Raw genomic sequence first — 57,127 nt, 5'->3', positions numbered from 1 at the left:
AAACCGTACTCTTAATACTCATTTATTTAACATTTCTGCATCATTTCAGCGATGTCTTTTATACAAAGTAATTGCGCACCGGATTTAAATATTCGCCAGCAGTTGTTAATTTAATGTTTCTAACTCGCTTTAAAAAAAATGCTATTGGTAAAATCGGCGACTAATGTTTTTAGCCGATTATTTCGTCACGAAAATTGGCTTACTTAACCCAGATTCTCTCGCGCCGCTTTTTTTAATGCCAAACTATCCAAAATAACCCCGAGTGCGACAGCTAACAGCGCAAATGCCATTCCGGCTTCAAACATCGGCGTGAGCAGCGCATTAATCTGCACAACTCCGCTAGCATTGAGTGCTAATGCCAGCAGCCACAATGCCAGCAAGCCACAGCCGATGCTGAACAGACGCACTGTCCAGCGGTAACCTTGCGGCCACAAGCTGCGCATCACAAACTCCCCGCTTTGCTGCATGCTGTGCAAGGTACCGCGACACAGCCACAACAGCAGCAATCCCGGCACGCCAGCAAACACGGTGAAGGCATAGAAGGTCGGCCAGCCCCATAGTTCTACTAGCCAACCGGCGGCGGGACCAACGTAAACACGGCCCACGGCGGAGAGGGCAGAAAGCAGTGCGAACTGCGTCGCCGAGAAGGATTTGTTGCACAGCGTCATCAACAACGCGACAAAGGCCGCGGTGCCCATGCCACCGCACAGGTTTTCAATAAACACCGCGCTCGCCATGCTCCATAAGTGCGGTGGCGTCACCGCCAGCAACCAGTAAGCAAAGTTCGACACCGCTTGCAGCACGCCGAAAATCATCAGGGCGCGGAACAAACTCAGGCGCTGCATCAGCACACCGCCGTACAGCGCGCCGATGATGGTGGCCAGCAGGCCAAGCGTTTTGTTCACCAGACCGACATCGCCAGCACTAAAACCGACGCCGCGAATCAGGAAAGTGGTGGTGAGCGAGGCGGCAAAGGCATCGCCAAGCTTATAAAGGATAATCAGCGTGATCAGCAGCCAGGCGTTATTACGCTGGAAAAAGTCTTTTAGCGGGAATGTCACGGCCTGGCGAAGCGAATGCGGTTCGCGCGCCGGCATTTCCGGCTCTTTCGCCAACAAAGTGGCGATCAGGCCCGGCACCATCAGCAGCGCCATCAGCCAGTAAGTGGCTTGCCAGCCGAGATAGCGATCCGCTAACCACAGCGCCAGGCCGCCCGAAATCAACATCGCCAGACGATAACCCAGCACGGTGATCGCCGCGCCGCTGCCGCGCTCTTCCGGCGGCAGCACATCGGTTTTCCAGGCATCAAACACGATATCCTGCGAGGCCGAACAGAAGGCAACCAGCACCGCCAGCGCAGCCAGCAGCGTTAAGTCACGCGAAGGCTGCATAAAGCCCATGGCGATAATGCCGCCAATCAGCGCCAGCTGCGTGACCAGCAGCCAGCCGCGACGGCGACCGAGAAACGGTGGCGTATAGCGATCCATCATCGGCGACCACAGGAACTTAAACACGTAAGCCTGGCCGACAAGGGAGAAGAAACCGATGGTTTTCAGGTCAACATTCTCTACCGTCATCCACGCCTGTAACGTCCCGGCGGTTAACGCCAGCGGTAAGCCTGAGGCAAAACCCAGTAGCAGCAATACCGCCGCATTACGTTGGGTAAAAATACGCAGATAGTGAGATGTCATAGCCAACCTGAAATGAAGCCCGGCGAAGCGTCGCCGGGCAAATTACTGCGGAAATTAGCGGGCGTTCTGCTTGATGAAGTTGTGAACGCTGGTGTCCTGCGCCATATCAGCAATCACGTCACTCAGCGTTGAGTTAACCGCATTGGTGATCTTCGCGTTGGTGGCGGTAAACGCGCCTTCTACGCTGTAAGTCTGGCGATAGTTTTTCACCTGCTTGTTACCGTTTTTCGCGGTAGCGATGATGGAGATATCCGCCTTGGTGGTAATGCTGTAGCGCACGTTGCCTTGTGTCACATCCGCATACAGACCATTTACTACGATCTGCAGATCAACGGCACCGCTTGGGCCAATCATGTAGCCGCGCGACGTCATCTGCTTCTCTAACACTTCCTGCAGCAGGAAGCGCAGATCGCGGGATGGTGTCAGCGTGATCAACTGACCATCGCGGTTCACTTTGGCCAGCGCCTGATCGGAACGTTGATCGGCACCGTTAACGCTGATGGTGACGCCCATCAGGCTTGGATCTTGCTGCGGCAGTTGGATCTTCGGTTGAATATCCAACGTAGTGTTGTTGCTGGCACAGCCGGCCAAAATAAAAGCAGCCAGCAGAGGGAATAACAGTTTTTTCAACATACTCATTCTCGTTAGCATATGGGTTGATTTGCAAAACTGCGGCCATCATAGCATTGCGCAGCGGTGAAAAAAGCCCCGGGCCAATGGAAATTGATTGTAAAGGCTTTTTTCGGACAGGATGAAACGCCAGCCGGTTGACCTGCAAGATAAGCAGGTTACTATGCGCAGCGCTGGCGGATTTATTTACGGCCAAGCTGCGGAAGCGGTAAAAAACCTACTAATATTTAAACAGATGGGCACAGCGCTCGCCGGAAAGGAGTGTTAATCATGATTCGCGAACAAATAGAAGAAAAGTTGCGTAACGCTTTCGAACCTGCACATCTTGAAGTGCATGATGAAAGCTACCGTCATAACGTGCCCGCCGGTTCTGAAAGTCACTTTAAAGTGGTGATTGTCAGCGATCGATTTACCGGTCAGCGCTTTCTGCAACGTCATCGCGCTATTTATGGCGAACTGGCAACCGAATTAGCGGGCAGCGTACACGCGCTGGCACTGCATACTTACACGCAAAAAGAGTGGGATGGATTGCAGGATACGGTTTTGGCCTCACCGAATTGTCGCGGTGCTGGCACGCTTGCCTGAATTCCCCTCTACCTCATCCTCAAAAACGGCCTGCGGGCCGTTTTCTTTTCATTTATTACACTCAAACGCGATCTACGGCGCAAAAAAGCAGCAAAACCGCTAAAAAGTGGTGAGTTTGCAGCCTCGACTCATTCCAGCGATGCCGCTATAATGCTGCGTCTATTTTTCCGGAATGTCTTCGGGACGCTTCTGGTGACAGGGATTAGGTTCTGCCTGCAGAGGCCGTCCCGGTTGTTGGATACGGCGCATTTATGTGTGGTGTCTGAAGTTGACCGAGCACGTGATTTTTTGAGGTAACAAGATGACAGTTTCAGTAGAAACCACTCAGGGTCTGGGCCGTCGCATTTCGATTACTGTTGCAGCTGACAGCATCGAAAGCGCAGTGAAGAAAGAACTGGTGGAAGTGGCTAAGAAAGTCCGTATCGACGGTTTCCGTAAAGGCAAAGTGCCGGCACACATCATTTCTCAGCGCTACGGTGCTTCTGTTCGCCAGGACGTGCTGGGCGAGCTGATGACGCGCAACTTCGTTGACGCCATCATCAAAGAGAAAATCAATCCGGCTGGCGCACCAAACTATGTGCCGGGCGAATATAAAGAAGGCGAAGACTTCACCTACGCGGTTGAGTTCGAAGTGTATCCAGAAGTTGAGCTGAAAGGCCTGGACGCAATCGAAGTCGAGAAGCCAGTAGTAGAAGTGACTGACGCTGACGTTGATACCATGCTGGAAACCCTGCAGAAGCAGCAGGCGACCTGGAAAGAGAGCGATGCAGCTGCGACAGCTGAAGATCGCGCTACCATCGACTTCAGCGGTTCTGTTGACGGCGAAGAGTTTGAAGGCGGCAAAGCCTCTGACTTCGTGCTGGCAATGGGCCAGGGTCGTATGATCCCTGGCTTCGAAGAGGGCGTTGTTGGCCATAAAGCCGGCGAAACCTTCACTATCGACGTGAAATTCCCAGACGATTACCACGCAGAAAACCTGAAAGGGAAAGATGCGAAGTTCGAAATCGTGCTGAAGAAAGTTGAAACCCGCGAACTGCCAGAGCTGACTGAAGAGTTCATCAAGCGCTTTGGCGTGGAAGATGGTTCAGTTGCCGGTCTGCGTGCAGAAGTGCGTAAGAACATGGATCGCGAGCTGAAAGGTGCTATCCGTAACCGCGTGAAGACTCAGGCAATCGACGGTCTGGTTAACGCCAACGACATCGACGTTCCGGTTGCGCTGATCGACAGCGAAATCGACGTTCTGCGTCGTCAGGCTGCACAGCGTTTTGGTGGCAACGAGAAGCAAGCGCTGGAACTGCCACGTGAACTGTTCGAAGAGCAGGCTAAACGTCGCGTAGTTGTAGGTCTGCTGTTGGGCGAAGTGATTCGCATCAACGAACTGCAGGCTGACGAAGATCGCGTTAAGACGCTGATCGAAGAGATGGCTTCTGCGTACGAAGATCCGCAGGAAGTGATCGAGTTCTACAGCAAGAACAGCGAGCTGATGAACAACATGCGCAACGTGGCTCTGGAAGAGCAAGCGGTTGAAGCGGTACTGGCGAAAGCCAAAGTGACCGATAAAGCCACTAACTTCCAGGAACTGATGAACCAGACCTCTGCGGCCTGATTCATTCGTTAACCGTTAGTGCTAAGCCCGTGACTGAAAAGTCGCGGGCTTTTTCGTTTCTGGCGTTAAGTACACTGATTTGTCCTCTATTTGCTTAATTAATCGGCAAATTATCCGCTAAGCTCTTTTTCCGTGTTAGCGAATGGGCAAAAGGTTGTTATGCTTGAAACAACTGGGCAGCATCCCCAGATACAGGGAGAATGCATGAAAACAGTGAGACTGACTGATTAACCGGGTTGTTATTTCGGTTTGAGACCGTGGCACGTAGTGTTTGCGCCTCGGCTTACGTAAAATCGGTACAGAATGTTGCCAATGAAATTTATCAGGAGACGGTAATGTCATACAGTGGCGATCGTGAATTTACTGCACCGCACATGGCGCTGGTGCCAATGGTGGTCGAACAAACCTCGCGCGGCGAGCGTTCTTACGACATCTACTCTCGCCTGCTCAAAGAGCGTGTGATCTTCCTGACCGGTCAGGTTGAAGATCATATGGCTAACCTGATCGTGGCGCAGATGCTGTTTCTGGAAGCTGAGAATCCTGAAAAAGACATTTACCTCTACATTAACTCGCCAGGCGGCGTGATTACTGCTGGGATGTCGATTTATGACACAATGAAGTTTATCAAGCCCGATGTCAGCACCATCTGTATGGGTCAGGCTTGTTCAATGGGTGCGTTCCTGCTGACCGCAGGCACCAAAGGCAAACGCTTCTGCCTGCCTAATTCACGTGTGATGATTCATCAGCCGTTGGGCGGCTATCAGGGCCAGGCGACGGATATCGAAATCCATGCGCGCGAAATTCTGAAAGTGAAGCAGCGCATGAATGAGTTGATGGCTGAGCACACCGGCAAATCGCTGGAAGAGATTGAACGCGACACCGAGCGCGATCGTTTCCTCTCTGCGAGCGAAGCGGTTGAGTATGGTTTGGTTGACTCAATCCTGACGCATCGCCAATAAGACACATCTGTCTGCCCCTTACGCTATAGTTAACGGGGAGCAGGCAGATGGGTTGAATGCATATCGGCCGTTGATGTACGGCCAGCGCCGTACAACAAATTTGGTCTGAGAAAGAAAAGAGGTTAGCTGATGACAGATAAGCGCAAAGACGGTTCAGGTAAGTTGCTGTACTGCTCTTTCTGCGGCAAAAGCCAGCATGAAGTCCGTAAGCTAATTGCCGGGCCGTCAGTGTACATTTGCGATGAGTGCGTTGATCTTTGCAACGACATCATTCGTGAAGAGATTAAGGAAGTTGCGCCGCATCGCGAGCGTAGCTCACTGCCGACGCCGCATGAAATCCGCCATCACCTTGATGATTATGTTATTGGTCAGGAAAGGGCGAAGAAAGTGTTGGCAGTAGCGGTATATAACCACTACAAACGCTTGCGTAATGGCGATACCAGCAACGGCATTGAACTGGGCAAAAGTAACATTTTGCTGATCGGTCCAACCGGTAGCGGTAAAACACTGTTGGCAGAAACGCTGGCGCGCTTGCTGGATGTGCCATTCACCATGGCGGATGCCACCACGCTGACCGAAGCGGGTTACGTGGGTGAAGACGTTGAAAACATCATCCAGAAGCTGCTGCAGAAGTGCGATTACGACGTGCAGAAAGCGCAGCGCGGCATTGTCTACATCGATGAAATCGACAAGATTTCTCGTAAGTCTGACAACCCGTCGATCACTCGTGACGTATCGGGCGAAGGCGTACAGCAAGCGCTGTTGAAATTGATTGAAGGCACCGTGGCTGCCGTACCGCCGCAGGGCGGACGCAAACATCCACAGCAGGAGTTCTTGCAGGTTGATACCTCCAAGATTCTGTTCATCTGTGGTGGCGCATTCGCCGGTCTCGATAAGGTGATTTCCCAGCGTGTTGAAACCGGATCCGGCATCGGCTTCGGCGCAACCGTGAAGGGCAAATCCCAGAAGGCGAGCGAAGGCGAATTGCTGTCGCAGGTTGAGCCAGAAGATCTGATCAAGTTTGGCCTGATTCCTGAGTTCATTGGTCGTCTGCCGGTTGTGGCAACGCTGAGCGAACTGAGTGAAGAAGCGCTGATTCAGATTCTGCGTGAGCCGAAGAACGCGCTGACCAAACAGTATCAGGCGCTGTTCAATCTGGAAGGTGTAGAACTGGAATTCCGCGACGAAGCCTTAACGGCGATCGCTAAAAAAGCGATGTCACGTAAAACCGGTGCGCGTGGTCTGCGTTCTATCGTTGAAGGTGCGTTACTTGAAACCATGTACGACCTTCCTTCAATGGATGACGTTGAAAAAGTAGTGATTGATGAATCAGTGATTGAAGGTCAATCCGAACCGATGTTGATTTATGGAAAGCATGAAGCCCAGGCTTCTGGTGAATAAATAAACAATCGCACCACGTTGTTATCTTAAAAAAGGGGAAAAATCTTTCCCCTTTTGTTTTTCTCTCGCCAGTGACATTGAATGTCGTACAAGCATCCCCATATACTCAATATCCTGTGGGTTTAACTGCAAAACCTCTATTGCGCGGTACCCATCACCTGGCGGACATTAAACTAAGAGAGAGCTCTATGAATCCTGAGCGTTCTGAACGCATTGAAATCCCCGTGTTGCCGTTGCGCGACGTGGTGGTTTATCCGCACATGGTAATTCCGTTGTTTGTTGGTCGGGAAAAATCGATTCGGTGCCTCGAAGCCGCGATGGATCATGATAAAAAGATCATGCTGGTTGCACAGAAAGAGGCTTCAACGGATGAACCTGGCATTAACGATCTCTTCTCAGTAGGGACCGTCGCTTCTGTATTGCAGATGCTGAAACTTCCAGACGGCACGGTAAAAGTGCTGGTTGAAGGTTTACAACGCGCGCACATCACCACGCTGGCTGATAATGGCGACCATTTCGTTGCCCAGGCCGAATACCTTGTCTCGCCAGAAATTGAAGAGCGCGAGCAGGAAGTGCTGGTACGCACGGCCATCAACCAGTTTGAAGGCTACATCAAGCTCAATAAAAAAATCCCACCTGAGGTCTTAACCTCCCTCAACAGCATCGACGATGCGGCCCGCCTGGCCGATACCGTCGCAGCGCATATGCCGCTGAAACTGGCTGATAAACAGTCCGTGCTGGAGATGTCCGACGTCAACGAACGTCTGGAATATCTGATGGCGATGATGGAATCAGAAATCGATCTGCTGCAGGTTGAGAAGCGTATTCGCAACCGCGTTAAAAAGCAGATGGAGAAAAGCCAGCGTGAGTACTATCTGAATGAGCAAATGAAAGCCATTCAGAAAGAGCTGGGCGAAATGGATGACGCGCCGGATGAGTACGAGGCGCTGAAACGTAAGATTGAAGCGGCCAAAATGCCGACCGAAGCGCGTGAAAAAGCTGAAGCTGAATTGCAGAAGCTGAAGATGATGTCGCCGATGTCTGCAGAAGCGACCGTGGTGCGTGGCTACATCGACTGGATGGTTCAGGTTCCGTGGGTGGCGCGCAGCAAGGTGAAAAAAGACCTGCGTAAAGCGCAGGAAACGCTGGATATCGACCATTACGGTCTGGAACGCGTCAAAGACCGCATCCTTGAGTATCTTGCGGTGCAGAGTCGCGTGAGCAAAATCAAAGGCCCAATTCTTTGCCTCGTTGGACCGCCAGGCGTGGGTAAAACCTCGCTGGGTCAATCGATTGCTAAGGCCACCGGACGTAAATACGTGCGTATGGCGCTGGGTGGCGTGCGTGATGAAGCAGAAATCCGCGGACATCGTCGTACCTACATCGGTTCCATGCCAGGCAAGTTGATCCAGAAAATGGCGAAAGTGGGCGTCAAAAACCCGCTGTTCCTGCTGGATGAGATCGACAAAATGTCTTCTGACATGCGTGGCGATCCGGCTTCAGCGCTGCTTGAGGTACTGGATCCAGAGCAGAACATCGCGTTTAACGATCACTATCTGGAAGTGGATTACGATCTCTCTGACGTTATGTTTGTGGCGACTTCAAACTCCATGAACATCCCGGCGCCGTTGCTTGACCGTATGGAAGTGATTCGTCTCTCCGGTTACACCGAAGATGAAAAGCTTAACATCGCGAAGCAACATTTGCTGCCGAAGCAGATTGAACGTAATGCACTGAAAGAAAAAGAGATCACCGTCGATGACAGCGCGATTGTTGGCATCATCCGCTACTACACCCGTGAAGCGGGCGTGCGTAGTTTGGAACGCGAACTCTCCAAGCTGTGCCGTAAAGCAGTTAAAACGCTGCTGATGGATAAATCGAAAAAGCACATCGTGATCAATGGCGATAACCTCAAGGATTTCCTTGGCGTGCAGCGCTTTGATTATGGTCGCGCAGAGAGCGAAAGCCGTGTTGGTCAGGTGACCGGTCTGGCGTGGACGGAAGTGGGCGGCGATCTGCTGACCATCGAAACCGCCTGCGTGCCAGGCAAAGGTAAGCTGACGTATACCGGTTCGCTGGGCGAAGTGATGCAGGAATCGATTCAGGCGGCGCTGACTGTGGTGCGCGCGCGTGCAGAGAAACTGGGCATCAACGGTGATTTCTACGAGAAACGCGACATCCACGTGCACGTACCCGAAGGTGCGACGCCGAAAGATGGTCCGAGCGCCGGTATCGCCATGTGCACCGCGCTGGTGTCATGCTTAACCGGTAACCCGGTGCGTTCTGATGTGGCAATGACCGGTGAAATCACCCTGCGTGGCTTGGTTCTGCCGATTGGTGGCCTGAAAGAGAAGTTGCTCGCGGCACACCGTGGCGGCATCAAAACCGTGCTGATCCCGGACGAAAACAAGCGCGATCTGGAAGATATTCCACAGAACGTGATTGCCGATCTGGAGATTCATCCGGTGAAGCGTATTGAAGAAGTGCTCAACCTGGCACTGGAAAATGCGCCTTACGGCATGCAGGTTGCGACCGCAAAATAGTGATTAGCGGCATAAACCGTTAAAAAGCGAAGCTGGCAGGCAAAATGGTGCTTGCCAGCTTTTTTTTGTGCCGCTAACTTAGTGGGCTGCTGGATCAACGATTAAGATGAATACCGTTGTTTCAGCTCCACAGGCTTGATATAACTGGCTGCGCGTTCGCACCGGGCGGGAAGCGCGGGTGCGATGTGAATAATAAAAGAGGGGATGAAGAGAGTGAATAAGTCACAGTTGATCGACAAAATTGCTGCAGATGCTGACATTTCTAAAGCAGCAGCGGGACGTGTTTTAGATGCATTCATGGACTCCGTTACCGAAGCTCTGAAAGGCGGTGATGAAGTGGCACTGGTTGGTTTCGGTACTTTCTCTGTACGTGAGCGTGCAGCTCGCACCGGCCGTAACCCACAAACGGGTAAAGAGCTCACCATTCCGGCTGGTAAAGTTCCGGGCTTCCGTGCAGGTAAAGCACTGAAAGATTCCGTCAATTAATGACCGCTGATACATCCATTGAAGCATTTTCTTCCGTGGATTGAGGACGCAAAAGCCGTTCTCATGTAACATACGGGCACATCATTTTTGATGTGCCTTTTTTATTCTTGATGCGCGGCGATAGCCTTTGGTTGTTGTCTCCGCATGGTTGCCAACTGCCAGCCTGAACAGCAGTTGCACGATGATGACATCGTGTTAGAGCTTTACATTCACACTACAGCGGAGTGTTGTCATACCATGATGGACAATTTACGCGCGGCGTCGAATCATGTCGTGCTCAAGATTATTCTGGGATTGATCATCCTGTCTTTCGTACTCACCGGGGTGGGCAACTACCTGATCGGCGGCGGCGGTGATTATGCTGCCAAAGTTAACGGCCACGAGATCAGCCGTGCAGAGCTGGAGCAGGGTTTTAACAACGAGCGCAATCGTCAACAGCAGATGCTGGGCGATCAGTTCTCGCAGTTAGCCAGCAACGAAGGCTACATGCAGCAGATGCGTCAGCAGGCGCTGTCGCAGCTGATTGATCAGGCGTTACTTGATCAGTACATCAAAGATCTGCACATCGGCATCAGCGATGATCAGGTAAAACAGGCGATCTTCAATCAGAAAGCTTTCCAGACCAACGGTAAATTCGACAATGCCAAATACAGCGGCCTGATCACCAGCATGGGCTTCACGGCTGATCAGTATGCCGAAGCGCTGCGCAAGCAGCTGGCGACGCAGCAGCTGATCAACGCGATTGCTAACACCGATTTCATGCTGAAAGGCGAAACCAGCAAGCTGGTGGATTTGGTGTCACAGCAGCGTGAAGTGCGTCAGGCGGTGATTGATGTCAACGCGCTGGCGGCTAAACAGACGGTCAGCGACGACGAAGTCAGCCAGTATTACCAGCAGCATCAGAATAGCTTCATGGCGCCTGAGCAGTTCCGCGTGAGCTACATCAAAATGGATGCTGCAAGCATGCAGGAAACGGCCAGCGAAGCGGACATTCAGAGTTGGTACGATCAACACAAAGCGGATTATTCACAGCCGCAGCGTAATCGCTACAGCGTGATTCAGACCAAGACGGAAGCCGATGCTAACGCCGTGGTTGATGCGCTGAAGAAAGGCGAAGATTTCGCCGCGCTGGCGAAAAGCAAATCTATCGACCCCATCTCAGCCCGCAAAGGTGGCGATATGGGTTGGCTGGAGCCGAGCACCACGCCAGACGAGCTGAAAAACGCCAATCTGACGCAGAAAGGCCAGCTTTCAGGTGCCATCAAATCGTCAGTTGGCTACCTCGTGATGCGTCTGGATGATATCCAGCCGGAGCAGGTTAAACCGCTGGCCGATGTTCATGACATCGTTGCCGATAAAGTGAAGCAAGAGAAAGCGGTTGATGCCTTCTACAAAATTCAGCAGAAAGTAAGCGAAGCAGCCAGCAACGATAACGAATCGTTGGCCGGCGCGGCGCAGGCTTCCGGCCTGAAAGTGGTAGAAACCAATTGGATCACCCGCGATAACCTGCCAGACGAGTTGAATTTCGATCAGGTTAAGCAAGCCATCTTCAACGGTGGTTTAGTGGGCCAGAATGGTGCGCCGGGTAACAACTCCGACATCATCTCTGTGGATGGAGATCGTGCCTTTGTACTGCGTATTAGCGAGCACAAACCGGAAGCGGTGAAGCCGTTGGATCAGGTGAAAGCGCAGATCGTAGATTCACTGAAGCATGATAAAGCGACCCAGCAGGCAAAAGCGCAGGCAGACAAACTGCTGGCCGATTTGAAAGCCGGTAAAGCGGATGCATTGAAAGCTGCAGGCTTAACGCTCAGCGCTAGCAAATCGTTTGATCGCAATGCGCAGGATCCGGTGGCTCAGTCGGCCTTCAATCTGCCGCAACCTGCCGACAATAAACCGTCGTGGGGCGTGAGCGAAGATATGCAGGGCAATGTGGTACTGATCGCGCTGGATAAAGTTAGCGCGGGCAACATGCCGCAGGCGCAGATCGATGAGATGGTGAAAGGCGTAACGCAAAATAACGCGCAAATCGCCTTTGAAGCGCTGCTGGAAAACCTGCGTAAAGAGGCGAAGATTAAGTACGGCGCCGCCGCACAAAACCAGTAAGCCTCACAAAAAAAGTTAAACCACTGCAATACCCGAAAGGCCGCTTATGCGGCCTTTTCCATTTCTGAGATTGTCCTTTTGAGCGTTGAATTGAGCTGTGACACCCTGCTGTTGCTGTCAAACACAAGGAGAAACACAGCATGGTGAAATCAACGTTTCAAGCCCTATGCATTACGCTGGCGCTGGGCGGCGCAGTTTATACCACCGGACTGGCGGCTGCCGAAAGTCCCAGTGAAACGCAGGCGACGCAAGTCTCCACGCCAAACGAAGGACAGGTCAGCATCAATTCAGCCACAGCCGAACAGCTCGCAGCCGGTATGAACGGCATCGGACTAAAGAAAGCGCAAGCGATTGTCAGTTATCGCGAGCAATACGGCCCGTTTACCGCCATTGAACAACTCAAGGAGGTGCCCGGTATCGGTAGCGCACTGATTGAGCGCAACAGCGCTCGGCTTAAACTGTGAAGCGTCTCGCGACTTTGAAGGATTGAAAAAGCACGGATTCAGGCTGTGCTATGCTCAACAGGTCTTACCAGTTGTCATTCTCAGCCTGAACAGGAGCAATAATGCAAACCACAATTAAAGTGCGCGGTTATCATCTGGATGTTTATCAGCACGTGAATAACGCGCGCTATCTGGAATTTCTGGAAGAGGCGCGCTGGCAGTGGCTGGAGGATGTCGATGCGTTTCATTGGCTGATGGAGCAGCAGCTGGCGTTTGTGGTGGTGAATATCAACATCAACTATCGTCGTCCGGCGGTATTGGGCGACGTACTGAACATTGAAAGTGAAGTGTCTCAGCTCGGCGGTAAAAGCGGTGTAATTGCCCAGCGTGTCTTACTGGCGAGTGATAATTCGGTGGTAGCCGATGCCGCACTGACCTTTGTCTGTATTGATTTGCGCACGCAAAAAGCAGTGCCGTTGGAAGGGGAGTTACACCAGCGTCTGGCGTCGTTGATGGTCGAAAATGAATAACTGGCGCCGATGACGCCAGTTTACCCTGCGGCCTGAATCAGTTGAGGCCGCTTTTCTCTTTCATCGCTGCCATCACTGCCGACGCGTTCGCCTGATAATCTGCCAGGCCACGGGCGCGTAAATGGCAGGCCGCGCATTCGCCGCAACCATCACCTTTTACGCCGTTATAGCAGGTAAGCGTTTCAGCACGTACCAGCTGCAGCTGCTGCCAGTAATCGGCCAGCGCCCAGGTTTCGGCTTTGTTCAGCCACATCAACGGCGTTTCAAAGCGAATATTGCGCGCCATGCCGAGGCTAACAGCGTTATTGAGTGCTTTAACAAACTCATCGCGGCAATCCGGATAGCCGGAGAAATCGGTTTCGCATACGCCGGTGATCACCGCTTCAGCTTCGACCTGATAGGCATAAATGGATGCCAGCGTCAGGAACAGAATATTGCGGCCCGGCACAAAGGTGCTCGGCAAACCGCTGGCATTCGGATCGTATGTCGGCACGGGAATGTTGTCGCGCGTCAGGCTGCTGACGGCTAACTCGTTGAGCAGCGTAACGTCGAGCACTTTGTGCGCCCGCGCGCCCAGCTTGTGCGACAGCTCAGCCGCAACTTCGATCTCTTCGCGATGGCGCTGGCCGTAATCAAAAGTCACGCAATGCACTTCATCATAGTGTTGCAGCGCCTGAATTAAACAGGTGGTGGAGTCTTGTCCGCCACTAAATACCACAACGGCTCGTTTCATTTTTTCTTCCTCTAAAATCTGTGCGCTTATGGTACTGGCTCGAAGGAAGGCTGAACAGCGCTAGCTGTGGTTGGCGGCGGAATCCAGGCGCGAGTGAAATCAAACCAGCCCAGGCTATTTAGCTGGATGCCCTCCACGCCGGGCGGGGCAAAAACCTGATAGCGATAGTTAAACAGCGGCAGTAAATGGCCGTCGCACATCAGCTGCTGAAACAGTTGCTGAGTTAATTCACCACGCTGCAACGCATCAGGTTGTTGGGCAATAGCACTCAGCGGCGTTTGCAGGACCTTTTCGCGCAGCGGCTGCCAGACCGGATCGTTCTCCAGCCAGTTCACCAGCGTAAACAACGGCGCATCACCAATCAGTCGATCGCCCATCACCACATCGGCCTCACTGAGATCGATATCGTCACGCCAGCTTTTTACGTCATGGAAGATGCAGGTGAGGGCGCAGCCATGTTGTGCCAGCAGTGGAATCAACGCCTGCGCCATCACATGCAGTTCGACCGGCAGGTGGTAATGCAGCGTTAGCGTCGGCGGCAGTGAAATTCTCGCTCTTTCTGCGCGCGGTACCGGCCAGCCAGGCAGCAGTTCATGGCTCGGTGTAATCAAACCCTCATCCAGCGGCAATTGTTGAATCACGCCGCTGCGCTGAATCAGGGCAATCAGCGATTGGGCCTGCTCGGCACTGAAGTGCGCCGAGATGCGTGGCGCCAGATAGCAAAATCCCAGGCTAATACTGCGATCAACCGGCCGCAGCGAACCGAGCTCTTCAGGATCGCCAATGGCGATTTGCACCGGATGGCTGCAGCTGGTGCCGAGATCACGATCAAACAGCTGCGGCGTGATCCAGTATTCCATCCGCTGGATCAGCGGGCGCTGCAAATGCCAGCGCGCATGGCTTTCCAACCGCACCATTTCAGCGGTGAAATGCGTGAGTTTCCACGGCCCGCTACCGACATCGGCGAATTCAGGATGAGGTAACAGACAGAATTGATGCGCCAGCCGCTGCGGCAGCCAGTAATCGCTTTCACGTAGTTGAATATGTATCGCCAGCGGATGCGGCGCTTCAATGCGTTCAATCGCCGCCAGTAGCCGCGAGCCGCGCGGCGATTGCATGATCTGCTGTAGCTGCTCAACCAACTGCGCCGCCTGCACCGGTTCATCGTTATGCCAGCTGAGCTGCGGGCGCAGCCAGAAATACCAGTCACGGCCGCTGGCATCGTGCTGCCAATGGTGAGCGATATCGCCTTCAACATCGTTATCGCGAAAGCGCGTTAGCCCGGAGAAAACCTGGCGCGCCAGATGTTGCTCGGCGCGTCCGGTCAGCTGTAGCGGGCGCAACGGCTCCATCGCGCGGTAATAAGGAATGCGCAGCACCGGCGATTGGTTCTGCCACTGGCCGCCCATCAGCGGCCGCAACATTTTCACTAACCGCTCGGGATGCAGATCCAGCACCTGCAATGCCTGTACCGCCTCGCCGGCATCAAGTTGCTGCGTTAACAATTGCTGGCGCAGCTGTTCCGGTGACAGTAGAAAAGTCAGCTCGCCCTGTTTGCCACGTCCGGATTCTCCGCGCCAGTTAAGCCAGCCGGCATCCTGCCACTGCCGCAGCAGCGTGCGCACATGGCGCTCGCTGCAAAAACAGTGTTGCGCCATCGCAGCGACGCTGAGGCGTTGTGTTTCGCCGTGGCTGAGTTGCCACAGGCGCTGGAATTGATTAACCCGATGAAGTTCGCGCATCGCTAAACCCGGAACAGTTTTTTAAAAGTATTCACTATTAGTTCCGTAATTACCAGGCGATAGTAACTGCCTCACTCAGACAGGAGAATTCGCATGGCTCGCCTCGCGGCATTTGATATGGATGGCACGCTGTTGCTTCCTTCGCATCGGTTAGGAAATGAAACGCTGACAAGCCTGCATGCGTTGCATCAGCGCGGCGTTACGTTGGCGTTTGCCACCGGGCGTCATCTTATGGATATGCAGCGAGTACGCGAACAAATCACCTTGCCTGCCTGGCTGATTACCGGCAACGGCACGCGTATTCACGATCTGGAAGGCAATCAGCTTTACGGCTGCGATTTATCGCCATCAGTGGCGGAAGAGGTGATTCATACCCATTGGCAAACGCCAGCGTCGATTCATATTTTCAACGATGAAGGCTGGTTTACCGATAAACCGCTGCTCGGTGCGCTGGAAGCGCATGCGATGAGCGGCTTCCACTATCAGCTGCGTGATTTGCGTCAGATGTCGGCGCATGAAGTCACCAAAATCTGTTTTATTGCGCCGCATGAAATGTTGCAGGCGCTAAGAAGTGAATTGCAGGCCGCGTTGGGCGAGCGGGCAAATATTTGTTTCTCAGCCTGGGATTGCCTGGAAGTGTTGCCGGTTGATTGCCATAAAGGCGCGGCGTTGGGACGTTTGTGCCAGCATCTTTCGCTGTCGTTGGCGGATTGTATGGCGTTTGGCGATGCCATGAACGATCGCGAAATGCTGGAGCGCGTTGGCAGCGGTTTCATTATGGGCAACGCCATGAATCAACTGAAAGCGTCGTTGCCCCATTTACCGATTATCGGACATTGCGAGACACAGGCGGTGTCTCACTACCTTAATCACTGGATGACCACACCACACCTCGATTATTCCCCCGAATGCTGAGGCTTACAGTGAACCGGACAGGACGTCCGGTTTTTTATTGCAGCTCTCGCACCCAAGGCGCAATGTCGCCGATATTCTGCTCTACCCACTGCGCATTGTAATAGGTGTCCGGATAGCGCTCACCGCTGTCACACAGCAATGTCACCAAAGATCCTTGCTCGCCGTTTTCCCGCATGCGTTTTGCCACCTGCATCATGCCCCAGAAGTTGGTGCCGGTTGAGGCGCCAGGGCGACGTCCAAGCACTTTTTCCAACTGCAGCATCGCGGCGATGGTCGCGCCATCCGGCACTTTCATCATCTCGTCAATGACGTCGGGTAAAAACGACGGTTCGACACGCGGACGACCAATGCCTTCAATCAGGCTGCCGCGTTCGCTGCGCAACGTTTTGTCGCGGCTGTGCCAGTAGTCAAAGAACACCGAATGTTGCGGATCGACCACCAGCAGGCGCGTGTCATGGCCCTGATAGCGGATATAGCGGCCCAGCGTTGCCGAAGTGCCGCCGGTACCGGCGCTCATGATCACCGTATGCGGCACCGGGAACGGTTCGTGTGACATCTGGCGGAAAATGCTTTCGGCAATATTGTTGTTGCCGCGCCAGTCGGTGGCGCGCTCGGCGTAGGTGAACTGGTCCATAAAGTGGCCATTCAGTTCACGTGCTAAACGTTCGGATTCGCTGTACAGCTGGCAGGGATCGGCTACGAAATGGCATTCACCACCGTAAAAGCCAATCATCTCGATTTTACGTTTCGCGGTGCTGGCCGGCATTACGGCGATAAACGGTAAGCCGAGCAGTCGCGCGAAGTAAGCTTCCGATACCGCAGTACTGCCGGAAGAGGCTTCAATGATCGGCGTATTTTCATGGATCCAGCCGTTCGCCAGGCCATAGAGAAACAGGGAGCGCGCCAGGCGATGTTTTAAGCTGCCGCTGGGATGCGTGCTTTCATCTTTGAGATAGAAGTGAATGCCAGGAAAATCATCCAGCTTAAAGCGGATCAGATGCGTATCCGCAGAGCGCTGAAAATCGGCGTTAATTTCATTAATGGCGTGGCGAACCCAGGGCGTTTGCATGTGGCATTTCCGTAATCATTATTGCGCACAGTGTAAGGCACTGGCAGGAAAAAGAGGTTGCTAAAACCGCGCTATAATGGCGAGATTAGAGAAAAATTTTCTCCCGGAGTGGCAAATGTTAGATAAAACTGACCGCACTTTGCTGGCAATGCTGCAGCAGGATTGCACCTTGTCGCTGCAGACGTTGGCCGATGCGGTGAACCTCACCACCACGCCGTGCTGGAAACGCCTGAAAAAACTGGAAGATGATGGCATTATTCGTGCGCGCGTGGCGCTGGTGGACGGCGAAAAAATCGGTCTGTCACTCACCGCCTTTATGTTTGTCAAAACCCAGCAGCACAGCAGCGAGTGGTTTAAGCAATTTGTCGCCGTGGTGCAGCAAATGCCGGAAGTGATGGCGTTTTATCGCATGGCGGGCGAGTACGATTATTTGCTGCGCATTCAGGTCGCGGACATGAAGAGTTATGACAGCTTTTATAAGCGCCTGGTGAACGGCGTGCCGGGCCTGATGGATGTGACCTCCAGTTTTGCCATGGAAGAGATTAAATACACCACCGCCTTGCCGGTAGCGCCCTAGCGGGCACAGAAAGAGACACGCTTGTGCAATTATTCAGCCAGTTAAGTTGGTATTTCCTGCGCGAGTGGCGGCGATATCTGGGCGCCGTCAGCTTGCTGATCGTTATTGCCTTATTGCAATTGCTGCCACCGCACGTGGTTGGCGTGATTGTCGACGGCGTCACCCAGCATAATTTAAGCGCCGGGCAGATCTTTATGTGGATCGGCGTGATGCTGGTGACGGCAGTGATCGTCTATCTGCTGCGCTACGTCTGGCGCGTACTGTTGTTTGGCGCATCCTACCAATTAGCCGTTGAGCTACGTGAAGATTTCTATCGTCAGCTCAGCCGCCAGCATCCGGCATTTTATCTGCGCCATCGCACCGGCGATCTGATTGCCCGCGCCACCAATGATGTGGATCGCGTGGTGTTTGCCGCCGGTGAAGGCGTGCTGACGCTGGTGGATTCGCTGGTGATGGGATTGGTGGTGCTGATTGTGATGAGCACCCAAATCAGCTGGGAACTGACGTTACTGGCGCTGATCCCGATGCCGATTATGGCCTTCGCCATTCAGAAAGATGGCGCACGCCTGCATCAGCGTTTCAAAGTGGCGCAAGCGGCGTTCTCCAGTCTGAACGATCAAACCCAGGAAAGCCTGACCAGCATTCGCATGATTAAAGCCTTTGGCCTCGAAGATCATCAGTCGCAGCAGTTTGCTGGCATCGCTGCCGATACCGGCAAGAAAAACCTGCATGTGGCGCGCGTGGATGCGCGTTTCGATCCGATCATTTATATCGCCGTCGGCTTCTCCAACCTGCTGGCGATTGCCGGTGGCGGCTGGATGGTGTGGAACGGCAGTTTGACGCTCGGGCAGCTCACCAGCTTTGTGATGTACCTTGGCCTGATGATTTGGCCGATGCTGGCGCTGGCATGGATGATCAACATCGTTGAGCGCGGCAGTGCGGCATGGAGCCGTATCCGTTCCTTGCTGGCGGAAGCGCCTGCAGTTGAAGATGGAGCGCAAGTGTTGCCGCCCGAACCTGGCGTGATGCAGGTTGCCATTCGTGAGTTCCGTTATCCGGCCAGTTCTGGCCCGGTGCTGAGCCATGTTAACTTCCAGCTAAAACCGGGCCAGATGCTCGGCTTATGCGGGCCAACTGGCTGCGGCAAGAGCACGCTGTTAAGCCTGATTCAGCGACATTTCGACATCGATCAAGGCGATATTCGCTACCACAATACGCCGCTGCCGCAGTTGCGGCTCGATAGCTGGCGCAGCCGGTTGGCGGTGGTCAGCCAAACGCCGTTCCTGTTCTCCGACACCATCGCCGCCAATCTGGCGCTGGGCCGCCCGAATGCGACGCAGCAAGAGCTGGAGCGCGTGGCAACCATGGCCTGCGTGCACGACGATATTCTGCGCCTGCCGCAAGGTTATGAGACCGAAGTGGGCGAACGCGGCGTGATGTTATCGGGCGGGCAGAAGCAGCGTATTGCGATTGCACGCGCGCTGCTGCTGAATGCGGAAATCCTGATTCTGGATGATGCGCTGTCGGCGGTTGATGGCCGTACTGAACATGACATCCTGCATAATCTGCGTCAGTGGGGTAAAGGGCGTACCTTGATTATCAGCGCGCATCGTTTGTCGGCGCTCACTGAAGCGAGTGAAATTCTGGTGCTGCAGCAGGGCGCCGTGGCGCAGCGTGGCGATCATGACACTCTGGCCGCCAAAGAGGGCTGGTATCGCGATATGTACCGTTATCAGCAGCTGGAAGCCGCGCTGGATGACGATGAAGTGGCAGAAGGAGCAAGCCGTGGCTAAATCACAACGTTTATGGCCGACGCTGAAACGCCTGCTGGCGTATGGCAAACCGTGGCGTAAATCGCTGTGGCTGGCGGTCGGCATGCTGTGGATTGCCGCGGCGGCCGAAGTGACCGGACCGGTGCTGGTGAGCTACTTCATCGATAATCTGGTGGCGAAACATCAAATGCCGTGGGGCATCGTCGCCGGCCTGCTGGTGGGCTTTATCCTGCTGCAATTGCTGGCTGCCGGTTTGCACTATTTTCAGGCATTGCTGTTTAACCGCGCGGCGATTGGCGTGGTGCAGCAATTGCGCGTAGACGTGATGAACGCGGCGTTGCGCCAGCCTCTCAGCGCTTTCGATACGCAGCCGGTCGGACAAATTATCTCGCGCGTCACCAACGACACCGAAGTGATCAAAGATCTTTACGTCACCGTGGTAGCAACGGTGTTGCGCGCCGCCGCGTTGATTGGCGCGATGCTGGTGGCGATGTTCTCTCTCGACTGGCGTATGGCGCTGGTGGCGATCGTGATTTTCCCGCTGGTGCTGACGGTGATGCTGATTTATCAGCGCTTCAGCACGCCGATTGCGCGCCGCGTGCGCAGCTATCTGGCGGACATCAATAACGGCTTTAATGAAGTGATCAACGGCATGAGCGTGATCCAGCAGTTCCGCCAGCAGGCGCGCTTTGGTGAGCGCATGGGCGAAGCCAGCCGTTCGCACTATCTGGCGCGTATGGAAACGCTGCGGCTGGATGGTTTTTTATTGCGCCCGTTGCTGAGTCTGTTTTCGGCCATGATTCTGTGCGGTTTGCTGATGCTGTTCAGCTTCGCCACGCCAGGCGTGTTTGAAGTGGGCGTGCTTTATGCCTTTATTACCTATCTTGGTCGCCTCAACGAGCCGCTGATTGAACTCACCACGCAGCAGTCGATGCTGCAACAAGCGGTGGTGTCTGGCGAGCGCATCTTTGAACTGATGGATGCAGAGCAGCAAGGTTACGGCAGCGATATTCAGCCGCTGGCTTCCGGCAACATCTCGCTGCGTGATGTGAGCTTTGCCTATCGCGATAACCGTGATGTGCTCAGCAACATCAATCTTGAGGTGCCCGCGCGTAATTTTGTTGCGCTGGTGGGACACACCGGCAGCGGGAAAAGCACGCTGGCGAATTTGCTAATGGGCTATTACCCGGTGACGCGCGGCAGCATCGAACTGGATGGTCGCCCGCTGCCGCAACTGTCGCACGCCGCCTTACGTCAAAGCGTTGCGATGGTGCAACAGGATCCGGTGGTATTGGCGGATTCGCTGCTGGCCAACGTGCGTTTAGGGCGTGATATCCCGGAAGATCAGGTGTGGCAGGCGCTGGAGACGGTGCAGCTGGCACCGTTGGCGCGCAGCATGGCGGATGGCATCCATACGCGTTTAGGCGAGCAGGGCAATAATCTGTCGGTTGGGCAGAAACAGCTACTGGCGCTGGCGCGCGTGTTGGTGTCATTGCCACAAATCCTGATCCTCGATGAAGCCACGGCGAATATCGATTCCGGTACGGAACAGGCGATTCAGCACGCGTTACGTGCACTACGTCAGCACAGCACGCTGGTGGTGATCGCGCATCGCCTTTCCACCATCACCGAAGCCGATCAGATTTTAGTGCTGCATCGCGGTCAGGTAGTTGAGCGCGGTACGCATGCTGAGCTGCTGGCCGAGCAGGGCCGTTACTGGCAAATGTATCAGCTGCAGCAAGCCGGCGATGAACTCGCGGCGGGCATCCCCGTACAAGCTGAAGGGTGAATTGCACCTTTTTTGCACAGTTTTATCGGAATGTTCTGTATTGATGCACTTCTTTGAGGCTTGAAGCACCAAAGAAGTGCAATATTGCAACACCTTTCCTATTTCTGCTCCCCAATCTGCGCTGTGCTTCACATAACGAAGCGTGATGCAGCGCGCCTATGCTACTGACATTCCCCTTTTTTTATTTATGGCACAGCCTTTGCTTATATCCCTACGTGTCCGCGAAGACTCACTCAATTTCTTATCCGGAGGGGAACGTATGAAGCTGGTTACCGTGGTAATCAAACCATTTAAGCTGGAGGACGTGCGTGAAGCCTTATCCTCTATTGGCATTCAGGGACTGACAGTTACCGAGGTTAAAGGTTTCGGTCGCCAGAAAGGTCACGCAGAGCTTTATCGCGGTGCCGAGTACAGCGTTAACTTCCTGCCTAAAGTAAAAATTGATATCGCTATTGCGGACGACCAACTTGATGAAGTGGTCGATGTCATCAGCAAAGCCGCGTATACCGGCAAAATTGGCGACGGCAAGATTTTCGTCGCAGAACTGCAGCGCGTCATTCGTATTCGTACCGGCGAGACCGACGAAGCAGCACTGTAACTGGGGCTCTGAATTGTGATGGGATGGAAAGAAATGAATAAACTGATAACGAAGTTGGGCCTCACCAGCCTTGCGCTGTTACCTTCTCTGGCGATGGCGGCAGCGCCTGCCGTCGCGGATAAAGCCGATAACGCCTTTATGATGATCTGTACCGCGCTGGTACTGTTTATGTCGATTCCAGGCATTGCGCTATTCTACGGCGGTTTGATCCGCGGTAAGAACGTGCTGTCGATGCTGACGCAGGTTGCAGTGACCTTCTCGCTGGTGTGCGTGCTGTGGGTAATTTACGGTTACTCGCTGGCCTTTAGTGAAGGCAACTCCTTCTTCGGTAGCTTCCAGTGGGCGATGCTGAAAAATATTGAGCTGAAAGCGGTGATGGGCAGCTTCTACCAGTACATTCACGTTGCGTTCCAGGCTTCCTTCGCCTGTATTACCGTCGGCCTGATTGTCGGTGCGCTGGCTGAACGTATTCGCTTCTCGGCGGTACTGATTTTCGTGGTGGTTTGGCTGACGCTGGCTTATCTGCCAATCGCACACATGGTTTGGGCGGGTGGCTTGCTGGCGCAAGATGGCGCGCTCGACTTCGCGGGCGGCACCGTGGTTCACATCAACGCCGCAGTTGCTGGCCTGGTGGGTGCTTATCTGGTGGGTAAACGTGCTGGTTTCGGCAAAGAAGCCTTCAAACCACACAACCTGCCGATGGTGTTCCTCGGTACCGCGATTCTGTATGTGGGCTGGTTCGGCTTCAACGCCGGTTCTGCTTCCTCAGCTAACGAAATCGCTGCGCTGGCGTTCCTGAATACCGTAGTGGCTACGGCGGGTGCGGTGCTGTCGTGGGTGTTCGGCGAGTGGGCGGTACGTGGTAAACCTTCTCTGCTCGGTGCGTGTTCAGGCTTCATCGCGGGTCTGGTCGCGATTACCCCAGCTTGTGGTTATGTCGGTGTCGGCGGCGCGCTGATTATCGGTCTGGCAGGTGGTTTAGCCGGTCTGTGGGGCGTAACTACCCTGAAGAAATGGCTGCGCGTTGATGACCCATGTGATGTGTTCGGTGTACACGGCGTGTGTGGCATCCTCGGTTGTATCCTGACCGGCGTGTTCGCCTCCTCTTCACTGGGCGGCGTAGGCTACGCAGAAGGCGTGACCATGGGCCATCAGGTTTGGATTCAGCTGTTCAGCGTGGGCGTGACCATCGTCTGGACTGCAGTTGTGGCCTTCATTGGCTTCAAACTGGCAGATATGATTGTTGGCCTGCGTGTTCCGGAAGATCAGGAACGTGAAGGTCTGGATGTGAACAGCCACGGCGAGAACGCTTACAACCAGTAACAGCCGGGCTGAAGAAGAGCAGTGCGCTAAAATTATAAAAAGCAGAAGGGGCGATAATATCGCCCCTTTTTTTATGCGTAGCGTTGGCGCATCACGCCTTCCTGCACCGTGGTCGCCACCAGTCTGCCATCCTGCGTATAAAACTCGCCACGCACAAAACCGCGCGCGCCGGATGCGGAGGTGCTCACCACGCTGTACAGCAGCCATTCAGATAAGTCGAACGGGCGATGGAACCACATTGAGTGATCGATGGTGGCAACCTGCATATCGGCTTCGAGGAAGCCTTTACCGTGCGGCTGCAGCGCCACCGGCAGGAAGTTGAGATCCGAGGCATATCCCAGCAGATATTGATGGATACGACGATCGGCCGGTAACTCGCCGTTGGCACGGATCCATACCTGACGCAGCGGTTCATCAACGTGGCCTTTTAGCGGGTTATGAATCTGTACCGGACGAATATCCAGCGGACGCTCGGCGAGGAATTTTTCTTTCAGCTTGAGTGGCAGATGGGCGGCCAGCTTTTTCGCCAAATCCTGTTCCGATGGCAGATTATCCGGGCCCGGCACCTGCGGCATGCTGTTCTGGTGCTCGAAGCCGCTTTCTGGTGCCTGGAACGAGGCGGTCATGTAGAAGATCGGTTGGCCATTCTGTACCGCGCTGACCCGGCGTGCGCTGAAGCTTTTGCCGTCACGCAGCGTTTCGACATCATAAATGATGGCTTTTTGGCTATCGCCCGGACGCAGAAAGTAGCTGTGGAAGGAGTGAATGATGCGCTCTTCCGGCACCGTTTGTTTCGCGGCATACAGCGCCTGGCCAACTACCTGGCCACCAAACACCTGGCGCAGACCAAGATCTTCGCTCTGACCACGAAACAGGCCTTCTTCCAGTTTTTCCAGATTTAATAAATTAAGCAGGTTGTGCAGTGCCTGGCTCATAGCGGATTCCTCAGCGTGACTAATCGCGTCAGTGTGAAAGATCCGACCAGTTTCCGTCAATGATTTTGCCGCGATTTCAGTGGGCTGGCGGAAGGTTTAGGCGCAATGCCGATATTTGTGCCAGAATTAAGGTCATTCGGCGGCTGAAAAGCTAAGCAATCAATTTACCGCCGACAATCATAGTGTTCATAAGGAGACGACATCGATGAAAATCTGGCAAGTTATTAGCGGTATGACCCTTGCAGCGGCGATTACCGGTTGTGCGGACCACAGCAAGCCGGTGGCCACACCTACACTCGGCTCAGCGGTAGCGGGGCAGCAGGCCGCCATTGCGCAGCCGAATGTCAGTGGTTCGGTGTATATCCGCCAGCGCATCGCGCTGCCACCGGATTCCGTGCTAACCGTAACGCTGTCTGATGCATCGCTGGCCGATGCGCCTTCGAAAGTGTTGTCGCAGCGCGTAGTGCGTACGGAAGGGAAACAGTCACCGTTCCAGTTTGTTCTGCCGTTCAATCCGGCTGACATCCAGCCGAACGCGCGCATTCTATTAAGTGCGGCGATTTCAATTGATGGCAAGCTGGCGTTTATCACCGATACGGTGAAACCGGTGATTAATCAGGGCGGAACAAAAGCCGAACTGCTGTTGGTGCCGGTAACTAACGTCGCGATGCAAACCCAGCCGGGTGCCGCAACAACAGTGCCATCGACTTCACCTACGCAGGTGACGCCATCGTCCTCGGTGCCGGCACCGACGAGTTTGTAATCTACCAAACGGCATAGGCTAAGCGCACAGGCCCGCTGCCGTGGAGTAAAGCGTCACACGCCATGGATGGCGTGTGCCGAGCGATCAGGGACGAGACAGCGGCTTTACGGAACGGCAGCGGGCTTGGGCGCGACATATCGCACCGCTAAATTTCCCAACGATACTTTTCCAGCTCAATCTCCCCAGCATCGCTCACCTCAATGCCTTCCGCTTCCAGCGCATCACGCTGACGAAACAGATCGTCGCCCTGCAGCGAAATCCTGCCGTGACGATTGATAACGCGAAACCAAGGTAACTTACTGCCTTCCGGCAAACGACGTAATACGCCACCCACCTGACGTGCCGCGCGTGGCGATCCGGCCAACTGGGCAACATCACCGTAAGTGGTAACCTTTCCTGGCGGAATGGCTGCAATGATTTGCCACACGCGCTCAGAGAAATTGTTTTGGTCGCTCATATGCGCACCTATTTTCATCAGGAAAGGGCAAACTTTAGCATGCAGAAGGGTAGACATCAGCGCATTGCTGTGTGCTTGTGCAAGAAACCAACGGTTGTCGGGCCTGCGCTTGCAATTGCCAGGGGCATACTTGATAATGCCTGCGCTCTCGAAATGAGGGCTTGTCAATGGGGGCCCTGTTGGTTCTCCCGCAATGCTAACTTGTGAACTCGGTCAGATCCGGAAGGAAGCAGCCGCAGCAGGCGACGCGTGTGCCGGGATGTAGCTGGCAGGGCCCCCACCATTTTGTACCCGCCTAATACTCCACAGAATTTTACGCACAGAGAAATCTGGCAATCCTTTGCCTGTGATTCAATCCTTGATTAATACGATGATGGTGCAGAGCGGCTGTTAGGGGAAAAACTTAGCGGACGAACTTCCAGACAGAAACCGGTACTTTATCGTAAAGCTTATTCATGGTCAGTTCAGCCAGACGATGATCGGCTGCCGAATAGAATACCGCGAGTTCATTATCAGGTAATTCATACTTGTTTTTTTCGATAACCCGTTCAAGGGTATCGATTGAGCGACAGCGGCGCAGTCGCATCAAATAATCTGTTTTCGTTAAGGCTTGGTTGCTCATAAATAAACCGGTCTCAGTCTGGTGCTAAAAGGAATGGCTAGGTTGTTGGAGATAAGCACACTCTTCGGCAAACAGATTAAATAAACGTTTTGCTGAACGCTGCCACCGTTGTAGATCCTGAGTATTGATTCCATAGCTGCTGAACAGCATAAAGGTATCGTCAAGATATTCATCGATTTGCGTAATCAGGGCTTCATCTTCAACGTGCTTAATTTTGTAATTCATCGTGAAAGAAGCGATATGCTCAATCAAATCGTTGAGCTGTAAATTGCTTTCCGAAGTAGGATCATTAACCCAACCATGATGGCTATCAGTCAATGTCGCCATACTTTCGTCGAACAAGTTCTCACACAGGTATTTAAGCTGGGCAATATCATGCCGTTTCGGTGAGTATTCGTCCATCTTTTTCCCCTCCATAGCTAGCACAGTTACCGCAGCGCGGCGAGATTAGGAAAAGCTACCAGGAAGCGATCTCGAATAAAATTGAATTCAGCGACTCCTTAAATGTAATCCACAATCATTAGCTTTGCTCACCTCAATTACCAAATATTACAATTCGTCGGCAGGAGAGGGGCGCTCATTGTCAATCACTTCAAACACCAGCGCGCCGGGCGTTACCTGAAACAACACTTCTTCACGACGCTTAAACGTTTCATTTAAATCCAGGCAAGGATTAAATAAATTCCAGCTGAAATCGTAAAGCATTTTAAATCGATTGTTGTTGGTTGGTTGAATAGAAATAATCTGGAAGCTCTCGGGAACTAATTGCGCGTTTTGAGAATACCACTGTAAATCACCGGCTAATGCATCGGCTATTTTGAGAATATTCCCCTGGATAATTCTTAGCAACTTTTCGCAATCGTCCTCATCCACAGCAATATCACAATGAATAATAGACGGCATTTTGTATCCAGTAAAAGAATGATGTTTCTATCATTGAGCTTATTGGGTGACATTGCAAGTCGCTAATAAACAGAAAGAGTAATCGTTGTGATGGGTTTCATAACTCAATCATGGCGAAACGGCGAATTACAGCGGTAATCGTCTTGAGCGATCAACTTTTGAAACACTTTAACTCGGGCGCAATAGAGGAAAATTCGGGTAGGATAATTGTTATGTTATAACATTTTTGGTTGTTGAGTATGAATCACAGCGGTTTACTTCTTTCCCTTGGCGGCCGTTTGCTGGTTGCGCTGATGCTGATTGCCTTTCTGGCAATAGCCTTATGGTGGGGAATGCAGAAATGATGCATTTCAACCGCTTACAAGCAGGTTATCAAGGCCGTGCGGTGACGCCTGTAGTTAATGGTGAGCTGGCAAAGGGCAGCATGACGGCGCTGATTGGCGCTAACGGCACCGGCAAATCGACCTTATTGAAAACCATTGCCGGCTTACTGCCGCCGATTTACGGCAGCTGCGAATTGCAGATCCCACGTAAAGCACTGGGCTGGTTACCACAACGCAGTGAACTCGAAACCCGCTTTCCTCTTACTGCTTATGAACTGGTGGCGATGGGCTGTTGGCCACGCTGCGGCTGGTTTGGTGGCATTAATCGCGCCTTGCGTCTGGAAATTGATGCCGCGCTGGATGCGGTGCAAATGCGTGAGTTTGCCGATGCGCAGCCAGCCACTTTATCCGGCGGACAACTACAGCGCATATTGTTCGCGCGCTTAATGCTGCAGCGCAGCCAACTCTGGCTGCTGGATGAACCCTTCAACGGCATTGATAGCCAAACCGTCACCTTGCTGATGTCGATCCTTGAACAGCAGCAGCAGGCGGGCACCACATTATTAGTGGTGCTGCACGATCGTCCGCTGGTGGCGCGCTATTTTCAGGATGTGTTATCGCTCGATGACGCTGATTCCGCACAAACGCCAACGTTGCGTAGGGTAGCGTCGTGACATTACTTCAACCCTTTATCGAATTTGGTTTCATGCGCCGTGCGTTGGTGGCATGCGTGGCATTAGCGATTAGCGCCACGCCGCTGGGCGTCTTCCTTTCGCTGCGCCGCATGAGTCTGGTCGGCGATGCGTTATCACATGCAGTATTACCCGGCGCGGCGATAGGTTATCTGGTGTCGGGATTATCGCTGGTGGCGATGGGCATTGGCGGCCTGATTGCCGGTTTGGCAGTGGCGCTGCTCTCGGGGGCGGTCAGCCGTTACACGCACCTCAAAGAGGATGCCAGTTTTTCGGGCTTCTACCTCGGATCTCTCGCACTCGGCGTCACGCTGGTGTCACTGCGTGGTTCCAGCGTTGATCTGCTGCACGTGTTATTTGGATCGCTGCTGGCGGTGGATAACGCGGCAATTCTGCTGGTTGGCGGCATTGCCGCTACGACCTTGCTGCTGCTGGCGGTGATCTTCCGTCCATTGGTGATCGATGCCTTCGATCCCGATTTCCTGCGCGCACAGGGCAAATGGAGCGCACCGCTGGTGCACGGTCTGTTCCTGATGCTGGTGGTGCTCAATCTGGTGGCGGGCTTTCAGGTGCTGGGCACGCTGATGTCGGTGGGATTGATGATGCTGCCGGCCACCAGCGCACGCTTCTGGAGTCGCCACCTGGCTTGCATGCTTGGCATCGCCATGCTGCTGGCGATCGTCTCTGCGTTTATCGGTCTGATTCTTTCGTGGCATTTCTCGCTGCCGGCTGGACCTGCGGTGGTGCTGAGTGCTGCGGTGCTGTTTCTGCTTTCTGTTTTGACAGGACCATGTGGCGGCCTGTTGCGCCGTCGATAACGAAACCAATAAGGGGATATGAATGAAAAAGTTACCGCTGAGTCTGGCGATTGGTGCCATGCTGATTAGCCCACTGTCGCTGGCGAAAAGCGTTGATGTTGTGGCGAGTTTTACCGTGCTGGCGGATATCGTTAAACAGGTTGGTGGCGATCACGTCAACGTGAAATCGCTGGTCGGCCCGAACGGCGATCCGCACACCTTCGAACCGACACCGCAGGATAGCCAGGCGCTGTCGAAAGCGGATGTGGTGTTTGTCAGCGGTTTGGGCATGGAAGGTTGGATGGATCGCCTGATCAGCGCGTCAGGTTACAAAGGCACCATCGTAGTGGCCTCGAACGGTGTTAACACGCGCAAGATGGAAGAGGACGGTAAAAGCGTCACCGATCCGCATGCGTGGAACAGCATGCAAAACGGTGTGATCTACGCCACCAATGTGATGAATGCGCTGATCAAAGCCGATCCTGAAGATGCGGCGGATATTCGTAAAAGCGGTGAAAGTTACATTCAGCAGTTGCAAAAGCTAGATAGCTGGGCGAAAACCGCCTTTGCTGAAGTGCCGAAGAACAAGCGTAAGGTGCTGACCAGCCACGATGCCTTTGGCTACTTTGGCCAACGTTATGGCGTCAGTTTCCTTGCGCCGGTGGGCTTCTCTACTGAAGCGGAAGCCAGCGCCAGCGATGTGGCGTCGATCATCAAACAGCTGAAGGCCGAGCACATCAAAACTTACTTCATGGAGAATCAAACCGATCCGCGTCTGGTAAAACAGATTGCCAGCGAAACCGGCGCACAGCCGGGCGGTGAACTCTATCCTGAAGCGTTGTCGGAAGCGAATGGCCCGGCAGCGACCTATGTGGCCGCGTTCAAACACAATGTTGACGCCATTCTGCATAGCATGAAGTAAAAAAAAGGCCGGGGAGCATCCCGGCCAATTATCACGACACTTTCCTACCTTTTTTTCTTTCTTCCCTGAACCGCCTTAAAGCGCGGGTTGGTTTTGCAAATCACATAAATGCGACCTTTACGACGCACGACTTTGCAATCTTTATGGCGCGTCTTTGCAGAGCGCAATGAACTCAATACCTGCATCTCTTCTCTCCAGCGTTACTTGTTGCGCGACAGGAAGCTGCCAAAACGCTGGTTGAAGCGCGCGGTGCTGCCTTCTTTGGCGAAATCTTTCTGTTTGCCGGTATAGAACACGTGGGATTTTGACGAGACATCCAGCGTGACGTACGGCAGCACTTCACCTTCAAACTCAATGGTGCGCTCGGTTTTGATAGTGGAGCCGACTTTGAAGTATTCGTTGGCCGAGGTGTCGTGGAACACCACTGGGCGATAAAGGGGATGGATATTCGGTTTCATAGTAACCTCGCTATGTAATGTTATAATATAACAATATTATGAACCCGAGAGTGGCTGATTGCAACCGTGGAAAACGCAGGGCTTTTGGCAGGGCAGAGAAGCAGCAATAAAAAAGGCCGCATCAGCGGCCTTTTAAGGAAGGGTAGAACTTAGTGTTTGTGCTCTACCGGATGACCTTGTTCGAGGTCACCTTTGTTCTTACTGAAGCGGCGACGTACCACCACGAAGAACACCGGAACGAAGAAGATAGCCAGCGCGGTCGCTGTTACCATCCCGCCCATTACGCCGGTACCTACCGCGTTCTGCGCGCCAGAGCCAGCACCGGTGCTGATCGCCAGCGGCATTACGCCGAGGATAAAGGCGAGCGAGGTCATCAGAATCGGACGCAGACGCATACGGGATGCTTCCAGCGTTGACTCAACCAGCCCTTTGCCTTCCTTCTCCATCAAATCCTTGGCGAATTCGACGATCAGGATGGCGTTCTTCGCCGACAATCCTATGGTGGTCAACAAGCCCACCACAAAGTAGACGTCGTTACTCAAGCCACGCGCCGTGGTGAAGATCAGTGCGCCGACAACACCCAGCGGTACCACCAACATCACCGAGAACGGAATCGACCAGCTCTCATACAGCGCGGCCAGACACAGGAACACCACAATCAGCGAGATAGCATACAGCGCCGGTGCCTGGTTACCTGACAAGCGTTCCTGATAGGACATGCCGGTCCAGTCGTAACCGATACCCGCAGGCAGTTTTCCTGCCAACTGTTCCATCAGGTTCATGGCATCACCGGAGCTCTTGCCTGGTGCAGCCTGGCCGAGAATCTCCATTGATGGCAAGCCGTTGTAACGCTCCAGACGTGGCGAGCCGTACTGCCACTTCGCCGAAGAGAAGGCGGAGAACGGAACCATGGTGCCGCCGCTGTTGCGCACGAACCACTTACTGATATCGTCCGGCAACATACGTGAATCGGCCTGGCCCATTACGTACACTTTCTTCACACGACCGCGGTCGATGAAGTCGTTGACGTAAGAACCGCCCCATGCGGCGCCCAGCGTGGTGTTGATGTCTGACAGCGACACACCCAGCGCCTGTGCTTTTTCCTGATCGATAATCAGTTTGTACTGCGGCGTATCTTCCATACCGTTTGGACGCACGCCCACCAGCGTATCCGGATGCTGGGCAATCATGCCAAACAGCTGGTTACGCGCGGCGGTCAGCTTCTCGTGACCCAGGTTGCCCTGATCGGTCAGCATGAAGTCGAAGCCAGTGGCGTTACCCAGTTCGATAATCGCTGGCAGGTTGAACGGGAACACCATCGCATCTTTGATTTGACCGAGCGCCTGCATGGCACGACCGGCAATCGCAGGCACTTTCAGGCTGGCATCGCCACGCTCATCCCACGGCTTGAGGCTGACGAACGCGATACCGGTGTTCTGTCCACGACCGGCAAAGCCGAAGCCGTTAACGGTAAACACCGAATTCACGCTGTCTTTCTCTTTATTCAGGAAGTAGTCAGTAACCTGATCCAGTACTTTCTGGGTACGTTCCTGGGTTGCACCGGCTGGCAACTGCGCCTGAGCCAGTAACAGCCCCTGATCCTCTTCCGGCAGGAATGAGGTAGGCAGTTTTATGAACAGGTAAGCCATGCCGACGACGATTACCAGGTAAATCAGCAGGTAACGACCGGTGCTGCGCACGATGTGGCCCACACTATCAACATAGTGGTTGGTGCTCTTATCGAACACGCGGTTAAACCAACCAAAGAAGCCGGTAGTTTTACCATGGGTGCCTTTTTCCACCGGCTTCAGCAAGGTGGCACAAAGCGCTGGAGTCAGAATCAACGCCACCAGCACCGACAGCGCCATCGCCGAAACGATGGTGATCGAGAACTGGCGATAGATGACGCCGGTTGAACCGCCGAAGAATGCCATCGGAATAAATACCGCAGACAGCACCAGTGCGATACCGACCAACGCGCCCTGAATCTGCTCCATCGAACGTTTGGTGGCTTCTTTCGGCGGTAAACCCTCTTCAGCCATAACACGTTCAACGTTCTCGACCACCACGATGGCGTCATCCACTAACAGGCCGATGGCAAGCACCATCCCGAACATCGTTAGGGTGTTTATCGAGTAACCAAAGGCGCTGATGACGGCGAAAGTACCCAGCAAGACTACCGGTACGGCGATGGTTGGAATCAAGGTCGCACGGAAGTTCTGCAGGAACAGATACATCACCAGGAACACCAGCACGATCGCTTCAAACAGCGTTTTGACCACTTCGAAAATCGAAATTTTCACGAACGGCGTGGTGTCGTACGGATAAACCGTTTTCATGCCTGCCGGGAAGAACGGCTGCAGTTTCGCCAGTTCAGCTTTAACCGCATCGGCGGTGTCCAGCGCATTAGCGCCGGTTGCCAGCTTAATACCGATACCGGAAGCCGGTTTGCCATTATAACGCGCGATGATCTCGTAGTTTTCACCACCGAGTTCAATCTTCGCCACGTCACGCAGGCGCACCTGAGAACCATCCTGATTCACTTTCAGCAAGATCTTGCCGAACTCATCTGTTGAAGTCAGACGGGTTTGCGCAATGATCGAGGCATTAAGCTGTTGACCCGGCACAGGTGGCGTACCGCCCAACTGACCGGCGGCGATTTGGGTGTTCTGGACTTTCAATGCGCTGATGACATCCACTGGCGTCAGTGAGTAGTTATTCAGCTTGTGTGGGTCCAGCCAGATACGCATCGCATACTGCGCACCAAACACCTGCGTATCACCTACCCCCGGCATACGGCTGACCGGATCTTTGATGTTCGAAGCAACATAGTCAGAAATATCGTTCTGCGTCATGTTGTCGTTATCGCTGACGAAACCTGCCACCATCAGGAAGCTGCTGGAGGATTTCTTAACCTGAATCCCCTGTTGCTGCACTTCTTGTGGCAGTAACGGCGTAGCCAGCTGCAGTTTGTTCTGCACCTGAACCTGCGCGATATCTGCGTCAGTACCGGATTGGAAGGTCAGCGTCAGCGTCAATGTGCCCGACGAATCACTGCTCGATGACATATACATCAGGCCATCGATACCGTTCATGTTTTGCTCGATGACCTGCGTCACCGAATCTTGCAGCGTTTTCGCATCAGCACCCGGATAGGTCGCCTGGATTTCAACTGCCGGCGGCGCAACATTGGGATATTGCTCAATCGGCAGGCTGATAATCGATAGCACACCAACCAACATGATGATGATGGCGAGCACCCACGCAAAAATGGGGCGATCAATAAAGAACTTAGCCATGTATCAGTGGCTCCTGTTATGACGATGATTTAGCAGACGGTGATTCTGGTGCAGCTTTGGCATCATCGGAGACTTCTTGTGGCGTCACCTGCGCACCCGGTTTGGCACGCTGGATACCGGTGGTGATCACCCGATCGCCTGCTTTAAGACCTTCCGTTACCAGCCATTTGTCACCAAATGCCTGATTAGCGGTGATATTACGAGATTCCACTTTATTATCCGCGCCCACTACCATCGCCGTTGCCTGACCGGTTGGGGTACGTGTTACGCCCTGTTGCGGTACCAGCAATGCGGTTGGATTGGTGCCTTCATCCAGACGTGCGCGAACAAACATTCCTGGCAGCAGGCGATTGTCCGGATTCGGGAAGATGGCGCGCAGCGTGATTGAACCGGTGGTTTCATCCACGCTCACATCAGAGAATTCCAATGTGCCTGTTTGCGGGTATGCGTTACCGTTTTGCATCAGCAGGGTGACGTTGGCCTTACCGTCGTTCTGTTTCAGCTGACCGGATTCCAGTTCTGCGCGCAAACGCAGGAATTCATCACTGGATTGGGTCACGTCGACGTACATAGGATCGAGCTGTTGCACGGTCGCCAGCGCGGTAGTCTGCCCATTTGAAACCAGCGCACCTTCGGTCACTGACGATTTACCGATGCGACCGCTGATTGGCGAGGTCACTTTGGTATATGCCAGATTGATGCGTGCGGTTTCAACGTTGGCACGCGCAGCCTGTGCGGCTGCAGCCGTTTGGGCTGCTGTGCCTGCGGCGGTGTCATAGTCCTGCTGACTGATGTACTTGGTACCCAGCAGCGGCTTGTAGCGCGTGATGGTTAACTGCGCGACGCGAGCATTGGCTTCCGCCTGGGCTAAATCCGCTTTAGCGCTGTCGTAGGCCGCCTGATAGGTGGCGGGATCGATCTGATACAGCGACTGGCCGGCTTTTACATCACTACCTTCAACAAAATTACGTTTGAGAATAATACCTGACACCTGAGGGCGAACTTCCGCAACGCGGAAAGCCGAGGTACGGCCCGGCAGCTCAGTAGTAATTTGCAATGGTTCGTTTTTTAACGTCACAACACCCACTTCTGGGGGCTGCTGCTGGGCGGCTTGCTGGGATTTATTATCATCACATCCTGTTAACAAAAAGCTGCCTGAAAGCATCAGGACGGCCGCCAGAGGCGCTAATCCTCTGTTTTTATTCATAAATAAACCTCTAGTGTCCGATATCAAATGATCAATGGATCACAAACCGATAAACCCATTGCTGCGTTAAAACACGGGTCGTGCTATGGTACATACATTCACAAATGTATGTAAACTTACAAGTTTGTAAAAAAAGCCCAGCATGGCACGAAAAACCAAAGCGCAAGCTCTTGAAACACGGCATCAAATTCTTGACGCCGCATTAGCACACTTTTCCGAACATGGTGTGGCCGCCACGTCTCTGGCGGATATCGCAACAGCGGCCGGCGTCACGCGCGGGGCTATCTACTGGCATTTCAAAAACAAAGCCGATCTCTTACATGAAATCTGGCTACGTTGTGACGCTGGGCTGGACGATGTGGAACTTGAGTATCAGACAAAATACCCGGGTGATCCACTTTCTGTTGTACGTTCAATGTTGATCTATATCCTTGACGCCACAGCAAAGGATCCACAAAGACGCGCATTAATGGAGATTATCTTCCATAAGTGTGAGTTTGTTGGCGAAATGTCGACGTTACAGGATATGCGCCAAAGCTTACTGCTGGAGTGTTACGACCGCATTGAAGTGGTGTTGAAAGAGTGTATTGAGGTCGGTCAGCTGCCCAACAACATCAACACGCGCCAGTCTGCACGTTTGATGTGTGGCTACATCAACGGCATGATGGAAAACTGGTTATTCAATCCGCAGGCTTATGATTTGGCTGCCGATGCGCCGCAACTGGTGGATGCATTTTTGGATATGTTGCGCCTCAGTCCAACACTTACCACCGGGCCACGTTAAGCAGCATCTTCCGCCGCTTTCTTTTGTTGATAATCCCGCTGAACAATTGCCAGCGCGGCCAGCACGGTGGGGGTGGGAACATTATTCTCTTCAAGCAGTTGAATCAGATCGACGGCAAGCTTGATTTCGTCGGGTGCGCTGTCCAGTGACATTGTTTCTCCTAAATACGTAATTTCGCCGCGACCAGCAGCATTAACAGTGCACCCAGCAGTGCGCTGGCGAAACCGGCTGGATGCAAGGCGGCCAGATCGCCGGTGGTGAAGTAGGTGGCGATATAGCCGCCAATCAGCGCGCCAATGACCGCCAGCACCAGCGTCGGCACAAATCCTCCCGGACGACCGGGAAAAATCACCCGCTTAAGCCAGCCTGCCGCTAAACCAATTACAATCCAAAAAACCAGCGTCATGATTTTTCTCCTTTTTCTCACCGCACTGAGTATAGAGGAAAAAGCGCCGCGTTTAGCGTGGCATAGACGGCAACTCCAGTTTGTAGATGGCGGCGCGGCAGCGTGCCAGACGCTCCTGCAGCTGATCGACTTCACGAATCAATTGTTGCTGAACGCTAAGGGTTTCGGCGCGCGCCAGATGCTGCTCGCGCTGTTGAATCATCGCCAGTAAGCGCTTTTCGTAGCCTTGATACTCTTCACGTTTGGTCTGGCGTGCATCGACGCGTGGCCGCTCGCGCTTCACCCGCAGCTGTTGGCTGTGGCATTCGCGCTGCAAGGCGGCAATCTGATCCAACACTTTCTCCGCCAGCCATTGACGACGCGCCACATCGGTATCGGCTGCGGTTAACTGCGTAATATTGCCTTCCAGTTCGCGCAGATAATCCGCCAGACGCGTGCTGCTGGTGCGAAACAGTTGAGAGTCAAAGCGCGGCTGACGACAGGCACCATCCGGCTGCTGTGCAATCTGCTGGCGCAGTAGATCTAACATGGCGTGGAGACGCTGCTGTGCGGGCGCTTGGGGCATCACTCTGTTTCCGACTGTGTTAACGTAACGCTGTTTTGACTCATTCAGGCATCAGGCATGCAGCGCATTTTACTACTGAGCCTTGGCTGGCTGGCGATTGTGCTAGGTACGCTGGGCATTGTATTACCTTTATTACCTACGACGCCATTTGTGTTGCTGGCGGCCTGGTGTTTTGCCCGCTCGTCGCCGCGTTTCCACCATTGGCTGCTGTGGAAATCGCCGTTTGGCCGCTACATTCGTCACTGGCAGCAGCATCGTGCCATGCCGCCTGGTGCCAAGATTCGCGCCATGTTGCTGATTGTGATTACCTTTTCGATCTCGATTTATCTGGTGAACCTGCTGTGGGTACGCATTCTGTTAGGCGCGATGCTGTGCATGCTGCTGCTTTTCATGTGGCGCATTCCGGTTGTTGCCGAGGATGCCAGCCCGCCACAACAGTAGCGTGAGGGTTGCATTTAGCCGGGTATTTGCATAGATTTGGGCATCTTCGTGCGTGGCTTCCCTTATAAACGACTTCGCTTAACCCGGTTTCCGGGGTTTGGCGCTAGAGAAGCTGCGCGTATTAGATATTTTCTCCAGGCGTAACATTTATGACCGCAACTGCGCAGCAGCTTGAACTCATCAAAAACAGCATTAAAAGCATTCCTGACTATCCGAAGCCGGGCATTCTGTTCCGTGACGTAACCAGTCTGATGGAAGATCCGCAGGCGTATGCCGCGTCGATCGCCATTCTGGTTGAGCGTTATCGTAACAAAGGCATCACCAAGGTGGTGGGAACGGAAGCGCGTGGCTTCCTGTTTGGCGCGCCGGTGGCGCTGGGTTTGGGCGTGGGTTTTGTGCCGGTGCGTAAGCCAGGTAAACTGCCGCGTGAAACCTTCAGCGAAAGCTATGAGCTCGAATACGGCACCGATGCACTGGAACTGCACAAAGATGCCATCAAGCCAGGCGATGTGGTGCTGGTGGTGGACGATCTGCTGGCAACCGGCGGCACGCTGGAAGCAACGGTCAAACTGATCCGCCGCGCCGGTGGTGAAGTGAAAGACGCCGCATTCGTGATTAATCTGTTTGACCTGACCGGCGAAGCGCGCCTGACCGCCATGGGCGTCGAGTGCTTCAGCCTGGTGAATTTCCCCGGCCACTAAGGCCCGCGCGCTCCGCTGTACGGCGGGGCGCCACCTCTGCAAAGTTAGTGGTTGCTGATCCGCTGGTGGCTGTTAAACTACTGCCAAAATAAACAGGGTTTGCGAAGCTGCATTTTCTCCCTTCTCCCTAAATTCCAGTGATTGAATCCACATGAGCTATCAGGTACTTGCGCGAAAATGGCGTCCCCAGGCCTTCGCTGACGTAGTCGGTCAGGAACATGTGCTGACTGCGCTGGCTAACGGGTTGTCACTGGGACGAATCCATCATGCTTATCTCTTTTCTGGCACTCGCGGCGTCGGGAAAACCTCGATCGCCCGTCTGCTGGCGAAGGGCCTTAACTGTGAAACCGGCATCACGTCAACGCCGTGCGGACAATGCGATAACTGCCGCGAAATCGAGCAGGGCCGTTTTGTCGATCTGATTGAGATCGATGCCGCCTCACGCACCAAAGTTGAAGATACGCGCGATCTGCTCGATAACGTGCAGTACGCACCCGCGCGCGGTCGCTTCAAGGTCTATCTGATCGATGAAGTGCACATGCTGTCGCGCCACAGCTTCAATGCGCTGCTGAAAACGCTGGAAGAGCCGCCATCGCACGTCAAATTCCTGCTGGCGACCACCGATCCGCAGAAGCTGCCGGTGACGATTCTGTCACGTTGCCTGCAATTCCATCTTAAAGCGCTCGACGTTGAGCAAATCCAGCAGCAGCTGGCGCATGTGTTGCAGCAGGAGCAGATTGCTGCCGAACCGCGCGCGCTGCATCTGCTGGCACGCGCCGCTGACGGCAGTATGCGCGATGCGCTGAGCCTGACCGACCAGGCGATTGCCATGGGGCAGGGCAGCGTAACGCGTGACACCGTGGCACAAATGCTCGGCACACTCGACGACGAACAGCCGCTGGCGCTGATTGAAGCGCTGGTGGATGGCCAGGGCGAACAGGTGATGGCGCTGCTGAATCAGGCCGCATCGCGCGGGGTTGAGTGGGAAGCGCTGCTGGTTGAGATGCTGCGTTTGCTGCACCGAATCGCCATGGTGCAGCTATTGCCGAGCTCGCTCAGCGAGGACGATCTTAGCCAGGCCGATCGCCTGCGCGAGTTAGCGCGCGTGCTGCCACCGGCTGATGTACAGCTCTATTACCAAACGCTGTTGATGGGACGTAAAGATCTGCCGCTGGCACCGGATCGGCGCTTAGGCGTTGAGATGACGCTGCTGCGTGCGCTGGCCTTCCATCCGCAGGCAACGATTGCCGAGCCGCTGGCGCGTCCGACCTTGACGCCACAAGCTGCTCCGCAGGTTGCGGCGCCGCAAGCCGCACCAAAAGCCGTGCCCGCTCCGGCTGCGCAGCCGCAGATGGCACCGCCGAACCATGACGCGCCGCCAATGTCGGATGATTATCCGGACATGCAGCCAGCGTCCGATCCGTTACCCGACTCCACCAGCCAGTTGTTACAGGCGCGAACGCAGTTGCTGCGTCAGGGAGCCGGCAAAGCAAAAAAGAGTGAGCCGGCAGCGCGTTCCGCGCGGCCGGCGAATCCGGCGCTGGAACGTCTCGCTAGCGTCACTGAACGTGTGCAACAACGTGCGTCTGAACCCACGGTAAAAGCGCCGGCTAAACCGGAAGCCTATCGCTGGAAAACGCAGCTGCCGGTTGAGGTTAAAGCGGAGCCGGTGGCGACGCCAAAAGCCTTGCGTTCGGCTCTGGAGCATGAGAAAACGCCAGAGCTGGCGCTACGTCTGGCGGAAGAAGCCCAGCAGCGCGATGCGTGGGCCGCAGAAATCGCCGCGCTGACGCTGCCGAAACTGGTGCAGCAAGTGGCGCTCAATGCGTGGAAAGAGGTGGGCGAGAATGGCATTACGCTGCATCTGCGCAGCAGCCAGCGCCATCTGAATTCTGCGTCGGCAAAGCAAGCGCTGGCGGACGCGCTGAGTCAGTCTGCCGGTCAGCCGGTTGAATTGACCATTATTGAAGACGATAATCCTACGGTATTGACGCCACTGGAGTGGCGCCAGGCCATTTATGAAGAGAAGCTGTCGCAGGCGCGGCAGTCGATCGAAAGTGATACCCATATTCAGACATTGCGTCGATTCTTCGATGCCGATTTGGATGAAGAGAGTATTCGACCGGTGTGAACATGCTGCCGCGCGTCAACTGCGCGCAGCCCCAGCAGAGAGAGAAAACTATGTTTGGTAAAGGCGGATTGGGCAACCTGATGAAACAGGCCCAGCAGATGCAAGACAAAATGGCCAAAGTTCAGGAAGAGATCGCCGCGATCGAAGTGACCGGTGAATCAGGCGCTGGCTTGGTTAAAGTAACCATCAACGGTGCGCACAACTGCCGTCGTGTCGAAGTCGATCCAAGCTTGCTGGAAGATGACAAAGACATGCTGGAAGATCTGATCGCTGCAGCCTTCAACGATGCGGCACGTCGTATTGATGAAACGCAGAAAGAGAAGATGGCTGCTGTCTCTTCAGGTATGCAGCTGCCACCTGGCTTCAAGATGCCGTTCTGATGCAAACCAGTCCACTGCTTGAATCTTTGATGGAGTCGTTGCGCTGCCTGCCGGGCGTTGGCCCGAAGTCGGCGCAGCGCATGGCTTTTCAGCTGTTGCAGCGCGATCGTAGCGGTGGCATGCGTCTGGCGCAGGCGTTGACCCGCGCCATGTCGGAAATTGGCCACTGCGCCGATTGCCGTACTTTCACCGAGCAGGAAATCTGCACCATCTGCGCCAATCCGCGTCGTCAGCAAAACGGCCAGATTTGTGTGGTGGAGAGCCCGGCAGATATCCACGCCATTGAGCAGACCGGCCAGTTTGGCGGCCGCTACTTTGTGCTGATGGGCCATTTGTCACCGCTGGATGGCATTGGTCCACAGGATATCGGTCTGGATCGGCTGGAGCAGCGTCTCGAGCGCGAAACCTTAACCGAAGTGATCCTCGCTACCAATCCTACGGTGGAAGGGGAAGCCACGGCCAACTACATCGCCGAGCTGTGCGGACAATATGGCGTTGATGCCAGCCGCATTGCGCACGGTGTGCCGGTTGGCGGTGAGCTGGAAATGGTCGATGGCACCACGCTGTCGCACTCGCTCGCCGGACGCCACAAGATTAATTTCTAATCACTTGCCGATGTCTTCGCAGACATCGGCTTGAAATCCTGCCCTTCATCCCCATTTCTCTCTCAACGTATCATCAACCCCGATTCAGTTGAGGTAGCAATGACCATGAAAGGACAAGAGACGCGTGGCTTCCAGTCAGAGGTAAAACAACTTCTGCACCTGATGATCCATTCGCTCTATTCAAATAAAGAGATTTTCCTGCGCGAGCTGATTTCCAACGCTTCAGATGCCGCCGACAAACTGCGCTTCCGCGCGCTGTCGACGCCCGATCTGTATGAAGGCGACGGCGACCTGCGCGTACGTATCTCGGTCAATCCGGAAAATCGCACGCTGACGCTCAGCGATAACGGTATCGGTATGCGCCGTGATGAGGTGATTGAGAACCTCGGCACCATCGCGAAATCCGGTACCAAATCCTTCCTCGAATCCATGGGCTCCGACCAGGCGAAAGACAGCCAGCTGATCGGCCAGTTCGGCGTGGGCTTCTACTCGGCGTTCATCGTGGCGGACAAAGTCACCGTGCGCACCCGCGCGGCTGGCGCTAAAGCCGATGAAGCGGTGTTCTGGGAATCTGCCGGCGAAGGCGAGTACACGCTGGCGGAGATTGAGAAAGCCGATCGCGGTACCGAAATCACGCTGCACTTCCGTGAAGGCGAAGACGATTTCCTCGATGCATGGCGCGTACGTAACGTGATCAGCAAATACTCCGATCACATCGCGCTGCCGGTCGAAATCGAAAGCAAAGACGAAGAGAGCGACACCACCACCTGGGAAAAGATCAACAAAGCTCAGGCGCTGTGGACGCGTAACAAGTCCGAGATCAGCGACGACGAGTACAACGAGTTTTACAAACATATCGCCCATGATTTTAGCGATCCGGCGATCTGGAGTCACAACCGCGTGGAAGGTAAGCAGGAATACACCAGCTTGCTGTATCTGCCATCACGCGCGCCGTTTGACATGTTCAATCGCGACAGCAAGCATGGCCTGAAACTCTACGTGCAGCGCGTATTCATCATGGACGATGCTGAGCAGTTCATGCCGAACTACCTGCGCTTTGTGCGCGGTCTGATAGATTCCAACGATCTGCCGCTGAACGTGTCGCGTGAAATCCTGCAGGACAGCCGCGTGACCCAAAGCCTGCGTGCCGCGCTGACCAAGCGTAGCCTGCAGATGCTGGAAAAACTGGCGAAAGACGACGCAGAAAAATATCAGCAGTTCTGGAAAGAGTTCGGTCTGGTGCTGAAAGAAGGTCCAGCCGAAGACAATGCTAACCAGCAACAGATTGCCAAACTGCTGCGTTTTGCCACCAGCCAGAGCGAAGGCGCCGAGCAGACCATTTCGCTCGACGACTACCTGACGCGCATGGTGGAAGGGCAAGATAAGATTTACTACATCACCGCCGACAGCTATGCCGCCGCGAAGAGCAGCCCGCATCTGGAACTGTTCCGCAAGAAAGGCATCGAGGTGCTGCTGCTCTCCGATCGCATCGACGAATGGATGATGAGCTACCTCACCGAGTTCGACGGAAAAACCTTCCAGTCAGTCAGCAAAGCGGATGATTCGCTGAGCAAACTGGCCGACGAAGAGACCGAAGAGCAGAAAGAAGCGGAGAAGGCGCTGGAGCCGTTCGTTGAGCGCGTGAAAACCCTGCTGGGCGAGCGCGTGAAAGAGGTGCGTCTGACGCATCGTCTCACCGATACGCCAGCGATCGTCACCACCGATGCCAACGAAATGACCACGCAGATGGCGAAACTGTTTGCCGCAGCGGGTCAGGATGTGCCAGAAGTGAAGTACATCTTCGAGATCAATCCGGATCACACGCTGGTGAAACGCGTGGCCGATACCCAGGACGAAACGCGCTTTGCCGAGTGGGTTGAGCTGCTGTTGGATCAGGCGCTACTGGCTGAGCGCGGTACGCTCGACGATCCAAACCAGTTTATCCGTCGCATGAACCAGTTGCTGACGGCGTAATCGCACCAAACCCGTAGGGTCGCCATTCATGGCGACCTTTTTTTATCCGCTTTATATCTGCGCCTGATCCCGCAACCAATCGCGAAACAACGTAATCTCCGCATCGTGCTGGCGCGAAGTCTTGGTCATCATCAACGTCGCGCGATCAACACGCACAAAGCCCAGCGGCGCAATCAAGGTGCCGTCACTCAACTCCTGACGCACCAGCAAGCGCGGCGCCATAATCACGCCCAATCCGTTTCTCGCTGCCTGAATGCCTAACGTCAAATTATCGAAATGCTTGCCGATCCAGTAATTGCCGCGCACGCCGCTGGTTTTCGCCCATTCGGCCCACGCATGCAGCCGCGTATCGGCGTGCAGCAACGGCAGCGAGGCGAGATCCTGCTCGCTCTGAAAACGGGCAGCAAACTGCGGGGCGCACAGCGGGCCGATGTAATCATCGCTGATCAAAGTGGCATCAATATCGTCATCCGGCGACTGCTCGGCGCTGAGGATCAGCACATCGGTGTGCTCGCTGCGCAGTTGGTCGATCTCCACCAGCGACTGAAACTGCACTTCTATATCGGGATAGCGCTGATAAAAGCTGGCGATACGCGGAATCAGCCATTGTGAGAGAAAGCTGGGCGCGCAGGAGACGCTGAGGTGATGGCGCATGCCGGTACGGATGCTTTCGCAGGTAGTTGAGAGTTCGCTAAAAGCTTTCTGACAGCTCACCAGCAAACGTTCACCGTGTGAGGTTAATTTGACGCGTCCATTGGTGCGCACAAACAGCGGCTTCCCCATCCAGCTCTCCAGCTGTCGAACCTGATGGCTAATGGCGCTATGGGTCACATGCAGACGTTCGGCCGCAACGCTAAAACTGCTATACAGTGCCGCCTGGTGGAAATAGTGCAGTGCACGTAACGATGGAAGCGCGGTCATACTCGTCCCCTGTGTAAAAACCTAACAGGGATTGTCAGTTTATATCATTTTAATGTCCAGCCGCATTGGCCTAACCTTTCCCCCAGATTCTGGCGGGTTGACGGCTTAGGCTCTCTGTGTTTCACGCCGACTATCACCGCAGGTTTCACCTCCCACACACAGCACAATAATAAGAGACCTATCACGCGATGGCTCCACAACTTGCTACTGCCAGGGCGGCGGCGGCGCGCGATAAGCTTCGCGGCTTGCTTTCCCGTCATTACCGGCTTGAAAACTACGATCTTTTCTTCGCACCCTCTTTGCATATCTCACGGGTGCTGCTTTCCCAGCTGTTTCTCCGTCAGGAACAATCACGTAATCAAACGCGCTATGCCTCGCACCATCCGGTCAGCGAACTCAGCGTGCTGCCCACTTTGCCGATGACGGCGGGCAACATTGCGTTAGTGGATCATGTTGATATGCAGCAAGGTCGGGTGCGGGCGCTAAGCGAATGCCAAAGCCACGGCGTTACCGATGCGTCGGAGTCGTTTGCCACGCAGTTGCATAAGCGGTTGGTGAGCGATGCGCGCCTGTTTGTTGCTCGCCTCGATCGTCATGCGGCGTTATGCGGCGATCTGGTGTTGATCGCGTTGCGCACCGCCGATTTCAGCACGCTGGTGCGCAGTGAACTGCGGCTGTTTGAGCAGGGATTAGCGCTTCGTGACGCACCAGAACAGGCGCTGACGATGATGGAGGATAGCGAATGGCGTCCGTTCAATATTGCGATGGTGGAAAATATCGCACTCGACTCGCCCTTTATCCTGCATTCCATCCAGCAACCGGGTTTACCCTTTGCGCTTTTTCCGCTGCCGAATGGCCTCAATGCCAGTCAATTGCCGCAGGATATTCAGGTGCTGCCAGATCAGGCGCGTTTACGTCTGCGCGCCGATATACGCGGCGGCGTCAACAAACAGCTGAATGTCACGCCTGTACTGAAAAAACGTCTCAAAGACGCACTCATGCTTAGCCGTGATTCCTAAAAACGGGCACTCTGCTGGTATTTGCTGACAAAGCAGGTCAAAGTAGACCTTTCATGGCGAGCGCGCCCGTTTCCTTGTGGTGCGCGGGCCATAATGGTATGTTCTTCGCCTTCTCAGATTGAACAATGCGATTCGCAAGGGGAATTACGCAATGCGTATTATTCTGCTCGGAGCTCCGGGCGCAGGTAAAGGCACTCAGGCTCAATTCATCATGGAGAAATACGGTATTCCGCAAATCTCCACCGGTGACATGTTACGTGCGGCAGTAAAAGCCGGTACGGAACTGGGCCAACAGGCAAAAGCGATCATGGATGCCGGTAAACTGGTGACTGACGAGCTGGTGATTGCGCTGGTTAAAGAGCGTATCGCGCAGGAAGACTGCAAAAACGGTTTCCTGCTCGATGGCTTCCCACGCACTATCCCGCAGGCTGACGCTATGAAAGAAGCGGGCATCAAGGTTGATTACGTGCTGGAGTTCGCTGTACCGGACGAGCTGATTGTGGATCGTATTGTTGGTCGTCGCGTACACACGCCATCGGGCCGCGTTTATCACGTCACTTACAATCCACCAAAAGTGGAAGGCAAAGATGACCTGACCGGCGAAGAGCTGACCACGCGTAAAGATGATCAGGAAGAGACCGTGCGTAAGCGTCTGGTGGAATACCATCAGCTGACCGCGCCGCTGATTGCTTACTACGGCAAAGAAGCGCAAGACGGCAACACCGAATATCACAAAATCGACGGCACCCGTCCTGTCGCTGAAGTGAGCACGCAATTGGCCACGATTCTCGGTTAATGCGTTGATGGGGCCGGTTGTCCGGCCCTTTTGCAGCAATTGCTTTCCCCTCCCTCGATTTCCGCTACAATTTCCCCCTGATTTTGCATTCGACCCATTCGTTTCGACATCAAGGAAATACAATGAGGCAAGAAAAGCCCGGGGTTTTGCTGGTTAACTTAGGTACACCAGACGCACCCACAACACCTGCGGTTAAACGCTATCTGAAACAATTCCTCGGCGATCCACGAGTGGTTGATACACCGCGCTTATTGTGGTGGCCGATTCTCAATTTCATCATCGTGCCTTTCCGTTCGCCACGCGTGTCGAAACTTTATGCTTCCGTGTGGATGGATGAAGGTTCACCACTGATGGTGTTCAGCAAGCGTCAACGTGACGCATTGGCGCAGCGCCTCGATATGCCGGTTGAACTTGGCATGAGCTACGGCCAGCCAAGCCTCGACAGCGCGTTAAAGCGCTTGCTGGATCAAGGTGTGACCAAACTCATCGTGCTGCCGCTCTATCCGCAGTTCTCCTGCTCGACGGTTGCCGCAGTTTGGGACGGCTTAGCCACCAGCTTTAAACCGTTGCGTTCACTGCCGGAAGTGGCGTTTATCCGCGATTATGCAGAGCATCCGGCTTACATTGCCGCGCTGAAAGCCTCGGTGGAGCGCTCGTTTGCGCTGCATGGCGAACCGGATCTGCTGGTGCTGTCGTATCACGGCATTCCGCAGCGTTTTGCCAATGAAGGCGATGATTATCCGCTGCGCTGCAAAGACACCACCGATGCGCTGGCCGCGGCATTGGGTATTGCGCCGCACAAGATCATGATGACCTTCCAGTCGCGCTTTGGTCGCGAGCCGTGGCTGACGCCGTACACCGACGAAACCATGAAGAGCTTGCCGGCGAAAGGCATCAAGCACGTGCAGGTTATGAGTCCGGGCTTTGCGGCGGATTGCCTTGAAACGCTCGAGGAGATCAGCGGTGAGAACTGCGAGATCTTCCTGCATGCTGGCGGCGAAAAGTTCGAGTACATTCCTGCGCTCAATGACGATGCTGAACACATTGAAATGATGGTGCAGCTGGTCAACGCGCGCCGTTAAGGGTGTGGCAGAGAGTGTGATATCATTCTCTGCCTGATTTTCCCTGACGGCACTCTCGATGAAATTTCCCGGCAAACGCAAATCCAAACACTATTTCCCCGTCAACGCGCGCGATCCGCTGCTGCAAGCCACGCAGCAAGAGCAGGAAGAGGGCAGTTGGGTAGTGGGTATCGACCAGACGCTGGTGGATATTGAAGCTAAAGTCGACGACGACTTTCTGCAGCGTTACGGCTTAAGCGCCGGTCACTCGCTGGTGATCGACGATGCCACCGCCGAGGCGCTCTACAACGAGCTGATGCGCGAAGAGCTTATCAGCCATCAATTTGCCGGTGGCACCATCGGAAATACCCTGCATAACTACTCGGTGCTGGCGGATGATCGCTCGGTGCTGCTCGGCGTGATGTGCAATAACATCCAAATCGGCGGCTACGCTTATCGCTACCTGTGCAACACCTCCAGCCGCATGGATCTCAACTTCCTGCAGGGCGTCGATGGCGCGATTGGCCGCTGCTTCACGCTGATTGGCGAGCAGGGCGAACGTACTTTCGCCATCAGTCCCGGCTTGATGAACCAGCTGCAGGCCAACAGCATTCCGGAAGAGGTGATTGCAGGCGCATCGGCGCTGGTGCTGACTTCCTATCTGGTGCGCTGCCAGCCGGGCGAACCGATGCCGGAAGCCACCTTGCGCGCTATCGAATACGCCAAAAAGCACAATGTGCCGGTGGTGCTGACGCTCGGTACCAAATATGTGATTCAGGATAACCCGCAGTTCTGGCGCGATTTCCTGCGCGATCACGTGTCGATTGTGGCGATGAACGAAGAAGAAGCCTTTGCGCTGACTGGCGAACAGGATCCGCTGCTGGCGTCGAATATGGCGCTGGATTGGGTGGATTTGGTGCTGTGCACCGCCGGGCCAACCGGTTTATACATGGCCGGTTTCACCGAAGAAGAGTACAAACGTAAAACCAATCATCCGCTGCTGCCGGGCGCGCTGGCTGAATTCAACCAATATGAATTTAGCCGCGCGATGCGCCACAAGGATTGCGATCAGCCGCTGCGCATCTTCTCACATATTGCGCCTTATATGGGCGGGCCAGAGAAGATCATGAACACTAACGGCGCGGGCGATGGTGCGCTGGCGGCGCTGCTGCATGACATCACCGCCAACAACTTCCACCGCCAAAAAGTGCCTAACTCCAGCAAACACGGCCGCGCCTACCTGACCTATTCGTCACTGGCACAGGTGTGTAAATACGCCAACCGGGTAAGTTATCAGGTGCTGAATCAGCATTCACCGCGTCTGACGCGCGGCCTGCCGGAGCGGGAAGACAGCTTAGAAGAGTCATACTGGGACAGATAAAACGTAGGGTCGCCATTAATGGCGACCTTCCCAAAGACCGCACTCACTTAAATCGGGCACTCACGCACAATCGGGTTCTGCGCAATCTCTTCTTCCAGCACATGCAACATGCTGTTGGCGATCTCACGCTCGCCCATCACCACGCGATTCGCGCCGCGCTCCATAATGTAGGTCACTTCATCGTCATAATGCGCACGCGCAATAATCTCAATGTCCGGACGCTTCTCGCGCGCCGCCGTCACCACTTCACCGGCTTCGTAGCCATTTGGAATGGTTAGCAGCAGCCAGCGGGCGCAGTCGAGACGGGCGAGATCCATGGTATCGACGCGCGCCGCATTGCCCAGCACCGCCTTGATTCCTTGCTCGCGCAGTGCTTCAACGCGCGGGCGCGAGTTCTCAACCACCACCAGCGGCACATCCGCTTCCAACAGTTTTTGCCCCAGCAGGCTGCCGACACGGCCATAACCAACCAGCACCGCGTGATTGCAGATATCCACCGGAATCTGCTTCTCTTCTTCGATCGCTTCTTCCAGCGTCTGCTCTTCGATGGTCTCGGTTTTGTCGAGATAACGTTCCAGCACGCTGAACAGAATCGGGTTAAGCATGATGGAGAGAATCGCCGCCGCCAGCACCAGATTGCGCCCTTCCTCGCTCAGCATGCCGAGCGAGATGCCGAGACCGGCCAGAATAAAGGCGAATTCACCAATCTGCGCCAGGCTCACCGAAATGGTCATCGCGGTACGACGTGAATGGCCAAGCAGCGTTACCAGCAGCCAGGCGGCAATTGATTTGCCCAGTACGATAATCGCGAGCGCGCCCAATACAGCCAGCGGCTGTTCGATCAGGATCATTGGGTCAAACAGCATGCCGACCGACACAAAGAACAGCACGGCGAACGCATCACGCAGCGGCAAGGTGTCATGCGCCGCGCGGTGGCTGAGTTCAGATTCGTTCAGTACCATGCCGGCAAAGAAGGCGCCGAGTGCGAAGGAGACGTCAAAGAATTCAACGGCGCCGAAGGCGATACCGAGCGCCAGCGCTAACACCGCAAGGGTAAACAGCTCACGCGAACCGGTCGCGGCACTTTTTGCCAGAATCCACGGCACCACGCGACGGCCTACCACCATCATCAGCACCATAAAGGCGACGACCTTACCGATGGTCAGCAGCAGATCCCACAACAGCAGCGTTGGGCTGGCGTTGCCTTGTTCCAGCATGCCCGCAATCGCTGGCAGCAGCACCAGCGTCAGCACCATCACCAAATCTTCCACGATCAACCAGCCAATGGCGATTTGCCCGCGTTGGCTATCAATCAGCTGACGCTCTTCCAGCGCGCGCAGCAGCACCACGGTACTGGCAGTGGAAAGACACAGACCAAATACCAGACCAGTCATCCACGACCAGCCCATTGTCCAGGAAAGTCCCATTCCCAGCAGCGTTGCCACGGCGATTTGCGCGATGGCGCCAGGAATGGCGATAGACTTTACCGACATCAAATCCTTCAGCGAGAAGTGCAAACCGACGCCGAACATCAGCAGAATTACGCCGAGTTCAGCCAGTTCTGGAGCAAGGTTGGTATCCGCGACAAAGCCTGGCGTGAAAGGGCCGGCCAATACGCCAGCCAGAAGATATCCGACCAGCGGTGAGATGCGCAGGCGGTTTGCCAGCATACCAAGGAGAAATGCGAGGACCAGCCCCCCGACAATGGTAGTGATCAACGGTGTGGTGTGATGCATGCCTGTCTCCTTGTGTGCAAATGTATCCGCTTGTAACAACCTAGTGTAATGCACAATCACTTACCGCGTTTAAACATTTGAGCGGTAAAAACGCACTAAATTGAAAAAATGAGACTAAAACGCAGCTGAAGCTCCATTTTCGTCAGTTATCTCACTATATCGGCTGGAAATACGCAGAATGAAGGGTGGCGCGGAAAAATAGTTGCGACGGGAAACTGGCTTCGCAGCAGGTGTTGTTGCGGTTAAAGCGGTCCTAAGTCGATAAAGTCGCCGCCAAACGTAGAATTGGGTTATCCAATTAAGCGCCAGGCGGTTTTGCAGCTTGTTTGATTGATGCTTTGCCAGTTTCATCTTGAGTTAGCCAGCCATCTGTGCGAAACAGAAGGGCGATAACGCACATTAAGTCCACCGCTCAGTGGAAAAACGCAGAATAAGGAGATCGGCTTTGTTTTTATCACCGCGAAAGGGGCGCTGGCTGGCGCTGACAGTGTTACTGCTGCCGATGCTGGCGCAGGCGTGGCAAACGGATCGCAGTTATCGTTTTAGTATTCTGCATACCAACGATCATCACGGTCGCTACTGGACCAACGCGCAGGGCGAATATGGCCTCGCCGCGCAGAAAACCCTGATGGATCAACAGCGCTATGATGTGCAGGCCAAAGGCGGCGGCGCGCTGATTCTGTCGGCGGGCGATGTGAACACCGGCGTGCCCGAGTCAGACATGCTGGATGCTGAACCCGACATTCGCGGCATGAACCTGGTGGGCTATGACGCGATGGCGTTGGGTAACCACGAATTCGATAAACCGCTTAGCGTGCTGCAAAAGCAGCAGAAGTGGGCTAAGTTTCCTTTCCTTTCGGCCAACATCTATCAAAAAGGTACCGATACGCGCTTATTCAAGCCGTGGGCGACCTTTAACCGCATGGGGCTGAAGATTGCGGTGATCGGCCTGACCACCACCGACACGCTGCGTATCTCCAATCCAGAAAACATTGCGACGATAGATATTCGCGATCCGGTGAAAGAGACCGAAAAAGCGGTGGCGGAATTACGCGCCAGCGAAAAGCCTGACGTGATCATCGCGCTGACGCACATGGGCCATTACGACGACGGCCAGCATGGCAGCAATGCGCCGGGTGACGTGGAGCTGGCGCGCAGCCTGCCGCCGGGCACCATCAACGTGATCATTGGTGGACATTCGCAGGATGCGGTGTGCATGGAGAAAGAGAACGTTAGCGTAAAAGATTATCAGCCGGGCCAGCCTTGCCAGCCGGATCGTCAAAACGGCGTGTGGATCATGCAGGCGAAAGAGTGGGGCAAATTTGTTGGACGCGGCGACTTCACCTTCCGCAATGGCGAGCTGACGCTGGAGAATTACCAGCTGATCCCGGTCAACCTCAAGCACAAAGTGAAGAATCTTGATGGCAGCGAATCCTGGCTCACCTGGCAGGAACAGATCCCGCCGAACAGCGCGATGATGAAGCTGTTAACGCCTTTCCAACTGCGTGCCGGCAAGAAGCTGGATGTTAAAGTCGGCAGTAGCGACGGCGTGTTTGTCGGCGAGCGCGACAAAGTACGCTTCGAGCAAACTAACCTCGGGCAGCTGATTTTGCGCGCGCAAATGGCGGCAACCAAAGCGGACTTTGCGGTAATGAGCGGCGGCGGCATTCGTACTTCGCTGGCGCAGGGCAATCTCAGCTGGCGCGATTTGCTGCAAGTACAGCCGTTCGGCAATCAGGTGGTCTCAGTTACGATGAGCGGCAATGAACTGCTGAGTTATCTGGCGACGGTGGCCAATATCAAAGTCGATTCCGGCGGCTTCGCGCAGTTCAGCAACATCAGTCTGGTGGCGGATGGCAAAGGCGTCAGCGACGTGAAGATTAACGGCGAACCGCTGCAAAAAGATAAAACCTACCGCATGGCGACCAACAGCTTTAACGCCAGCGGCGGCGACGGCTATCCGAACATGGAAACCCATGCCGGTTTCAGCAACAGCGGACAGCGCGATGCGGATGTGCTGCGTGACTACGTCAGCCAGCATTCGCCTTTAAAAGTGAGTGATTATCAACCGAGCGGGATTGTGCATCTGACGGCAGCGGAAATTGAAGAGCGCAACAAAGCGCAGGAGAAGCAACGCAAGCCAAGCTATCCGCAGATGATTCTGGCGTGGATCTGGCCGCGCGCCGCACAGCAACATTGAACTCTGCGCACGTAAGGTCGCCATTCATGGCGACCTCTTTCCTGATGCACATCACGCCTGACAGGATTTCTGCGTCACCCAACGGTGGCGCAACTTATCCCACATCCAGTTGTAAACCATGGTGTAGGGCAGGAAGAACAGGAAGAACGCCACTTCCAGCACAAAGGCTTCCAGCAGCGAAATATTCAGCATCCAGGCGGCAATAGGCAAGCCGATCAGGATAAACCCGCCTTCAAAGCCCAGCGCATGCATCGCGCGCAAACCGAATCCGCGTTTGACCTGCGGCGGCCAGATGCGATCAAAACCGCTGTTATAGATCATGTTCCACAGCATGGCGACGGTCGACAGCATAATCGCCAGCGCGCCCATCTGAAACAGCGGTTTCTCCATGATCCAGGCAGCCAGCGGCGCAACAGTGATAAGTGCCAACCCTTCAAAGCCTGCGGCATGACAAAAACGTTCTTTCAGCGAACGGGTACGCATATAAACCTCCTTATTAGTGATAACCCGCATTTTCGCACTGTGTGATGCTAAGATAAAATGATCACCTATCGATAAAAGCGATGGTTCACCATGAAGTATTCCCCGGAATCCCTGGAGGCGTTTGTGCAAACCGTGGCCAGTGGCTCCTTTTCGGCGGCGGCGCGCGCGTTGGCTAAAAGCCAGTCCACCATCAGTAACGCGATCGCGAATCTGGAAGATGATCTCGGTTTCACGCTGTTTGATCGCAGCGGACGTAATCCGGTATTAACCGAATATGGTCAGCGCGCCTTTGCGCAGGTGCAGCAAATTCTGGCGGCCAGTCAGCGGCTGGACGAACTGGCAGAATGTCTTACCGATGGCGTCGAACCGCGTCTGAGTCTGGCAATTTCCGACTTCTGGCAAGCCGATCATCACGTCACTTTGCTCACCCGTTTTGCTGAGCTTTATCCCGAGATCGCCTTCGAATGCATGATCGCCGAGGATGAAGATGTACTCGATCTGCTACAGGCTGGACGCGTGCATCTTGGCGTGGTGCGGGCGCAGCCGAAGCTGCCGACCGATTTGGCGATGGCGCGATTGCAGGTCGGCGCGCAGATGGCGATCTATCTGCATCAGGATCATGCTTTAGCGCAGATGGAGCTGGTGAGTGACGAGCAGTTGGGCGAATTACGGCAACTGCGGCTCAATACCTGGGTGCAAAATCGCGACCCTTTGCCCGCCGGACGCGTGTGGTCGGCGCCATCTTATTTGTTGCTGTTGGAGATGGCGGAGCAGGGTTTTGGCTGGAGTATATTGCCGCGCTGGCTGGTGGAGCAATTTGGGCATCAGGTGTTGAAGGAGTTGCCGGTGCCGGGCTGGCCGCAGCATATTGCGGTTGATGTAGTGTGGTCACGACGTAATCCGCCGGGACCGGCCGGGCGCTGGATGATCGATCAACTCTGCGCCCAGCAGCCTGATTAATCGCGCCGCGCGATGTCGGCCAGCGGCGCGTCCAGCAGGCGAGACAAATCTTGTGCGGCCAGCTCCAGATCCAAGCCGCGTTTGCCGCCGGAGATAAAGATGGTGGCAAACTCCGCCGCTTGCTGATCGATCACCGTTGGCAGACGTTTTTTCTGTCCTAACGGGCTGATGCCGCCCACCAGATAACCGGTTACGCGCTGTGCCAGCTGCGGATCAGCCATATCCGCTTTCTTCGCGCCCAGCGCTTTGGCGACCTTTTTTAGATCCAGCTGGGTTGAGACTGGCGTCACCGCAACCGCCAACGCTTTGGCATCGCCGTTGAGCGACACCAGCAAGGTTTTGAATACCTGACGCGCATCAAGATTAAGCTTACGCACCGCTTCGTCACCAAAATTGGTTTCATGGCTATCGTGGTCGTACGGATGCAGGGTAAAGGTGACTTTTTGTTTTTCCAGAAGTTTTACCGCAGGCGTCATGATCGGTCCTTGTTAGGAAAATTCTTATTTCAGTTTTGATGGAAAAACAGTGGCGAAATTCTGAACTTTGCGCGAGAATTGGCCCGCGCCAGCAAGAGATTGTTGGTGATAACCAAAATCATAAACAAATTCCTCTTTGACGGGCCAATATCATTATTGGCCTTCTTTTTTTGTATTTTGAGCACATCTGGAATGTAGGGTCGCCATTAATGGCGACCCTACGGATGTTTGGTGCGTTTTTGTAGGGGCGCCATTTATGGCGACCAATACGTTAACCCTTCAGCAAATCCGGCAAATTATCATCGCCATAAAGATGTAGCGCGCCTACCGCCACCACATAGCGCCCTTTCGGTAACGCCAGCAGCAACTCGCGCCAATGCTGATTACGATTGCGCATCAGTGTGTCGTTCAGCTCGCTGCTAAAAGTGGTGGGCAACGCCACAGGTTGCTGCGTGGGCGGCGCATCCAGCCACCAGCTGATCATGGTTTGCAGCAGACGCGCGTTGGTGTGCCAATGTTCCAGCGTATCCAGCAACAGCGGCAAACCATCCTGCGGCAGCGATTTCAGCAGGGCGATCTGCGTTTCCGGACCTTCCAGCTCGATAACGCGTTTGTTGGCCGCTTTGGCCGCCTGCAACAGCTGATAATCGATACCAAACTGCGGACGCAATCCCAGCCGCTGCGCCTGTTGCGCCTGCAACATCAGCGCGATCTGCCAGAACGGCAGCGTATCGAACAGGTTCAATGACAGCGAAAGTTCATCGCATAAGGCCTGCAGACGCTGTAGCACCTCATCGTCGAGTCGCATAGCCAGCGGCGGATGTTCATCATCATTGCTGAACGGCGATCCGCCTTGAGTGATATCGGCTTCGACAATCAGCGCGTCGGCTTTATGCAGCTGGCGCAACAGCCCGGCAGGCAGCGGCTGCATATCGCGCGTGCCCATGTGAATGCTGCCCGCCAGATGCAAACGACGATCGCCCAGCTGAATATCCATCGCCGGCCAGCTGTAACTGGCCGGGAAAAGGGTCGCGATCCGTTGTTGGATGCTGTGCCACAGACCGTGTCTCATTCCCTGTCCTTTTTAAGGCAAAAAACCATGCTAGCGATTTCATCCGATGAAAAACAGGGCTGTAATGGCTATTGCCGTTGCGCGGGTTTGAAGCGCAACAATCGGTTGGCGTTGCTCACCACGGTAATTGATGACAGCGCCATCGCCGCGCCCGCGACAATCGGGCTCAGCAGCATGCCGGTAAATGGATAGAGCACGCCCGCCGCAATCGGAATCCCCAGGCTGTTGTAAATAAAAGCACCCAACAGGTTTTGCCGCATATTGCGCAGCGTGGCGCTGGAGATCGACAGCGCATCGGCGACGCAGTGCAGATCGTTACGCATCAGCGTCATGGCGGCGGTTTCTACTGCCACATCGCTGCCGCCGCCCATCGCAATGCCGACATCGGCTTGCGCCAGTGCGGGTGCATCATTGATGCCATCGCCGACCATCACCACTTTGCGACCTTGCTGCTGTAGCTGCGTTATCGCCTGCGCTTTGCCATCCGGCAACACGCCGGCAATCACTTCATCAATACCCGCTTCGGCGGCGATCGCCTGCGCAGTTTTCTGGTGATCGCCGGTCAGCATAATCAGGCGATAACCTTGCTGATGCAGACGCTGCAGCGCCGCTTTGCTCTCCGGACGTAAGCTGTCTCGCAGTGCGATCAATCCCAGTAGCTGCTGATTATCGGCCAGCAGCACCGGCGTTGCGCCTTGTGCGGCGAAGCGTTCGATGTCGGCCTGCGCGGCGCGATAATCAATCTGCTGCTCATCCAGCAGCGCCTGATTTCCCAGCAGCAGCGTTCTGTCGGCCACTGTAGCGCTGATACCTTTGCCGCGTATTGTACGAAATTGCTTAACCGCTTCGGCGTTCACCGCTGGCGCAGCATCGAGGATCGCTTTAGCCAGCGGATGGCTGGAGCCTTGCTCCATCTGCGCCGCCGCGCTCAGTACCTGCTCGCGATTCCAATCGCCATACAGCACCACATCGCTGACCTGCGGCGTGCCGCGCGTCAGGGTGCCGGTTTTATCAAACACAATGGTATCGACTTCGCTGGCCCGCTGCAGCGCATCGGCGTCACGCACCAGTACGCCCAGCTCTGCGGCGCGTCCGACGCCTGCAATCACCGACATCGGCGTGGCTAAACCTAAAGCGCAAGGGCAGGCGATGATCAGCACTGTCGTCACAATCACCAGCGTGTAAGCCAGCTGCGGCTGCGGACCCGCCAGAAACCAAATCAAACCACTTAGCAGCGCAATCGCCACCACCACCGGTACAAATACCGCAGAGATGCGATCGGCCAGCCGGCCAATATCCGGTTTGCTGCTTTGCGCCTGACGCACCAGATTGATGATGCGCGCCAGCGTGGTGTGGCTGCCGGTGGCTCGCGCCACAAAGTGCAGCGTGCCGTCTTGCACCAGCGTACCAGCAAAAATTTTATCGCCCGGCTGTTTGGCCTGCGGCACCGCTTCACCGGTCAGCATCGCTTCATCCAGCCAGGCTTCGCCGCTGGCGACGTCACCGTCCACCGGCACACGATCGCCGGTGACCAGCTTCAGCGTCATGCCGGACTGAACCTCGCTGAGCGGCAACAGCGTTTCACCCTGATCGCTGATAACCCGCGCCTGCGCCGGGGTTAAATCCAGCAGACGTTCCAGTGCCTTCGAGGCGCGCTGGCGGGCGCGCTGCTCCAGCGCGTGGCCGAGATTGATCAGACCAACGATCATCACGCTGGCTTCGAAATAGAGATGACGCGCCTGATGCGGGAAGAATTCGGGGCATAGGGCAACGCTCATCGAATAGAGCCACGCCGCGCCAGTTCCCAGCGCCACCAGCGTGTCCATGGTGGCGGTGCCGTGACGCAAACTGCGCCACGCGCTGCGATAGAAGTGCCCACCGGCAACCACCATCACCAGCAAGGTGATGACGCCAAGCGTGCGCCACAGCGTTTGGTTATCTGCGCTCAGCATCATGTTGTCGCCGAGCATGCCCCAAATCATCATCGGCACGCCGAGCAGCAACGCCAGCGCCGATTGCCAGCTAAAGCGGCGCATGGCTTGCTGCGCGCTAACCTGCTGGCGTTCGCGCCGGGTTTGTTCGTCATCGATCACTTCGGCGGAATAACCGGCTTGATCGACAGCGCTCACCAGCGCTTCGGCACTTGCATCGCCCATGAT

At 54.7% G+C, this 57,127-nt stretch carries 55 protein-coding genes, 1 other RNA gene and 1 other annotated feature (1 of these 57 only partly in view); of the genes, 33 read left to right on the top strand and 23 right to left on the bottom strand.

Annotated elements, in window-relative coordinates; genetic code table 11:
- Window positions 1-203 precede the first annotated feature (203 nt).
- Both ampG and FHW71_RS10065 read right to left on the bottom strand, forming a co-directional pair.
- Window positions 204-1,691, bottom strand: a complete 1,488-nt coding sequence (gene ampG / locus FHW71_RS10070; RefSeq protein ID WP_179451709.1) for a muropeptide MFS transporter AmpG — start codon at window positions 1,689-1,691, stop codon at window positions 204-206.
- A gap of 54 nt (window positions 1,692-1,745) precedes the next feature.
- On the bottom strand, window positions 1,746-2,324 hold the full coding sequence (locus FHW71_RS10065; protein WP_007886975.1) for a lipoprotein: 579 nt from the start codon (window positions 2,322-2,324) through the stop codon (window positions 1,746-1,748).
- 267 nt (window positions 2,325-2,591) lie between these two features.
- On the opposite strand from FHW71_RS10065, the gene bolA reads away from it, so the two are divergent.
- From bolA to FHW71_RS10020, 9 genes are all read left to right on the top strand, one after another.
- Window positions 2,592-2,906, top strand: coding sequence for a transcriptional regulator BolA (gene bolA, locus FHW71_RS10060; protein ID WP_008103937.1), 315 nt, complete (start codon window positions 2,592-2,594; stop codon window positions 2,904-2,906).
- A gap of 301 nt (window positions 2,907-3,207) precedes the next feature.
- Entirely contained in the window at window positions 3,208-4,512 is a 1,305-nt protein-coding gene (gene tig, locus FHW71_RS10055; protein ID WP_008103935.1) for a trigger factor, read from the top strand.
- A gap of 335 nt (window positions 4,513-4,847) precedes the next feature.
- A complete protein-coding gene (gene clpP, locus FHW71_RS10050; protein ID WP_008103933.1) occupies window positions 4,848-5,471 on the top strand; it encodes an ATP-dependent Clp endopeptidase proteolytic subunit ClpP in 624 nt (207 codons plus the stop codon).
- 129 nt (window positions 5,472-5,600) lie between these two features.
- Window positions 5,601-6,872, top strand: coding sequence for an ATP-dependent protease ATP-binding subunit ClpX (gene clpX / locus FHW71_RS10045; protein WP_008103932.1), 1,272 nt, complete (start codon window positions 5,601-5,603; stop codon window positions 6,870-6,872).
- Between the two features lie 188 nt (window positions 6,873-7,060).
- Entirely contained in the window at window positions 7,061-9,415 is a 2,355-nt protein-coding gene (gene lon / locus FHW71_RS10040; RefSeq protein ID WP_008103930.1) for an endopeptidase La, read from the top strand.
- 213 nt (window positions 9,416-9,628) lie between these two features.
- A complete protein-coding gene (gene hupB / locus FHW71_RS10035; protein WP_036648244.1) occupies window positions 9,629-9,901 on the top strand; it encodes a nucleoid-associated protein HU-beta in 273 nt (90 codons plus the stop codon).
- 237 nt (window positions 9,902-10,138) lie between these two features.
- Complete coding sequence (gene ppiD / locus FHW71_RS10030) at window positions 10,139-12,007, top strand: peptidylprolyl isomerase (protein WP_179451708.1); 1,869 nt, start codon at window positions 10,139-10,141, stop codon at window positions 12,005-12,007.
- Window positions 12,008-12,147: 140 nt separating this feature from the next.
- Complete coding sequence (locus tag FHW71_RS10025) at window positions 12,148-12,471, top strand: ComEA family DNA-binding protein (RefSeq protein WP_008103924.1); 324 nt, start codon at window positions 12,148-12,150, stop codon at window positions 12,469-12,471.
- A gap of 101 nt (window positions 12,472-12,572) precedes the next feature.
- Entirely contained in the window at window positions 12,573-12,980 is a 408-nt protein-coding gene (locus FHW71_RS10020) for a YbgC/FadM family acyl-CoA thioesterase (protein WP_061717455.1), read from the top strand.
- Window positions 12,981-13,017: 37 nt separating this feature from the next.
- Here the strand turns inward: FHW71_RS10020 and queC are convergent, their stop codons facing one another.
- Together queC and FHW71_RS10010 are read right to left on the bottom strand one after the other, a co-directional pair.
- The gene (queC, locus tag FHW71_RS10015; RefSeq protein ID WP_179451707.1) at window positions 13,018-13,713 is read right to left on the bottom strand and encodes a 7-cyano-7-deazaguanine synthase QueC; all 696 of its coding nucleotides are present in this window, start codon (window positions 13,711-13,713) and stop codon (window positions 13,018-13,020) included.
- Between the two features lie 26 nt (window positions 13,714-13,739).
- Window positions 13,740-15,455 carry an SgrR family transcriptional regulator gene (locus FHW71_RS10010; protein ID WP_179451706.1) on the bottom strand — a complete coding sequence of 572 codons (1,716 nt, stop codon included), beginning with the start codon at window positions 15,453-15,455 and terminating at the stop codon, window positions 13,740-13,742.
- Between the two features lie 93 nt (window positions 15,456-15,548).
- Here FHW71_RS10010 and cof point away from each other — a divergent pair, with 93 nt between their 5' ends.
- Window positions 15,549-16,370, top strand: a complete 822-nt coding sequence (gene cof, locus FHW71_RS10005; protein WP_179451705.1) for an HMP-PP phosphatase — start codon at window positions 15,549-15,551, stop codon at window positions 16,368-16,370.
- 34 nt (window positions 16,371-16,404) lie between these two features.
- Here the strand turns inward: cof and FHW71_RS10000 are convergent, their stop codons facing one another.
- Window positions 16,405-17,439 (bottom strand): PLP-dependent cysteine synthase family protein, encoded by a 1,035-nt coding sequence (locus tag FHW71_RS10000; RefSeq protein ID WP_061723602.1) that lies wholly within the window; start codon window positions 17,437-17,439, stop codon window positions 16,405-16,407.
- Window positions 17,440-17,554: 115 nt separating this feature from the next.
- On the opposite strand from FHW71_RS10000, the gene FHW71_RS09995 reads away from it, so the two are divergent.
- The 5 genes from FHW71_RS09995 (at window position 17,555) to amtB (ending at window position 23,498) form a co-directional block, all read left to right on the top strand.
- Entirely contained in the window at window positions 17,555-18,016 is a 462-nt protein-coding gene (locus tag FHW71_RS09995) for an Lrp/AsnC family transcriptional regulator (RefSeq protein WP_008103913.1), read from the top strand.
- Window positions 18,017-18,039: 23 nt separating this feature from the next.
- Window positions 18,040-19,809 carry a SmdA family multidrug ABC transporter permease/ATP-binding protein gene (locus FHW71_RS09990; protein ID WP_179451704.1) on the top strand — a complete coding sequence of 590 codons (1,770 nt, stop codon included), beginning with the start codon at window positions 18,040-18,042 and terminating at the stop codon, window positions 19,807-19,809.
- Window positions 19,802-21,577, top strand: a complete 1,776-nt coding sequence (locus FHW71_RS09985) for a SmdB family multidrug efflux ABC transporter permease/ATP-binding protein (RefSeq protein WP_179451703.1) — start codon at window positions 19,802-19,804, stop codon at window positions 21,575-21,577. The genes FHW71_RS09990 and FHW71_RS09985 overlap by 8 nt, the downstream gene beginning before the upstream one ends.
- Before the next feature lie 259 nt (window positions 21,578-21,836).
- A complete protein-coding gene (gene glnK, locus FHW71_RS09980; protein ID WP_007886947.1) occupies window positions 21,837-22,175 on the top strand; it encodes a P-II family nitrogen regulator in 339 nt (112 codons plus the stop codon).
- 33 nt (window positions 22,176-22,208) lie between these two features.
- Window positions 22,209-23,498, top strand: a complete 1,290-nt coding sequence (gene amtB / locus FHW71_RS09975) for an ammonium transporter AmtB (protein WP_008103907.1) — start codon at window positions 22,209-22,211, stop codon at window positions 23,496-23,498.
- 71 nt (window positions 23,499-23,569) lie between these two features.
- On the opposite strand, the gene tesB is transcribed toward amtB, so the two are convergent.
- A complete protein-coding gene (tesB, locus tag FHW71_RS09970; RefSeq protein WP_179451702.1) occupies window positions 23,570-24,433 on the bottom strand; it encodes an acyl-CoA thioesterase II in 864 nt (287 codons plus the stop codon).
- Between the two features lie 205 nt (window positions 24,434-24,638).
- Here tesB and FHW71_RS09965 point away from each other — a divergent pair, with 205 nt between their 5' ends.
- Window positions 24,639-25,196: a YbaY family lipoprotein gene (locus FHW71_RS09965; RefSeq protein ID WP_008103903.1), complete on the top strand. Its 558-nt coding sequence runs from the start codon at window positions 24,639-24,641 to the stop codon at window positions 25,194-25,196.
- Between the two features lie 145 nt (window positions 25,197-25,341).
- On the opposite strand, the gene FHW71_RS09960 is transcribed toward FHW71_RS09965, so the two are convergent.
- A complete protein-coding gene (locus FHW71_RS09960) occupies window positions 25,342-25,653 on the bottom strand; it encodes an MGMT family protein (protein WP_008103902.1) in 312 nt (103 codons plus the stop codon).
- A 177-nt stretch (window positions 25,654-25,830) separates the two neighbouring features.
- Here FHW71_RS09960 and ffs point away from each other — a divergent pair.
- Window positions 25,831-25,927: signal recognition particle sRNA small type (gene ffs / locus FHW71_RS09955), an RNA gene on the top strand.
- Between the two features lie 129 nt (window positions 25,928-26,056).
- On the opposite strand, the gene FHW71_RS09950 is transcribed toward ffs, so the two are convergent.
- The 3 genes from FHW71_RS09950 to FHW71_RS09940 all read right to left on the bottom strand — a co-directional run bounded on the left by FHW71_RS09950 (window position 26,057) and on the right by FHW71_RS09940 (window position 27,178).
- Window positions 26,057-26,275 (bottom strand): HHA domain-containing protein, encoded by a 219-nt coding sequence (locus FHW71_RS09950; protein ID WP_007886938.1) that lies wholly within the window; start codon window positions 26,273-26,275, stop codon window positions 26,057-26,059.
- 24 nt (window positions 26,276-26,299) lie between these two features.
- A complete protein-coding gene (tomB, locus tag FHW71_RS09945; protein ID WP_007886936.1) occupies window positions 26,300-26,677 on the bottom strand; it encodes an Hha toxicity modulator TomB in 378 nt (125 codons plus the stop codon).
- 147 nt (window positions 26,678-26,824) lie between these two features.
- Window positions 26,825-27,178, bottom strand: a complete 354-nt coding sequence (locus tag FHW71_RS09940; RefSeq protein ID WP_179451701.1) for a hypothetical protein — start codon at window positions 27,176-27,178, stop codon at window positions 26,825-26,827.
- Window positions 27,179-27,518: 340 nt separating this feature from the next.
- Between FHW71_RS09940 and FHW71_RS09935 the strand changes: the two genes are divergently transcribed.
- From FHW71_RS09935 to FHW71_RS09925, 3 genes are read left to right on the top strand one after another with little or no spacing between them, the layout of a single operon-like run.
- The gene (locus FHW71_RS09935) at window positions 27,519-28,175 is read left to right on the top strand and encodes an ATP-binding cassette domain-containing protein (protein WP_061717586.1); all 657 of its coding nucleotides are present in this window, start codon (window positions 27,519-27,521) and stop codon (window positions 28,173-28,175) included.
- Window positions 28,172-29,011 carry a metal ABC transporter permease gene (locus FHW71_RS09930; RefSeq protein WP_179451700.1) on the top strand — a complete coding sequence of 280 codons (840 nt, stop codon included), beginning with the start codon at window positions 28,172-28,174 and terminating at the stop codon, window positions 29,009-29,011. The genes FHW71_RS09935 and FHW71_RS09930 overlap by 4 nt, the downstream gene beginning before the upstream one ends.
- Before the next feature lie 22 nt (window positions 29,012-29,033).
- Window positions 29,034-29,912, top strand: coding sequence for a metal ABC transporter substrate-binding protein (locus FHW71_RS09925; protein ID WP_008103895.1), 879 nt, complete (start codon window positions 29,034-29,036; stop codon window positions 29,910-29,912).
- Window positions 29,913-29,956: 44 nt separating this feature from the next.
- Here the strand turns inward: FHW71_RS09925 and ykgO are convergent, their stop codons facing one another.
- The 4 genes from ykgO to FHW71_RS09905 form a co-directional block, all read right to left on the bottom strand.
- On the bottom strand, window positions 29,957-30,097 hold the full coding sequence (gene ykgO / locus FHW71_RS09920; RefSeq protein ID WP_008103894.1) for a type B 50S ribosomal protein L36: 141 nt from the start codon (window positions 30,095-30,097) through the stop codon (window positions 29,957-29,959).
- A 15-nt stretch (window positions 30,098-30,112) separates the two neighbouring features.
- The gene (locus FHW71_RS09915; protein WP_008103892.1) at window positions 30,113-30,370 is read right to left on the bottom strand and encodes a type B 50S ribosomal protein L31; all 258 of its coding nucleotides are present in this window, start codon (window positions 30,368-30,370) and stop codon (window positions 30,113-30,115) included.
- Window positions 30,371-30,519: 149 nt separating this feature from the next.
- Complete coding sequence (locus tag FHW71_RS09910; RefSeq protein WP_008103890.1) at window positions 30,520-33,669, bottom strand: multidrug efflux RND transporter permease subunit AcrB; 3,150 nt, start codon at window positions 33,667-33,669, stop codon at window positions 30,520-30,522.
- A 16-nt stretch (window positions 33,670-33,685) separates the two neighbouring features.
- On the bottom strand, window positions 33,686-34,876 hold the full coding sequence (locus tag FHW71_RS09905) for an efflux RND transporter periplasmic adaptor subunit (RefSeq protein ID WP_008103889.1): 1,191 nt from the start codon (window positions 34,874-34,876) through the stop codon (window positions 33,686-33,688).
- A 142-nt stretch (window positions 34,877-35,018) separates the two neighbouring features.
- On the opposite strand from FHW71_RS09905, the gene acrR reads away from it, so the two are divergent.
- Window positions 35,019-35,660 carry a multidrug efflux transporter transcriptional repressor AcrR gene (gene acrR, locus FHW71_RS09900; protein WP_008103887.1) on the top strand — a complete coding sequence of 214 codons (642 nt, stop codon included), beginning with the start codon at window positions 35,019-35,021 and terminating at the stop codon, window positions 35,658-35,660.
- Here the strand turns inward: acrR and rsmS are convergent.
- From rsmS to FHW71_RS09885, 3 genes are read right to left on the bottom strand one after another with little or no spacing between them, the layout of a single operon-like run.
- A complete protein-coding gene (gene rsmS / locus FHW71_RS09895) occupies window positions 35,657-35,812 on the bottom strand; it encodes a pleiotropic regulatory protein RsmS (RefSeq protein WP_179451699.1) in 156 nt (51 codons plus the stop codon). The genes acrR and rsmS overlap by 4 nt on opposite strands.
- 8 nt (window positions 35,813-35,820) lie before the next feature.
- Window positions 35,821-36,066 (bottom strand): membrane protein, encoded by a 246-nt coding sequence (locus tag FHW71_RS09890; protein WP_008103884.1) that lies wholly within the window; start codon window positions 36,064-36,066, stop codon window positions 35,821-35,823.
- Between the two features lie 52 nt (window positions 36,067-36,118).
- A complete protein-coding gene (locus FHW71_RS09885) occupies window positions 36,119-36,631 on the bottom strand; it encodes a primosomal replication protein (RefSeq protein WP_179451698.1) in 513 nt (170 codons plus the stop codon).
- 57 nt (window positions 36,632-36,688) lie between these two features.
- Here FHW71_RS09885 and FHW71_RS09880 point away from each other — a divergent pair, with 57 nt between their 5' ends.
- The 6 genes from FHW71_RS09880 (at window position 36,689) to htpG (ending at window position 42,863) form a co-directional block, all read left to right on the top strand.
- On the top strand, window positions 36,689-37,072 hold the full coding sequence (locus FHW71_RS09880; RefSeq protein ID WP_008103880.1) for a DUF454 family protein: 384 nt from the start codon (window positions 36,689-36,691) through the stop codon (window positions 37,070-37,072).
- 149 nt (window positions 37,073-37,221) lie between these two features.
- On the top strand, window positions 37,222-37,773 hold the full coding sequence (apt, locus tag FHW71_RS09875) for an adenine phosphoribosyltransferase (RefSeq protein ID WP_008103878.1): 552 nt from the start codon (window positions 37,222-37,224) through the stop codon (window positions 37,771-37,773).
- Between the two features lie 151 nt (window positions 37,774-37,924).
- The gene (gene dnaX / locus FHW71_RS09870; protein WP_179451697.1) at window positions 37,925-39,904 is read left to right on the top strand and encodes a DNA polymerase III subunit gamma/tau; all 1,980 of its coding nucleotides are present in this window, start codon (window positions 37,925-37,927) and stop codon (window positions 39,902-39,904) included.
- Window positions 39,246-39,307, top strand: a sequence feature (DnaX frameshifting element). Its footprint overlaps the gene before it by 62 nt.
- Before the next feature lie 50 nt (window positions 39,905-39,954).
- Window positions 39,955-40,284: a YbaB/EbfC family nucleoid-associated protein gene (locus FHW71_RS09865; protein WP_008103874.1), complete on the top strand. Its 330-nt coding sequence runs from the start codon at window positions 39,955-39,957 to the stop codon at window positions 40,282-40,284.
- Window positions 40,284-40,889, top strand: a complete 606-nt coding sequence (gene recR / locus FHW71_RS09860; protein WP_008103873.1) for a recombination mediator RecR — start codon at window positions 40,284-40,286, stop codon at window positions 40,887-40,889. Before FHW71_RS09865 ends, recR begins: the two co-directional genes overlap by 1 nt.
- 99 nt (window positions 40,890-40,988) lie before the next feature.
- Window positions 40,989-42,863 carry a molecular chaperone HtpG gene (gene htpG, locus FHW71_RS09855; RefSeq protein WP_154153571.1) on the top strand — a complete coding sequence of 625 codons (1,875 nt, stop codon included), beginning with the start codon at window positions 40,989-40,991 and terminating at the stop codon, window positions 42,861-42,863.
- A 51-nt stretch (window positions 42,864-42,914) separates the two neighbouring features.
- On the opposite strand, the gene FHW71_RS09850 is transcribed toward htpG, so the two are convergent.
- A complete protein-coding gene (locus tag FHW71_RS09850) occupies window positions 42,915-43,784 on the bottom strand; it encodes a LysR substrate-binding domain-containing protein (RefSeq protein WP_008103869.1) in 870 nt (289 codons plus the stop codon).
- 188 nt (window positions 43,785-43,972) lie between these two features.
- Here FHW71_RS09850 and FHW71_RS09845 point away from each other — a divergent pair, with 188 nt between their 5' ends.
- The 4 genes from FHW71_RS09845 (at window position 43,973) to FHW71_RS09830 (ending at window position 48,041) form a co-directional block, all read left to right on the top strand.
- On the top strand, window positions 43,973-44,803 hold the full coding sequence (locus tag FHW71_RS09845) for a DUF6024 family protein (protein ID WP_179451696.1): 831 nt from the start codon (window positions 43,973-43,975) through the stop codon (window positions 44,801-44,803).
- A gap of 151 nt (window positions 44,804-44,954) precedes the next feature.
- On the top strand, window positions 44,955-45,599 hold the full coding sequence (gene adk / locus FHW71_RS09840; protein WP_008103865.1) for an adenylate kinase: 645 nt from the start codon (window positions 44,955-44,957) through the stop codon (window positions 45,597-45,599).
- 122 nt (window positions 45,600-45,721) lie between these two features.
- Window positions 45,722-46,681: a ferrochelatase gene (gene hemH, locus FHW71_RS09835; protein WP_154153565.1), complete on the top strand. Its 960-nt coding sequence runs from the start codon at window positions 45,722-45,724 to the stop codon at window positions 46,679-46,681.
- Window positions 46,682-46,739: 58 nt separating this feature from the next.
- Window positions 46,740-48,041 (top strand): inosine/guanosine kinase, encoded by a 1,302-nt coding sequence (locus FHW71_RS09830; protein WP_008103861.1) that lies wholly within the window; start codon window positions 46,740-46,742, stop codon window positions 48,039-48,041.
- 47 nt (window positions 48,042-48,088) lie between these two features.
- On the opposite strand, the gene ybaL is transcribed toward FHW71_RS09830, so the two are convergent.
- Window positions 48,089-49,777 carry a YbaL family putative K(+) efflux transporter gene (ybaL, locus tag FHW71_RS09825; protein WP_154191792.1) on the bottom strand — a complete coding sequence of 563 codons (1,689 nt, stop codon included), beginning with the start codon at window positions 49,775-49,777 and terminating at the stop codon, window positions 48,089-48,091.
- Between the two features lie 445 nt (window positions 49,778-50,222).
- Between ybaL and ushA the strand changes: the two genes are divergently transcribed.
- Window positions 50,223-51,977, top strand: coding sequence for a bifunctional UDP-sugar hydrolase/5'-nucleotidase UshA (gene ushA, locus FHW71_RS09820; RefSeq protein ID WP_179451695.1), 1,755 nt, complete (start codon window positions 50,223-50,225; stop codon window positions 51,975-51,977).
- A 51-nt stretch (window positions 51,978-52,028) separates the two neighbouring features.
- Here the strand turns inward: ushA and FHW71_RS09815 are convergent, their stop codons facing one another.
- Window positions 52,029-52,460: a multidrug/biocide efflux PACE transporter gene (locus FHW71_RS09815; protein ID WP_008103853.1), complete on the bottom strand. Its 432-nt coding sequence runs from the start codon at window positions 52,458-52,460 to the stop codon at window positions 52,029-52,031.
- Window positions 52,461-52,550: 90 nt separating this feature from the next.
- Between FHW71_RS09815 and FHW71_RS09810 the strand changes: the two genes are divergently transcribed.
- Window positions 52,551-53,420 (top strand): LysR family transcriptional regulator, encoded by an 870-nt coding sequence (locus FHW71_RS09810; protein WP_061717434.1) that lies wholly within the window; start codon window positions 52,551-52,553, stop codon window positions 53,418-53,420.
- On the opposite strand, the gene ybaK is transcribed toward FHW71_RS09810, so the two are convergent.
- The 3 genes from ybaK to copA all read right to left on the bottom strand — a co-directional run.
- Window positions 53,417-53,896, bottom strand: a complete 480-nt coding sequence (gene ybaK / locus FHW71_RS09805) for a Cys-tRNA(Pro)/Cys-tRNA(Cys) deacylase YbaK (protein ID WP_008103849.1) — start codon at window positions 53,894-53,896, stop codon at window positions 53,417-53,419. The two genes, FHW71_RS09810 and ybaK, sit on opposite strands and share 4 nt — an antisense overlap.
- A 271-nt stretch (window positions 53,897-54,167) precedes the next feature.
- Window positions 54,168-54,968: a TraB/GumN family protein gene (locus tag FHW71_RS09800; protein WP_179451694.1), complete on the bottom strand. Its 801-nt coding sequence runs from the start codon at window positions 54,966-54,968 to the stop codon at window positions 54,168-54,170.
- Between the two features lie 68 nt (window positions 54,969-55,036).
- A protein-coding gene (copA, locus tag FHW71_RS09795) for a copper-exporting P-type ATPase CopA (protein WP_179451693.1) crosses the window boundary here: on the bottom strand, window positions 55,037-57,127 show its 3' portion. 429 nt of this gene lie beyond the right edge of the window; only the last 2,091 of its 2,520 coding nucleotides appear in the window; its start codon lies beyond the right edge, outside the window; it ends in the stop codon at window positions 55,037-55,039.

The organism is Enterobacter sp. Sphag1F, from assembly GCF_014193275.1.
GTDB lineage: Bacteria > Pseudomonadota > Gammaproteobacteria > Enterobacterales > Enterobacteriaceae > Pantoea > Pantoea symbiotica.
Note: the sequence above shows the minus strand (reverse complement) of the source record. Positions and strands in the feature narration are given on the sequence as shown.

Coding starts and splice junctions, on each gene's coding strand:
- FHW71_RS09850 (WP_008103869.1), bottom strand. CDS start 43,784: ATGACCGCGCTTCCATCGTTACGTGCACTGCACTATTTCCACCAGGCG.
- FHW71_RS09940 (WP_179451701.1), bottom strand. CDS start 27,178: ATGCCGTCTATTATTCATTGTGATATTGCTGTGGATGAGGACGATTGC.
- FHW71_RS09865 (WP_008103874.1), top strand. CDS start 39,955: ATGTTTGGTAAAGGCGGATTGGGCAACCTGATGAAACAGGCCCAGCAG.
- FHW71_RS10010 (WP_179451706.1), bottom strand. CDS start 15,455: ATGCGCGAACTTCATCGGGTTAATCAATTCCAGCGCCTGTGGCAACTC.
- FHW71_RS10020 (WP_061717455.1), top strand. CDS start 12,573: ATGCAAACCACAATTAAAGTGCGCGGTTATCATCTGGATGTTTATCAG.
- FHW71_RS09950 (WP_007886938.1), bottom strand. CDS start 26,275: ATGAGCAACCAAGCCTTAACGAAAACAGATTATTTGATGCGACTGCGC.
- FHW71_RS09915 (WP_008103892.1), bottom strand. CDS start 30,370: ATGAAACCGAATATCCATCCCCTTTATCGCCCAGTGGTGTTCCACGAC.
- adk (WP_008103865.1), top strand. CDS start 44,955: ATGCGTATTATTCTGCTCGGAGCTCCGGGCGCAGGTAAAGGCACTCAG.
- FHW71_RS09810 (WP_061717434.1), top strand. CDS start 52,551: ATGAAGTATTCCCCGGAATCCCTGGAGGCGTTTGTGCAAACCGTGGCC.
- ybaK (WP_008103849.1), bottom strand. CDS start 53,896: ATGACGCCTGCGGTAAAACTTCTGGAAAAACAAAAAGTCACCTTTACC.
- tomB (WP_007886936.1), bottom strand. CDS start 26,677: ATGGACGAATACTCACCGAAACGGCATGATATTGCCCAGCTTAAATAC.
- FHW71_RS09890 (WP_008103884.1), bottom strand. CDS start 36,066: ATGACGCTGGTTTTTTGGATTGTAATTGGTTTAGCGGCAGGCTGGCTT.
- FHW71_RS09885 (WP_179451698.1), bottom strand. CDS start 36,631: ATGCCCCAAGCGCCCGCACAGCAGCGTCTCCACGCCATGTTAGATCTA.
- FHW71_RS09905 (WP_008103889.1), bottom strand. CDS start 34,876: ATGAATAAAAACAGAGGATTAGCGCCTCTGGCGGCCGTCCTGATGCTT.
- tesB (WP_179451702.1), bottom strand. CDS start 24,433: ATGAGCCAGGCACTGCACAACCTGCTTAATTTATTAAATCTGGAAAAA.
- clpP (WP_008103933.1), top strand. CDS start 4,848: ATGTCATACAGTGGCGATCGTGAATTTACTGCACCGCACATGGCGCTG.
- htpG (WP_154153571.1), top strand. CDS start 40,989: ATGACCATGAAAGGACAAGAGACGCGTGGCTTCCAGTCAGAGGTAAAA.
- FHW71_RS09830 (WP_008103861.1), top strand. CDS start 46,740: ATGAAATTTCCCGGCAAACGCAAATCCAAACACTATTTCCCCGTCAAC.
- FHW71_RS09845 (WP_179451696.1), top strand. CDS start 43,973: ATGGCTCCACAACTTGCTACTGCCAGGGCGGCGGCGGCGCGCGATAAG.
- FHW71_RS09800 (WP_179451694.1), bottom strand. CDS start 54,968: ATGAGACACGGTCTGTGGCACAGCATCCAACAACGGATCGCGACCCTT.
- glnK (WP_007886947.1), top strand. CDS start 21,837: ATGAAGCTGGTTACCGTGGTAATCAAACCATTTAAGCTGGAGGACGTG.
- ybaL (WP_154191792.1), bottom strand. CDS start 49,777: ATGCATCACACCACACCGTTGATCACTACCATTGTCGGGGGGCTGGTC.
- FHW71_RS09960 (WP_008103902.1), bottom strand. CDS start 25,653: ATGAGCGACCAAAACAATTTCTCTGAGCGCGTGTGGCAAATCATTGCA.
- FHW71_RS09880 (WP_008103880.1), top strand. CDS start 36,689: ATGCAGCGCATTTTACTACTGAGCCTTGGCTGGCTGGCGATTGTGCTA.
- queC (WP_179451707.1), bottom strand. CDS start 13,713: ATGAAACGAGCCGTTGTGGTATTTAGTGGCGGACAAGACTCCACCACC.
- FHW71_RS09995 (WP_008103913.1), top strand. CDS start 17,555: ATGTTAGATAAAACTGACCGCACTTTGCTGGCAATGCTGCAGCAGGAT.
- FHW71_RS10000 (WP_061723602.1), bottom strand. CDS start 17,439: ATGCAAACGCCCTGGGTTCGCCACGCCATTAATGAAATTAACGCCGAT.
- lon (WP_008103930.1), top strand. CDS start 7,061: ATGAATCCTGAGCGTTCTGAACGCATTGAAATCCCCGTGTTGCCGTTG.
- dnaX (WP_179451697.1), top strand. CDS start 37,925: ATGAGCTATCAGGTACTTGCGCGAAAATGGCGTCCCCAGGCCTTCGCT.
- acrR (WP_008103887.1), top strand. CDS start 35,019: ATGGCACGAAAAACCAAAGCGCAAGCTCTTGAAACACGGCATCAAATT.
- FHW71_RS09965 (WP_008103903.1), top strand. CDS start 24,639: ATGAAAATCTGGCAAGTTATTAGCGGTATGACCCTTGCAGCGGCGATT.
- tig (WP_008103935.1), top strand. CDS start 3,208: ATGACAGTTTCAGTAGAAACCACTCAGGGTCTGGGCCGTCGCATTTCG.
- FHW71_RS09815 (WP_008103853.1), bottom strand. CDS start 52,460: ATGCGTACCCGTTCGCTGAAAGAACGTTTTTGTCATGCCGCAGGCTTT.
- FHW71_RS10025 (WP_008103924.1), top strand. CDS start 12,148: ATGGTGAAATCAACGTTTCAAGCCCTATGCATTACGCTGGCGCTGGGC.
- FHW71_RS09910 (WP_008103890.1), bottom strand. CDS start 33,669: ATGGCTAAGTTCTTTATTGATCGCCCCATTTTTGCGTGGGTGCTCGCC.
- ykgO (WP_008103894.1), bottom strand. CDS start 30,097: ATGCAGGTATTGAGTTCATTGCGCTCTGCAAAGACGCGCCATAAAGAT.
- bolA (WP_008103937.1), top strand. CDS start 2,592: ATGATTCGCGAACAAATAGAAGAAAAGTTGCGTAACGCTTTCGAACCT.
- cof (WP_179451705.1), top strand. CDS start 15,549: ATGGCTCGCCTCGCGGCATTTGATATGGATGGCACGCTGTTGCTTCCT.
- rsmS (WP_179451699.1), bottom strand. CDS start 35,812: ATGTCACTGGACAGCGCACCCGACGAAATCAAGCTTGCCGTCGATCTG.
- FHW71_RS10065 (WP_007886975.1), bottom strand. CDS start 2,324: ATGTTGAAAAAACTGTTATTCCCTCTGCTGGCTGCTTTTATTTTGGCC.
- ampG (WP_179451709.1), bottom strand. CDS start 1,691: ATGACATCTCACTATCTGCGTATTTTTACCCAACGTAATGCGGCGGTA.
- hemH (WP_154153565.1), top strand. CDS start 45,722: ATGAGGCAAGAAAAGCCCGGGGTTTTGCTGGTTAACTTAGGTACACCA.
- amtB (WP_008103907.1), top strand. CDS start 22,209: ATGAATAAACTGATAACGAAGTTGGGCCTCACCAGCCTTGCGCTGTTA.
- FHW71_RS09925 (WP_008103895.1), top strand. CDS start 29,034: ATGAAAAAGTTACCGCTGAGTCTGGCGATTGGTGCCATGCTGATTAGC.
- recR (WP_008103873.1), top strand. CDS start 40,284: ATGCAAACCAGTCCACTGCTTGAATCTTTGATGGAGTCGTTGCGCTGC.
- apt (WP_008103878.1), top strand. CDS start 37,222: ATGACCGCAACTGCGCAGCAGCTTGAACTCATCAAAAACAGCATTAAA.
- FHW71_RS09935 (WP_061717586.1), top strand. CDS start 27,519: ATGATGCATTTCAACCGCTTACAAGCAGGTTATCAAGGCCGTGCGGTG.
- ppiD (WP_179451708.1), top strand. CDS start 10,139: ATGATGGACAATTTACGCGCGGCGTCGAATCATGTCGTGCTCAAGATT.
- clpX (WP_008103932.1), top strand. CDS start 5,601: ATGACAGATAAGCGCAAAGACGGTTCAGGTAAGTTGCTGTACTGCTCT.